Here is a 45,009-nt window from a genome sequence, read left to right as displayed (position 1 = left end):
TGCTCCGTGCTCCGTGCTCCGTGCTCCGTGCTCCGTGCTCCGACGAGGATGCGGGGACTGCGCCGCCATCCGTGGACTCAAGCAGTACGGGCGCCGTCCGTCGGCAGCGGCCCGCTCGCCACGCCTGGCGCTCCGGTGCCGCCCAGCCCCGCCCTAACACTGTCCCCCGTACGTAGCAACAGCCGCAGCCCCACCCCCAGCCCGCACACTCCGCCAACCCGAACGCTCCCGTGGAGCACCGAACCACCGAGCCGAACGGGGCACGCGGCGACGGAGCCAGTCCTCACGCATCCGCGTTCACAGCTTCGAGGGTTCGGGGGGCGCCGGCCTCCTCGGCCGGGATGGGGCGAGTGGGCAGGGGCGTCGCTTCGTGGTTGGGGAGGGCGCTGATGGGGCCGAGGTCGTAGGCCGTCTCCGCGTGGAACGCCTGGTCGACCCCGCCGACTTCGTGCTCCTCGGCTGCTCGGAAGCCGATGGTGACGTCGACGAGTTTGGCCAGCAGCCAGGAGGCGGCGAAGGAGAACCCGAGTACGGAGAACGCGCCGGTGGCCTGCTTGCCCAACTGCTGGAGTCCGCCTACGCCGTCCTTGGCCAGGAGGCCGACGAGGAGCGTGCCGACCAAGCCACCCGCCAGGTGCACGCCCACCACGTCGAGCGAGTCGTCGAGGCCCAGTCTGTCCTTGAGACCGACCGCCCAGGAGCAGACGGCGCCCGCCACTGCGCCGATCAGGAGCGCACCCAGCGCGTTGACGTGCGCGCCCGCCGGGGTAATCGCCACCAGCCCGGCCACGGCGCCGGAAGCGGCGCCCACAGTGGTGAACGCGCCGTGCCGAATCCGTTCGTACGCCAACCATCCCAGCATGGCCGCTCCAGTCGCGACCTGTGTGTGCAGCGCCATGGCGGCGGCGGTGCCGTTGGCAGCGAGCGCCGAACCCGCGTTGAAGCCGAACCAGCCGAACCACAACAGCGCCGTGCCCAGCATCACCAACGGCAGGCTGTGCGGGCGCATCGGCTCGCGCTTGAATCCGATGCGCTTTCCGACGACGAGAACCGCGGCCAACGCCCCGATGCCGGCATTGATGTGTACGGCCGTGCCGCCGGCGAAATCGATGACCTGCATCCGGAAGAGCCAACCGTCCGACTGCCACACCCAGTGCGCAACCGGAAAGTAGACGAGACTGACCCATAGCGTGATGAAGAGTGCCCATGCGCTGAACTTCACTCGATCAGCCAGCGCTCCGCTCATCAGCGCGGGCGTGAGCGCGGCGAACATGAGCTGGAATACGGCAAAGGCAAGAACCGGGATTCCCTGTTCACCACCCGTCAACGTGTCCGGGCCGATGCCCTTGAGGCCGACGTAGTCCAGGTTCCCGATGAGCCCGCCACCCACGTCATCACCGAAGGTCAGCGAATATCCGTAAAGCACCCACAACACGCTCACGATTCCCAACGAGATGAAGGACATCATGAGCATGTTGAGGGCACTTTTCACCCGCACCATGCCACCGTAGAAAAAGGCCAGGCCGGGCGTCATCACCATAACCAGTGCGGCGCTGATCAGGACGAATGCGGTATCTGCACCGTTCATTATCGACGTCTCCTCGTCGCGGCTGCCTCGGCGAGGGGAGGCAGGCGGGTGCGGGCGGGATTTGCAGGAACCGGTCTTCCGAGGAGATTGCCCCGGCACCGTTTCGGTGGACGCCATTCGGTGTTTCGTCACGATGACGAGGTGGTCTGCGATGTTACGTGGACATGAACTCCGCGCGCCGCGCATGCGTTACCGCCCCGCCCGGACCGCATGAGCCGGGCCCTGTCCCGGGGCACCTGAACGGACCGTGAAGGCATCCGCCCCGCAGCTCCCGCTCCGCCCAGCCACTTCCCCGGCCGGCCCCTGCCACCAGACCCTGTGCCCCACGCGTCTCGCTCCGGTTGCCCCGCGGCCCCGTACCCAGCGGCACGCACGCACCCAGCCCCGCGCGCGAGGCGGCCCCGCCCGCCCCGTGCCACGTGCCACGTGCCACGTGCCACGTGCCACCTACGGTGCACCGCCGCGCACCCACTTCCTGCCCCTGCCCTGCCCTGCCCCACGACGGTGCACGAAGACACAAGGACACAAAGAGATGGCCGCGGGGCCAGCCCGTGCTGACTGGGCTTCGGGAGGGCCGAGTCGGGCGTGCGGGGTGGCCGCCGCGGCCGGCTTGGGGCGGCGCGCGCGTCAGACCGCGGCAGGCGTGATGTCCGACGAGTCCGGCAGCAGCCGGTGGAGGTCCTCCGCGAGGGAAACGACCTCGGTCAGGTGCCCGTATTGGCGTACGGCCCTGTCGACGGTTTTGCGCAGCCGATTGTTCACCCGCTCGGACCGCACCTTCTGCGCCACGTCCAAAGCGCGGGCGGCGAGGACGGTGCATTGCTCGGGATCGCGCTGGAGAAGGTGGACCGTGGCCATCCCGATCAGATTGAGTGCGTAGGACCGCTGGTGGCTCGTCGGATTCTGGCTGACTTCCCTACCAAAGAGCTCGACGGCCTTGAGCATGTGGGGCTGGGCCAAATGCGCGTACGTCGGGCTACGACCCGCGACGTAGGCAAGGTCGCGATAGGAGTGTGCGTTCTCCGCGTGGAGTTCGGCTTCGGAGAAGAAGCGAATCCAATCCGGGTCCCCGTCTCCCGGGGTGCAGTCGGCGAAGGTTTCTTCCGCCGTCCGTACGGCCCGATGGCATTTGTTGGGCTGCCCCATGTTGGCGTAGGCACGCGCCTCCAGGGAATAGAGCATCGCCTGGGTACGCGCGGTGGCGGACTCTCGACCGCCGTACTGCGCGAGGTGGATTAACTCCAGCGCGTCCTCGGGACGTCCCAGGTGGATCATTTGCCGGCTCATGCTGGAGAGCACGTACGCACCGAGGGGACGGTCACCGGCTTCCCGCGCGGCGTGCAGCGCCAGCACGAAGTATTTTTGCGCGGTGGGCTGGAGGCCGATGTCGTAACTCATCCAGCCGGCGAGTTCCGCGAGTTCGGCCGCCGCGCGGAAAAGCCGTCGGGAGATGCGGGCCGGCTGGGCTTCCTGCAACAGGTCGGTGACCTCGTGGAGTTGCCCCACGACCGCCTTGCGGCGCAGTCCGCCGCCGCACTGGGCGTCCCACATCCGGAACATCCGGGTGGTGGACTCCAGCATGTCCAGCTCCGGCCCGGACAGCCGCACGCCCCGCGCCCGATCGACGCGGATGACCTCCGCCTGGCCAGGGCCGGTCGCGCCGCCGGGATTCGGCACCAGCCAGCGCTGCATGGGTTCGACGAGGGCGGGCCCGGCGGCGAGGGTGAGTGACGTGCCGAGGAATCCCCGCCGGGCCAACATTAAGTCGCTGCGGGAGAACTCATTGATCAGCGACACCGTTTGGGGCCCGGTCCAGGGCAGGTCGACGCCGGAAACGGACGGCGCCTGGTGGTGCATGCGCAGCCCCAGGTCCTCGACACTGACCACGCATCCGAACCGCTCGGAAAGGAGCTCAGAGAGGATGCGGGGAATGGGTTCGCGCGGCTGCTCGCCGTCGAGCCAGCGGCGCACCCGCGAGGTATCGGTACTGATGTGGTGCGCGCCCAACTGGCGCGCCCTGCGGTTCACTTGTCGGGCGAGCTCCCCCTTGGACCAACCGCTGCGGAGAAACCACGAACCCAAGTGATCGTTGGGCCGCTTCTCAGCGCTTCCGCGGTTGCCGTCCACTGGAACGCCCCCACTTCGAGAGTCACTTCACCGTCCACTCAGCCGCGACAACCCCATCGTCGCCGGGCCGTTGCCGTCCGCGCCAGCCCCTGGCGCCCGCCGTCACCAGCGCTCTCCGTATCACACTCCGCCCGCCGAAATCGAAGCGGAGAACGGGGACTCGGCCATCCGTCGCCCTCGGCGCCGGCTGTCGTGTGCGCACCGTCCGGTACCGGCGGGGCCGCGCAGTGGTTCGACGTGACACGGGGCGAAGTGCCCCGGGCCCGCGCACGGGGCAGCACAGATTCGACCCGCATGTACCGACGGTAATCCTACGATCACGGCTCTAGCGAGGCGCTTCTGGGAAACGCCACCATTCGCCACCCCTTCGAATGAACTCCCCTGCCCTGCACCACGCTTCACTTGTCGCAGGTCGATGCGACAGGGCGCAGTGATGCACCGAAGGGCGCGCGTTTGACGCGCACCACCATATGCGCGCCAGCTCGTCACCTGACGATGAGCGGCCATCGACGGTTATGACGGGGCTCCGACTCGTAACCATCAAGAGCACTTCCCGTTGGAGGGGGCATGGGCTTCACGATCGGCGGCATCCGGGACCTGCGGTCCGCCTCACGGCGCCGCAGCCGTGCGAGCGAGAGCACGACGGTGGCGGAGTACACCGGGCTGTGGGGGTGGGACGTGACCCCGGGCGCCCGTGCCGTACGGGGCGCCGGCGGCAACCGCGAGTGCTCGTGCGGCGCCCTCGACTGCCCCGCTCCCGGGGCCCACCCGCTGCCCCGTACGTGCACCGTTCCGGCGGGCGCCACGCTCGATGACGCCGCGGTGATCTGGTCCCGTACGCCGGGCGCCGCCCTGTTGCTGCCCGTCGGGCGCACCTTCGACGTCCTGGAGGTCGGGGCCGCAGCGGGGCGCCACGCGCTGGTGCGGCTGGAGCGGATGGGGCTGCCGCTGGGCCCGGTGGCCGTCACGCCCGACGGGCGCGCCCAGTTCTTCGTCGCGCCGGGAGCCGCAGCCGAGCTCCCCCACCTGCTCTACCGCATGGGGTGGGACGACGCCGACCTCGACCTGCGCGGCCTCGGCAGCGGTGCGTACATCACCGCCCCGCCCTCGGACCACGGGGGGCTCGGCCCCGTCCGGTGGCTTCGTCCGCCGGAGTTGGACACGGCCGACCACCCGCCCCACGCCCGACTGCTGCTCGGCACCCTGGCGTACGTCTGCCACCGCGCGGGCGCCTGACCCGCACGCCTTCGCCGGTACACAGCAGCGGGCCGGAAACGACCGGCCCGCTGCTGTGCGTAGTGCCGCCCCGCGCTGCGCGGGAAGCCGGTGCACCTCGCCGCGCGCGTCGGAGCGCACCGCTCATCGCGCACCAGCCGCGCACGCCCCCCCACATGCGCTCCGTAGCGCACAGCCGGCGCCCCCGGCACCACAGGCCCAGCCCAGCCCCGGCGGGCCCCACCGCCCGCACCGTTCCCACCCCGTCCTACTCGCCCCCTCGCCCCGTCCCCCGCGCCGGCTCCCGCTCCCCCGTTGCCCCGTACGCCCGGCTCCGCCCCGTGGCCCCGTCCAGGCAGCACGAGGGCCGCCCCGCGGTGGGCGGGGCGGCCCTGGTTCCCGGCTGGCGCCTGACGGGGCCTGGCCGGACCTGGCTGGGTCCTGGTTCGGCCCCCGTCAGGCGTTGTCTCGGTGTCAGTCGCCGATCAGTGCGTCCACGAACGCTTCCGGCTCGAACGGGGCCAGGTCGTCCGCGCCCTCGCCGAGGCCCACGAGCTTGACCGGCACCCCGAGCTCGCGCTGCACGGCGACCACGATGCCGCCCTTGGCAGTGCCGTCGAGCTTGGTCAGCACGATGCCGGTGATGTCCACGACCTCCGCGAACACCCGCGCCTGGATGAGGCCGTTCTGGCCGGTGGTGGCGTCGAGGACGAGCAGCACCTCGTCGACCGTGCCGTGCTTCTCCACGACCCGCTTGACCTTGCCCAGCTCGTCCATGAGGCCGGTCTTGGTGTGCAGTCGTCCGGCGGTGTCGATCAGGACGACGTCGGCGCCCTCCTCGACGCCCTCCTTCACCGCGTCGAAGGCGATGGACGCCGGGTCGCCGCCCTCCGGGCCCCGTACCGTACGGGCGCCCACGCGCTCGCCCCAGGTCTGGAGCTGGTCGGCTGCCGCGGCGCGGAAGGTGTCGGCCGCGCCCAGCACGACGGACTTGCCGTCGGCGACCAGTACGCGGGCGAGCTTGCCGGTGGTGGTGGTCTTGCCGGTGCCGTTGACGCCGACGACCAGCACCACGCCGGGCTTCTCCTGACCGTCAGCGGTCACACCGCTCTCGGTGTGCACGGTGCGGTCGCTGTCGGGGCCGATGAGCTGGAGCAGCTCGGTACGGAGCAGGGCGCGCAGTTCCTCGGGGGTGCGGGTGCCGAGCACCTTGACGCGCTCGCGCAGCCGCTCCACCAGTTCCTGGGTGGGGGCGACGCCGACGTCGGCGGTCAGCAGGGTGTCCTCGATCTCTTCCCAGGTGTCCTCGTCGAGGTGCTCCCGGGAGAGCAGGGTCAGCAGCCCCTTACCGAGGCTGTTCTGCGAGCGCGAGAGCCGGGCGCGCAGCCGCACCAGGCGGCCTGCGCTGGGCTCCGGTACGTCGAGTTCGGGTGCGGGTGGCGCGGCTGGCGCCTCGGGCTCCGTCGCGGTGGCCGCCGGCAGGTCCACCTCTTCGATGGTGCGGCGGGGTTCGTCGCGCGGGGTCTCGGCTTCCTCGCCGACGTGTGGCTCGGCGGGCGGCGCGGTGACGGAGGGGCTGCTCGGCGGGGCCGGGGGCAGCGGCTTCTTCTTGCGGCTGCTGACGACGAGCCCGCTGATCGCGCCGAGCGCGACCACAGCGATGACTACGGCAAGGATGACGATTTCCATAACGCACCCAGTATCGGCCACGCGTCCGGATTAGCGAGGCCATGCACGCGCAGCGAGAGCCAAAGCCGCTTTACGGCTCGAACTTGGAGCAAAGCTCCACGGCATGGGACGATGCAACGCGCGTAGAGCCTCTTCCTTGCGCCTCCTTGCCCAGGCAGCCGCCACCGCCCCGCTCGAACGCACGGAGCCCCCCATGGACCACCAGACGTCCGCCGCGTCCGCCACCCCCCGTCCCACGCCGGCCGACAGCGCCCTGGCTGCTGCCGCGCACGCCGTCGAGACGCGTGGCATCGAGCCGGTGCCGGCGCACGAGCGCCACGGCCGGGTCCGCGAGCTCTTCCCCACCTGGGTGGCGGCCAACATCAGCGTGCTGTTGCTCACCATGGGTGCCGGCCTGGTGGTCTTCAACCGGCTGAGCCTGTGGCAGGTGCTGCTGGTCGCCGGGTGCGCCGCCACCGTCTCGTTCGGGATGGTGGGCGTGCTGTCGGTGTCGGGGAAGTGGGGTGGCGCGCCGGGGGCGATGCTTTCGCGGGCCACGTTCGGGGTGCGGGGCAACTACTTTCCCGGCTCCGTGTTGTGGGTGGCCCGCTTCGGCTGGGAGACGATCAACGCGGTCACCGGTGCGTACGCCGTGCTGACCGTTCTCGACCTGATGTTTGACGTGCGGCAGAACAACGTACTGATCGTCATCACACTGGTCGGCTTCGTGGCGGCCACCTTTCTGGTGAGCGGCATGGGGCGGGCCGTGTTGCACCGGTGCAACACCTGGTCGACCTACGTCTTCGGCGCCTTCAGCGTGCTCGTCCTCGGCTACCTGGTCGTCGACACCGACTGGGGCGCCGTCTTCGACCGGCCGGCCGGCAGCACCGCCCTGGTCGTCGCGGGGATCGGCACCATCGCGGCGGGTGGCATCAGTTGGGTGCCCACGGGGCCCGACTTCGCGCGGTACCTGCCGCACGCCGCGTCCGGCCGCAGGATCGTCGGCGTCACCGTCTCCGGCGCCGCGCTGGTCGTCGTGCCGATGGTGCTGATGGGCGCCGTGATGGCGGTCGGCACGCCGGACCTGGCGTCCGCGGCGGACCCGGTCTCCTTCCTCGGTGACGTGCTGCCCACCTGGCTCGCGGTGCCGTACCTGATCACCGCCCTGATCGGGATGCTGCTGATCAACAGCCTGTCGATGTACTCGGCCGGCTTCACCGCGCAGACCATGGGCGTCAAGCTGCCCCGCGCCCTGGCGGTCTCCGTCAACGCCGTGATCAGTCTGGTCGGCGGTCTGCTGCTGATGCTGGTGGCCAAGAGCTTCTACGGTTCCTTCCTGACCTTCCTCACCCTGCTCGCCGTCTCCTTCTCGGCCTGGATCGGCGTGTACGCGGTGGACATGTTCCGGCGCCGCGCGCTGGCCGTGCGCTACGACGCGCAGGGGCTGCTGGACACCGGTCGCAGCAGCCGGTACTGGTACGCGGGCGGCTTCTGCTGGCAGGCCCTGACGGCCTGGGGGCTGGCCCTGACGGCGGGCCTGTGCTTCACGGAGGTGGACTGGTTCACGGGGCCGCTCGCCGCGAGTTGGATCGGGCGCAACGGACTGGGGTGGGCCGCCACGATCGTGCTCGCCGCGGCGTGCTTCGCGCTGCTCCCGCGGCCCCGTGAGGGCGCGGGCGGCGCCCCGTCCGTGACCGTGGGCGATGGCCAGAAGTGGAACCCCGTCGGCTGAACCGCGCCCTACCACCTGGCCGCTTTGCCGGCTAGCGTCCCCTTCGCCGTCCTCGGACCGTCCACGGCGAAGGGGATTCCCATGTCCGCTGCCCAGCACGCTGGCCCGCCGACGGCGCCGACGACCGCCGTGCGCTTCAACCTGGTGGACCCGACGGCCACTCCTGAGTCCCTGTCACGGCGCTACCGCGCGGCGATCGACATGGCCGCCTTCGCCGACGACCGCGGTATCGGCACCATCCAGACCGAGGAGCACCACGGCGCCGTCAACGGCTGGCTGCCGTCGCCACTGACCTTCGCCGGCACCGTCTTCGGTGCCACCCGGCAGATCTCGGTCACGGTCGCCGCCCTGCTCGCGCCGCTCTACGACCCGCTGCGGCTCGCCGAGGACGTGGCCGTACTCGACCTGCTGAGCGGCGGCAGGCTGATCACCGTTGCGGGGCTCGGCTCGCGGCGCGCGGAGTACGGGGCGCACGGCAAGGACTGGCACTGGCGGGGCAAGCTCCAGGACGAGGCGCTGGAGACGCTGCTTGCGGCGTGGACCGGCGAGCCGTTCGGCTACCGCGGGCGCACCGTACGCGTCACTCCGCGGCCGTACACGCAGCCGCACCCGAGGCTGTACGTCGGCGGGGGCTCGCGGGCGGCAGCGCGCCGGGCGGCCCGGCTGGGGCTGCCGCTGTACCTCAATGCGCACCTGCCGGAACTCGCGACGTACTACCAGGCGCGGTGCGCGGAGTACGGCACCACGGGGCGCTGTGTGATGCCGGCGCCCCGTACCCCGGTGTTGCACCTGTCGGAGGATCCGGACCGGACCTGGGCCACGTACGGGCAGCACCTGTTGCACGAGGCCCGGGTGCACGCCTCCTGGCGTCGGGCGACCGTGCGCTCCGGGGCGCGCCCACCGGCGGACGACGTGGACGCGCTCCGTCGGGAGGGGCGGTACTGCGTGTTGACGCCCGACGAGTGCGTGGAGTTGGCGGGGCGCCTCGGCGCGGGGGGCCGGTTGGTGCTCCACCCGCTGTGCGGCGGCATTCCCGTGGAGGAGGGCTGGAGTTCGCTGCACCTGTTCGCCAGTGCGGTGCTGCCCAAGATCGATGCTGCCCCGGCTCCGTAGCGGCGCCGGGGCAGCGGTTTCGCGGTCCGGTACGGAGCGTAGGGGCCGCGAGGAGAGGGGGGCGGGGGTCAGCCCATCTCCTCCAACGCCTTGCCCTTGGTCTCCGGCACCCACGTGAGCAGGAACGGGATCGAGAGCGCGGCGAAGATCGTGTACATCACATAGGCGCCGGAGAGGTTCCAGTCGGACAGCGTCGGGAAGCTGACGGTGATGGCCCAGTTGGCCACCCACTGCGCCGATGCGGCGACCCCGAGGGCGGCGGCGCGCATCCGGTTCGGGAACATCTCGCCGAGCAGTACCCAGACCACCACGCCCCAGGAGAGGGCGAAGAACAGGACGAAGGAGTGCGCGGCGATCAGCGCGACGGTGCCCTGGGTGTCCGGCATCGTGATGTCCTCGCCCGAGCCGGTCTTGGCCGAGAACGCCCAGGCCGCGACGGCGAGCGAGAGGGTCATGCCGGCCGAGCCGATGAGTGCCAGTGGTTTGCGGCCGATCCGGTCGACGAAGGCCATCGCGATGACGGTGCCGATGATGTTGATGATCGACGTGGTGAAGCTGTAGAAGAACGAGCTGGTGGGGTCGATGCCGACGGACTGCCACAGCGACGACGAGTAGTAGAAGATCACGTTGATGCCGACGAGTTGTTGGAAGACCGAGAGGCCGATGCCGATCCAGACGATCGGCAGCAGGCCGAACCGGCCGCCCAACAGGTCCTTGAAGGTCGACTGGTGCTCGCGGCGCATCGCCTCCTGGATCTCGGCGACCCGCGCGTCGAGATCCACGCCCCGGCCCTCGACCTCCACGAGCACCGTACGGGCCCGGTCGAGCCGCCCCGTGGCGATGAGGTAGCGCGGCGATTCGGGGATGGCGAGGGAGAGCAGCCCGTACAGCACGGCGGGGACGATCATCACACCGAGCATCCACTGCCATGCCTCAAGTCCGGCGATAGTGCCGCGCTGGTCGCCGCCGGCGAGGCGCAGGATGCCCCAGTTGACGAGCTGTGAGACGGCGATGCCGGTGACGATGGCCGCCTGTTGGAAGGAGGCGAGTCGGCCCCGGTACGCCGGCGGGGACACCTCGGCGATGTAGGCGGGGCCGATGACGGAGGCCATGCCGATGGCGACGCCGCCGAGCACCCGCCACAGGGCCAGGTCCCAGAGCGCGAACGGCAGGGCGGAGCCGATGGCGCTGATCGTGAACAGCACGGCGGCGATCTGCATGCAGCGGATGCGGCCGATCCGGTCGGCGATCCGGCCCGCCGTCGTGGCCCCGATGGCGCATCCGATGAGGGCCGCCGCGATCACCTGGGCCAGGGCTTCGGAGCCGATGTCGAAGCGCCCCCGGATCGCCTCGACGGCCCCGTTGATGACGGAGCTGTCGTAGCCGAAGAGGAAACCGCCCATGGCCGCAGCCGCGGCGATGAAGACGACATGCCCGAGGTGCTCGGGCTGGGCCTTGTGGCCTTCGGGCGCCGGCGGGTGTGCGGTGCTACTCACGGTGGACTCCTGGGCCCGGCGACGCTGCCGGGTGCGTGGGGGCTGGCCGCTCCTCGTGGGACCGCGGACAGAGCGGGCCACCACTTGAAACTAGAAGCGCTACTCAGCAGAATATGCGTTCAATTTACGAAGTCAACGCTTCGCAGTACACCAAACGAAAAGCAACATTCCGCATGTCCATACAAGAGTTGAAGCCACCTGCCTGGTACGGGGCAACCCAACGGGGCGCTCAGCGCAACCGCTGGCTGATGACCTTGGACACGCCGTCGCCCTGCATGGACACGCCGTACAGCGCGTCGGCGACCTCCATGGTGCGCTTCTGGTGCGTGATCACGATGAGCTGCGAACTCTCCTGGAGTTCTTCCATGATCCGGATCAGCCGCTGGAGGTTGGTGTCGTCCAGCGCCGCCTCGACCTCGTCCATCACGTAGAACGGGCTCGGCCGGGCCTTGAAGATCGACACGAGCAGGGCGACGGCGGTCAACGAGCGCTCACCGCCCGACAGCAGGGACAGCCGCTTGACCTTCTTGCCCGGCGGGCGGGCCTCCACGTCCAGGCCGGTGGTCAGCATGTTCTCGGGGTCGGTGAGGATCAGCCGGCCCTCGCCGCCGGGGAAGAGCCGCGAGAAGACGCCTTCGAACTCGCGCGCCGTGTCCCTGAACGCCTCCGTGAACACCTGCTCCACCCGCTCGTCCACGTCCTTGATCACCTGGAGCAGATCGGCCCGGGTCTTCTTCAGGTCCTCCAGTTGCTCGGTCAGGAACTTGTGCCGCTCCTCCAGCGCCGCGTACTCCTCCAGGGCGAGCGGATTGACCTTGCCGAGTTGCTGGTACGCGCGTTCGGCGGCCTTCAAGCGCTTCTCCTGTTGGCCCCGTACGAAGGGCACGGGGCGGTTGCGCGGGTGCTCCGGGTCATCGGGCAGTTGCTCGCCCTCGGCGGGCGGGGACGGCGGCACCAGTTGGTCGGGGCCGTACTCGGCGACGAGCCCCGCCGGCTCCACGCCCAGCTCCTCCAGCGCCTTCGCCTCCAACTGCTCGATACGGAGCCGCTTCTCCGCCCCGAGCACCTCGCCCCTGTGCACCGAATCCGTCAACTTGTCGAGCTCCGTGGCCAGGCCCCGGCCGCGGTCCCGCTCGGCGACGAGTTCGGCCTCGCGCTCCGTCTTCGCCCGCTCCGCGGCCCGCCGCTCCTCGTCGGCCCGTTGCAGCGACACCTCGACGTGGGCCAGGAGTTGCCGGGCGCCGGACGCCACCGCGGCTCCCACCGCCGCCTCGTGGCGCAGCCGGGCCCGGCGCTGGTCGGCGCGGGCCCGCGCCTCGCGCTCGGCCCTGGCGCCCCGGTCAAGAGCGTCGGCCCGGCCGGCCAGCCCCTTGACGCGCTCCTCGTGCGTACGGACCTGGAGCCTGGCTTCCATCTCCGTCTGCCGGGCGTTGGCCCCGTCGGCGGCCAGCCGGTCACGGGCGGCGGTGTCGGGTTCGTCCGCCCCGTCCTCGCCGAACGGTGACGCCTCCTCGGCCACGCTCAGCCGCTCTTCCAGCTCGGCCGCCTGCTCGGTCGCCCGCAGCAGGGCTTCTTCGGCCTTGGCCGCTGCGGCCGTCATCCGCTCGGCCTCGCCCGCGGCGCCCCGTGCCTGGCCGCCGAGTCGTCCGAGCGCCTGGGCCACCTGCGACTTCTCCCGGTCCGCCGCGCTCCGGCGGCTCGCGAGCTCTTCCACGGTCGCCGCCGCCTCGGCGCGCCGCTCCTGCGCCGTCCGCTGCGCCGCTGCGAGCTCTTCGCAGCGCGCCTCCAACTCCGTGAGCTGCGAGGCCGCCTCGTCGACCTGGGCCTGCACCTCAAGCAGGCTGGGCGCACCGGCGGAGCCTCCTTGCGCGAAGTGACCGCCCAACAGGTCGCCTTCGGCGGTCACCGCCGTCAGTTCGGGCCGGCCGGCAACCACGTCCTCGGCGTCCTCCAACGTCGCGACCACCACCACGTCGCGCAGCAACCTCCGCACCGCGGGAAGCAACTCGGCCGGCCCCTGCACCAGCTCGGCGGCCGGCAACGGGGCCCCGGGCACACCTGTCAGTCCCGCTGCTGCCGACTCGGCGCCCCGTACGCCCACGGGGCCGTCTTCGGCTGACGCGCGGCCCGCGCCGGCCCCGGGGCCGGCGTCCTCGGGTGAGTCGGTCGCTTCGGGCGCCGGCCAGGCGCCCGGGTAGCCGTTGGCTGCGCCCGTGCTCCCCTCCGTGCGCTCCGGGGCGCACGCCGCACGCTCCGGAGTGCTCGCCACACCCTCCGGGGCGCTCGGGCCGGCGCCCAGCAGCAGGGCCGCCCGCCCCGCGTCCTGCTTGCGGAGCAGCCGGAGGGCGTTGGCGGCCGTCGCCGGGTCCCTGACCGCGATCGCATCGGCCGCGGCCCCGAGGGCGGCAGCCAGGGGCACCTCGTGGCCCGGTGCGACGGTGAGGAGTTCGGCAACGGGGCCGAGCAGCCCGCCGAGCCGGTCGGCCGCGCCGAGGAGCGCCCCGGTGCCGTCCTTACGGCGCAGCCCCAGGGCCAGGGCCTCGTGCCGGGCGGTGGTGGCCGCTCGCTGTCGCTCGGCCGTCGTCACGGCCTCACGCGCCGCGCCGAGCTCGGATTCCGCCGCGGCCAGGTCTCGCTTGGCCTGTTCGTGCCGGTCGGCCAGTTCGGCGTCGCCCTCGTCGAGCCCGTCGACCTCGGCCTTGAGCGCCTCGTACTCCTCCTGCGCCGCGGTCGCCCGCTCCCGGGCCTCGTCCCTGGCGAGGGCCAGCCGGTCGATCTCGGCCTGCGCCGAGGCCGCCCGGCCGCGGGCCGCGTTCACCTGGCCGTGCAGCCTGGCCAGGCCCTCCCGGTGGTCGGCGAGGGCCCGGGCGGCGTCCCTCAGCCTGCGCTCCTCGTGCGCCAGTTCGCGCTCCAGTTCCGCGCGGTGCGCCACGGTGTCGTCCAGCGCCCGGCTGACGGCCTCAAGCGCGGCCTCCAACTCGGCCTCCTGCTCACGGATGCGCTGCGCCTCGCGCTCCATGTCCTCCGGGTCGCGGCCCCGCCGTTCGTCGACGGGCGCCGAGGTCGCGCTCTTGACCCGAGCGTCGGCGAGGCCGATGGTGCCCCGTACCCGCTCGGCGAGTTGGGACAGCTCGTGCCACGTCTGTTGGGCGCGCGACAGCCGGGGCGACAGGGCTCGGACCTGCTCCTCCAGTGCGGCCTCGCGCCGTTGGGCAGTACGGAGCGCGGATTCGGCCATCTCCTTGCGTTCCTTGAGCGCGGCCTCGTCGGCGACCTCAGCCTGGAGCGCCTCGCGCAGAGTGACCAGGTCGTCGGCGAGCAGTCGTAGCCGGGCGTCGCGCAGATCGGCCTGGATGACGGCGGCACGGCGCGCGACGGCCGCCTGGCGCCCCAGTGGCTTGAGTTGCCGGCGGAGTTCGTCCGTCAGGTCCTGGACGCGGGCCAGGTTGGCCTGCATGGCGTCCAGCTTCCTGACCGCCTTCTCCTTGCGCTTGCGGTGCTTGAGTACGCCGGCCGCCTCTTCGATGAAGGCCCTGCGCCCCATCGGGTCGGCGTGCAGCACCGAGTCGAGTTGGCCCTGCCCCACGATGACGTGCATCTCGCGCCCGATGCCGGAGTCGGAGAGCAGTTCCTGGATGTCGAGCAGCCGGCAGGTGTCGCCGTTGATCTGGTATTCGCTGCCGCCGTTGCGGAACATGATCCGCGTGATGGTGACCTCGGCGTAGTCGATGGGCAGCGCACCGTCGGCGTTGTCGATGGTGAGGGAGACTTCGGCGCGCCCCAGGGGCGGGCGCCCCGTGGTGCCGGCGAAGATGACGTCCTCCATCTTGCCGCCGCGCAGCGACTTGGCGCCCTGTTCCCCCATGACCCAGGAGAGGGCGTCGACGACGTTGGACTTACCGGACCCGTTGGGGCCCACGACGCAGGTGATGCCCGGTTCGAAACGCAGCGTCGTGGCGGAGGCGAAGGACTTGAAGCCTCGTAGGGTCAGGCTCTTGAGGTGCACGCCGTCGGACTTTACCGCTCACCCGACGGGGGGCGGCTGCCCGCAGCGCGTGTGCGGGCGTGCCGCGCCACCCTTTTCGGTTTCACGGGGGAAGGTGAAGGGCACATCAGTCGGTAGGGAAATCTCGAATGACTGGACGAGAAACAACGGAGCGAAAACGACGAAGGGACGCCGAAGCGTCCCTTGAAGATACTCAAGCGGGTGGCAATACAGCCGGACCGGTCCCCTGGAGGACCATTGGTCAGGCCAGCGCAGGCTCCGCCTGGGGTACGTCGATGCTGTCGAGCAGCGAGTCGCTGTGCTGGGCGGCGGCGGACAGCGCGTCATTCTCGGCCTGCATCCGGATGAGCTCGGATTCGAGGTCCTGTACGCGCTGCTGAAGCCGTCGCATCTCGGCGAGGACTCGGGGGTCGGAGCCGCCGACGTAACCGAGAAGCGCCTTTGCCATGATGGATGGTCCTCCACAATGAGTGACCGACCGGAGCGGTGTGGGTCGTGAGGGATTCGCACCCGCGGTGTCTGCCATCACTACCGTCTTCAATGCCAAACAGCTAAGGTGCGCGGGGTTTCCAGCGTCTCACCAAAAAGTTGGACGGTCAACACGATCACGCCCCGTATCACCAGGGCAGCCGAGAGGGCGCGGCAACGGATAGTGCGGCGCTCTTCATCTCGTGACCCATCGGGGCGTGGAGATCATCCTTAGTTCCGCAGCCTTCCACGGACGCGCCGTATTGGCAACCACCAGGCCATTTCTGTCCGGCGCACAGCCCGGGGCACGAGGGGCACAGCCCCGCGCTGACGCTTCCGTCAGCGAATTTCGAATCCGTCGTAACCCCCGCGCGGGGTGTCCCAGATCTCAGTGACTCCGTCGACCCTCCCGGGCGTGTCGCCGGTACGGAGCCACGTGAGGAGTTCCTCGCAGCCGGCCCGCGGCCCTTCGGCCACCACCTGGACCCGACCGTCGTCCAGGTTGGACGCGAAGCCCACCAGGTCGCCGATGCGCAAGGCGTTGGCCCGCGTGAACCAGCGGAACCCCACGCCCTGCACCCGGCCCCGTACCCATGCCGTCACGCGCACGTCATCAGTCATACGGGCACGCTAGCCGGCGCACTCCGCGGAGACCGCCACGGCCTCACCGGTTCGGCGCCGACCACGTCCCATGGCGCCGTCTGTCGCGGGGGCGGCCGGTGGGAGCGACCAGTCGGGTGACGCGCCCTCGCGCGCGGGCGCGACGCGCGCTGCCGGGGCCGCCCCGTCGCCTGCTCCGTGGCCCCGTCCCCGCGCGCGAGGGCGCGTACTCGGGGCCCTGCCCCGTACCGCGCCGCGGGTACAGCGCACGGCTCGCTCCTGCCGCGCACCGTCCCCTGGTGCCGTGCAGAAGGCGGAACGGAGCGCGGACAGTGACACCGGCTGCTGCCCCACCGTACGGGCTAACCATCGGCGCGGTGCGGCTGAGGCTGACCACCGCTGTCAGCCGCGGGCCGGGGCCGCGGTGGGCGTGGGCGCCGGCTACCGGGCCGCGGTGGGCGCTGGCAGCGGGGGCAGAAGTAGCTTGACCGGTTCATCCACGGGCTGCGCCGCATCGCCGCGCCACAGCGCCGGCACGGCTCGTCCTCACGGCCGTACGCGTCCAGCGAGCGCTCGAAGTACCCGGATTCGCCGTTGACGTTCACGTACAGGCTGTCGAAGCTCGTGCCGCCCACCGCCAGGGCGGCCTGCATGACGGCCCGGACGTGTCCGAGCAGTTCGGCGGCGCGTGGGCGGGTGAGGGTCGCGGTCGGCCGGTCGAAGTGCAGCCGGGCGCGCCAGAGCGCCTCGTCGGCGTAGATGTTGCCCACACCGCTGACCAGTGACTGGTCGAGCAGGGCGCGCTTGATGGTGGTACGGCGGCGGCGCAGGGCGGCGTAGAAGGCCGCCTCGTCGAAGGCGTCGTCCAGCGGGTCGCGGGCGATGTGGCCGATGACGTCGGGCAGGCCGTCGGGGGCGCCGGGGAGTTGGTCGTGCAGCGAGAGGCCGCCGAAGGTCCGCTGGTCGACGAAGCGCAGTTCGGTGCCGGTCGTGTCGGCGAAGCGGACGCGGATGCGGAGGTGCTTCTCGTCGGGGGCGGACTCGGGCTGCACGAGGAGCTGGCCGCTCATGCCGAGGTGACCGAGGACGGACTGTCCCACGGGCAGCACGTCTGTGGGGGTGGCGACCGGCGCGAGCGGCTGCTCCGCCGCCCCGTCGTGGGCACCCTGCGGTCCGTGCCCCGTACGGCGCCCCGTGCGCCCCGCGGCGGCAGCCCCGTCGACTGCGGCTGGGATGGCCGCCGCTCTGCGCCCCGTGCCCTCCGTCGCTGTCGCAGCCCGGTGCGCATCGCCGCCGCCCCGTGCTCCGTGCTCCGTCGCGCCGACGGGGGGTCCGCTCACGGCCGCGGCATGGGGCCCCGTACCGGCCCCGTCCAACGGGAGCCACAGGTACTTTCCGCGTCGGCAGGCGGCGGCGAAGTGGTGCCCGACGAGCTGCGCGGCGAAGTCGGCCGGGCCCGCGAGGTGCCGGCGGATCGCACGCGGGTGCAGGACCTGGACGTCGGCGATGGTACGACCGGTCACCCAGCGTTCCAGGCCCCGTCGGACGACCTCGACCTCGGGCAACTCTGGCACGTGCTCCTCCGCGGGCTCGCGACCCGGCGCACGGGTCGGGACGTGTTCGGACGGTGCGGCCCGTACGGTGACGGTGCCGGCCGGTGGGGAAAGAGTACGGGCCCACCGGCCATGACCGGTGGGCCCGTCGAACTCAGCGGGGCTCGCACGGCACGGCGCCCTGTGGCGCCCCGCCGGCTGCCGTTACGGCGCGGTGGGCTCGGCCTCACCCGCGCTGCCGGAGGATGCCGGAGCAGCCGTCTTGCCGGACGGCTCCGGCTGCTGCTGCGCGTCGCCCGTCGCGGCGTCGGCAGCAGCCTTCTCGGCGGCTGCGGCGGCCTCGTCGGCAGCCGCCCGGATGGCCCGCCAGGCCGCCTCGGCAGCCTGCTGTTCCGCTTCCTTCTTGCTGCGGCCGGTGCCGGTGCCGTACGCGACACCACCGACGCGAGCGGCAGCCGTGAAGACCTTCTCGTGGTCGGGGCCCGTCTCGGAGACGAGGTACTCGGGCACCCCCAGCCCCTCGACGGCCGTCAACTCCTGGAGGCTCGTCTTCCAGTCCAGCCCCGCGCCGAGGTTCGAGGAACGCTCGATCAACGGGTCGAAGAGCCGGTGCACCAGTTCGGCGGCGGCTTCCAGGCCCTGGTCGAGGTAGACCGCGCCGATCACCGCCTCCAGGGTGTCGGCCAGAATCGATGCCTTGTCCCTGCCGCCCGTGCCCTCTTCGCCGCGCCCGAGCCGGATGAACGCGCCCAGGTCCAGGCCACGTCCCACCTCGGCGAGTGCACGCGAGTTGACCACCGCGGCCCGCAGCTTGGCCAGTTGGCCTTCGGGCAGATCGGGGTGGATGCGGTACAGCGTGTCCGTGACCACGAGGCCGAGCACGGAGTCCCCGAGGAACTCCAACCGCTCGTTGGTGGGCAGTCCGCCGTTCTCGTACGCGAAGGAACGGTGCGTGAGCGCACGCACTAGAAGGGCGGACTCAAGGTGATACCCGAGCCGCCCTTCCAGAACGGTATGGGACGAGGCGTTGTCCGTCGTCGCCGATGCCTCTTCCCCGCGCTTGCGGAGAGGCGTCTTGGCGTCTGACATGAAGCCTGTCACCCGCCGATCAGACCTCGAGGACCTGGCGGCGGTTGTAGGTGCCGCAGCTCGGGCACGCGATGTGCTGGAGCTTCGGCTCGTGGCAGCGCTCGCACGCCACCAGGGTGGGGACCGCAGCCTTCCACTGCGACCGGCGGTGGCGCGTGTTGCTGCGCGACATCTTCCGCTTCGGAACAGCCACGGCTACTTCTCCTGTGGGTCATCCCCGCTGTCGCGAGGTGTGTTGTCCTTCTCGCCGCCCTGGACGGTTTCAGCGAGTCCCTGCAATGCCGCCCAACGAATGTCGACGGCTTGTTCGTGGTGGTGGTCCGGGTCGTCTGCCAGGCGTGCTCCGCAATCGGGGCACAGACCAGGGCAGTCCTCCTGGCACACCGGCTGCAACGGCAGTGCGAGCACCACCGCGTCCCGCAGCACGGGCTCAAGGTCGAACAGGTCGTCCTCAAGGGAGAGGGTGTCCTCCTCCTCGGCGTCGTCGCCGGTATCCGCGGGGCGGCTCCGGTCGTCGGCGTCGGGGTAGGAGTACATCTCCTGGAATTCCGCTTCGAGCTCACGCCCCAGCGGCTCCAGACACCTTACGCACTCCCCCGTGAGCGGTGCACGGGCGGTACCCGTTACGAGTACCCCCTCCATGACCGCCTCCAGGCGGAGGTCGAGCTCCACGGTCGCACCCTTCCGCACCCCGATCATCTCGACACCGAGATCGGACGGGGCCTCGACGGAACGGGAGAGCCGCTTCAGCGCACCAGGACTCCGCCCCAGTTCTCGTGTATCGAACACGAGCGGGGAACGGTGGTCGAGACGGGCGTTCAGGGCTTCCTGCTTTCTCCGCTGCGACATGGGTCACCCTTCGCAGCAAAGTGCTTCGTTACGAAGTGGGCAGCCGAAATCGCAGATGTACGTGCGGCCGAAGAGCCAGGATACTGGACAGGCCGCCAGACACCCAATCCGCGCCTGACCACCGACCGCTTCCCGCCCCGTACGCGCCCACTGCCGCGCCCCGTACTGGCGCGAGCCGACAGGCACGGGGCCGGCGTACTCGGGCTGCGTCGCCCGCTACGGAGCCGCTGTACGGGGCGGCGGAGCCGATGTGATGTGCGGGGCCGGCGCCACAGGCGCTCGGCAGGGCAGGCACCGGGGAACCCGGCCGCTTGAGCCTTGACGCCCGGTTCCACGCGCTTGGCGGCGGCGCGAGCTCGGCGACAGAAGGTCGCCGGGTCGCCTGGTCGCCGGGTCGCCGGGTCGCCGGGTCGCCGGGTCGCCGGGTCGCCGGGTCGCCGGTGAAGCGTGCGGGGTGGGTGGCGGGGTGCGGCACGGTGGACGCGTTCCGCTTGTTGGCTGGTAGCCAGTGGCGCCCCGTACGCCGTGGGGAGAGCCGCGAGGGGAAGGGACACGGCGAAGCACGCGCTACGGGTGCGCTCCGGGGCGCGGTGGGTGGTGGAGCGTGGGGGTGGGCTCCCCTCATGCGCTCCGGGGCGCACCGCACACCGGTCTGGTGAGCGTGCGGTGGGCTCGGGAACGGCGGTGTGGTCAGCGGCCCTGTTCGTACTGCCGGAGCTGGTTCAGGTCGATCATGCTGGTGTCGAACAGGCTGGTCTCGTCCAGCGCCGGCGCTCCGGCCGCGCGGGGCTGCTGCTGTTGCTGGTGGCCGTCGATGGCCTGGGGCACCTGGTAGCCGGCGTGCGGGTCGTACCCGTGTTGCGGCTGCTGCTGCCAGCCGTAGTCGCCGGCGGGCTGCTGCTGCGGGACGGCCGGCTGCTGGTAGTCGTGCTGCGGCTGGGCGGCGGCGTACGGGGCCTGCTGGGGGTACTGCTGCTGGTAGCCGTACGCGTCCTGCTGGTAGCCCGCCTGGGCGTAGTAGTCCGCGTACTCCGGCTGGGCGGGCACCTCGGGCGGGGCCGGCGGCTGCTGCGGGATCGCCGGCATCGGGTCGGGCATCGGCGGCTGGTGGGCCGGGGCCTGCGGGGCGCTGCGCGGATCGGTGAGGTGCTGGCTGGTGGCGAGGTCGGCGAGGTAGTCGTCGTCGCTGGTGCTGAGCCCGGCGGCGCCGGCGGCGTCCTGGGCCGCCATGTGCGCGCCCAGCTCGTCCTCCTCGGTGCCGAGGAGCTTCTGTCGGCCGCGCCCCACGGCCTCCAGGGTCTTGGCGAGCACGGCGGCCACGGCGCCGAGCTTGGTGTCCACGTACTCGTCCGCGCGCCGGCGCAGTATCTCGGGGTCGGCGCTGCGCTCGGGGGCCTGGTCGTACTGGCCGTTCGCGTCGGCGTCGCCGTACATGCCGCCCGGGTCGCGGCCGAGCAGCTTTTCGCGTCCCCGGTCCACGGAGCCGATGGTCTTGGTGAGGACCACCTCGAAGTTGGCGAGCTTGCTGTCGACGTAGTCGTCGGCTTCGGCGCGGATCTCCTCGGCCTCGCGGCGGGCGTCGGCGAGGATGCGGTCGGCCTCCTCCTGCGACTGCCGGGCCACCTCGGTCTGGGAGATCAGGGAGCCACGCTGGGCGTGTGCGGACTCGATGATCCGCTCCGCCTCCTGCCGGGCCGCCTGGACCATCTGGTCGCGGTCCCCGATCACCTCGCGGGCCTGGGCGAGGGAGCCGGGCAGCGCGGCCCGTAGCTCTTCGAGCATGGCCAGCAGGTCGGCCCGGTTCACCACACAGGAGGCGGACATGGGCATGGATTTCGCGCTGCCGACGGTGCCGACGATGTCGTCGAGCTTCTTCTGCACGTCCACCTTGGGTGCTCGCACTCTCTAGGCCGAAGGGTCGGGACGGGACCGACTGTACGGGCAGTGGGCTCCCGCCCGACACCTCCTGACAAACCGTCAGCCGCTCAGCGCTCCGCGAGCCGCTCCGTGAGGCGTTCAAGGACGAGCGGCGGCACCAGGTGGGCGACGTCGCCGCCCCAGGCCGCGACCTCCTTGACCAGGCTGGAGGAGAGGAAGCTGTAGGTGGGGTTGGTGGGGACGAAGAGGGTCTCGACGCCGGACAGGCCGTTGTTCATCTGGGCCATCTGCAACTCGTAGTCGAAGTCGCTGACGGCACGCAGGCCCTTGACGATGGCGGGGATGTCGCGCTGCTTGCAGAAGTCGACGAGGAGGCCGTGGAACGACTCGACCTCGACGTTTCCGTACTCGGCGGTGGTCTCGCGCAGGAGGTCGATGCGCTCGTCAACGGTGAAGAGCCCCTGCTTCGACTTGTTGATCATCACGGCGACGTGCACGACGTCGTACAGCTTCGAGGCTCGGGCGATGATGTCGAGGTGTCCATTGGTGACGGGGTCAAAGGACCCCGGACAGACGGCGCGACGCAAGAGTGGTTCCTCGCTCTCCAGTGCGGTCATGACGCGCTGTGGTGGTTCGGCGTAGCGGTGCTGCGTGAAGCGGCGCGACCGTACCAAAGCGTGCCCTCCCCGTAGCGACGAGCCCGTAGCCCCTCGAAACCGGTCGGCCACCGGAACTCGCCGCCCCTGGTGCTCCGCTCCACCGTTACGAGCGCCCGTGCCGCTAGCCAGCCATTACCGCAGAGTGTGATCAGGATCTCCCGCAGCGCGTCATCGGTGACGGCGTAGGGCGGGTCGAGGAAGACCACGTCGTACGGCCGGTCCTCGGGTACGGGGCCGGTGACGACCTGCTCCGCCTTGCCCGCGCGGACCTCGGCACCGGGTAGCCCGAGGGTGCGCACGTTCTCCCGGATGACCCGGGCGGCGCGCGCGTCGGCCTCCACCAGCAGGGCGTGCTCGGCGCCCCGGGACAGCGCCTCCAGGCCGACGGCGCCCGAACCGCCGTACAGGTCGAGCACCCGCGCTCCGTCCAGCGAGCCGAGCAACGACTCCCAGGTGGAGAACAGGCCCTCGCGCGCGCGGTCCGACGTGGGGCGGGTGCCGGTACCCGGCGGTACGGCGAGACGGCGCCCGCCGGCGGCTCCGGCGATCACGCGGGTCATCTGTCGTTCGGCCCTTCGTGGTGGGGGAACGGCGCCCCTGATCGAACACCGCTCCCCCACGATATGGCGTCATCCGGTGGACTACGCGGGGACGGCGTCTGTGCGGAGCCGGGGGTCGCCGCCTGGTACTGGTCGTCGGGGCCGGCGGGGCGGCGAGTACGGGGGCGGGGCGGGGCGGGCCGCGCCCCCGGGCTGCGTGGTTGTTCGGCGGCGTCGCGCGGGGTGCTGCCCGGTGGCCCCGGCCCCGTACGGCGTCGCCGCGCCGTGCCCCGTACTCCCCGCCTCGCGCGCGAGGCCGCTCCGTGCTCCGTGCTCCGTGCTCCGTGCTCCGTGCTCCGTGCTCCGTGCTCCGGCGATGGTGCTGGACGGGGCGGGGTTGGGTTGGCGAACCGGGCGCCTCGTGCACCGTGCTGTGCGGCTCGGCAGCGCGGGGACACAGGGCGTAGGTGCTGCGTGCTGGAGGGTCCGGGCCCTGGGGTCGGGAGGGGCACGGGCGGCGTGGGGAAGCGGTGGGACGCAGGTGTCCTGCGGTTCACTCGGAGGCCCGTGCGCCGCGGTGGGCCGCGGTTCAGGCTGCCGCCCCGGTACGGGCACGGGCCGTGCGCCCCGTACCGGTACGCAGCCACGCCGGGGACGGCGCTGGGGATGCGCGGGCTGAGCCGAGGAGCAGCCAGGAGGCGGGGCCGCCCACGGAAGCGGCCCAGGGCCTCTGGGGCGTGGTTTCGGAGCGGCAGCGCGTACGCGTCAGCCCTTGTCGAGGTACTGCTCTCGCTCGGCGTCCAGGAGGGCGTCGAGGGCCGTGCGCAGTGCGGGCAGGTGTTCCAGGTCCGGGTCGGCCGTGACCGTGGCGACGGCCTCCTCGCGGGCGGCGCTGATGATCTCCTCGTCGTCGATGACGGCTAGCATCCGCAGGCTGGAGCGGATGCCCGACTGGGCCTGCCCCAGCACGTCGCCCTCGCGCCGCTGCTCCAGGTCGATGCGGGACAGTTCGAAGCCGTCGGACGTCGCGGCGACCGCCCCCAGCCGGGCCCGGGCCTGGCTGGCCTCCGGCATGTCCGTGACCAGGAGGCAGAGACCGGCGGCGGAGCCGCGGCCGACCCGGCCCCGCAGCTGGTGCAACTGGGAGACGCCGAACCGGTCCGCGTCCATGATCACCATGGCCGTGGCGTTGGGGACGTTGACACCTACCTCGATCACCGTCGTGGCCACGAGCACGTCCACCTCACCGGCGGCGAACCGGCGCATCACGGCGTCCTTGTCGTCCGGGTGCATCCGGCCGTGCAGGACCTCCGTACGCAGCCCCTGGAGCGGGCCCTTCGCGAGTTGCTCGGCGACGTCGAGTACGGCGAGTGGCGGGCGGCGCTCCGCTGCGCCCTCCGTGTCGCTCGCCTCCGTCCCCGTACCAGCCTCCGTGGCGGACTCGGCCTCGCGCGCGGCGCCCGCGCGAGGCCGCGCACTGCCCTTGCGCTCTGCTGCGGCGTCTTCCTCGTCACCGATGCGGGGGCAGACCACGTACGCCTGGTGGCCCGCATCGACCTCCTCCCGCACCCGGTCCCAGGCGCGGGAGAGGAAGTGGGGCTTGTCCTTGGCCGGCACCACGTGGCTCGCGATGGGCGAGCGTCCCGCGGGGAGTTGGTCAAGGACCGAGGTCTCCAGGTCGCCGAAGACGGTCATGGCGACGGTGCGCGGGATGGGGGTGGCTGTCATGACCAGGAGGTGGGGCGTCCGGTCGGCCTTGGCGCGCAGGGCGTCGCGCTGCTCGACGCCGAACCGGTGCTGTTCGTCGACGATCACCAGCCCCAGGTCGTGGAAGAGAACCTTGTCCTCGATGAGCGCGTGCGTGCCGATCACCAGGCCCGCCTCCCCCGTCACCAGGTCAAGCAGGGCCTGGCGGCGGGCTGCGGCCCCCATGGAGCCGGTGAGCAGCACGACCTTGGTGCCGTGTTCGGAGCCGCCGAGCATGCCGCCCTCGGCCAACTCGCCCATCATCTCCACGATGGAGCGGTGGTGCTGTTGGGCCAACACCTCGGTCGGTGCGAGCATCGCGGCCTGCCCCCCGGTGTCGACGACGGCGAGCATCGCGCGGAGCGCCACGAGTGTCTTCCCACTGCCGACCTCGCCCTGGAGCAACCGGTGCATGGGGTGTTCGGTGGCCAGGTCGGCGAAGATCTCTGCCGACACCTGCTGCTGTCCCTCGGTGAGCGTGAACGGCAGCTTCGCGTCGAAGGCGTCGAGCAGCCCGTCCGCCCGCCGCGCGCGCGGTACGGCGGGCAGTTGCGTATCGGCGTACCGGCGGCGCGCGAGTGCCACCTGGAGGACGAACGCCTCGTCCCACTTGAGCCGGTCGCGGGCCGCGGCGATGTCGGCCTTGCTGCGCGGACGGTGGATCTTCAGCAGGGCGCCGGGCAGGGTCTCGAACCCGCGACCCTCGCGCAGGGCGTCCGGCAACGGGTCGACCAGGCCCTCCCAGTTCGTGGCCTCCATGGTGTCCAGGAGCAAGTCGATGGACTTGGCCAGTTGCCAGGAGGCGAGTTGTTTACAGGCGGGGTAGAGCGGCAGCAACTGGTGCGCGAACGCGTCGACGGCGCTCGCCGCGTCTTCCCCCGCCTCCGGGTCCAGCAGTGCGTAGTCGGGGTGCGAGAGCTGCCGCGTGCGGTTGAACACCGACACCTTGCCCGCGAACATCCCACGGCGCCCGGGCACCAGTGCCTTCTCGTGGTGGAAGACGCTCCGGCCGAAGAACACCAGGGTCAGCGCCCCGCTGCCGTCGGTGACCACCACTTCCAGCCGGACGCCCTTGCCGTTGTTGAACGTCTTCTTCGCCGCCTTGGCCACCCGCGCGACCACCGTGACGTGCTCGTCCAGCGGCAGGTCGGCTAGGCGCGTGAGCTCGCCGCGCTCCGCGTACCGCCGCGGGTAGTGGTGCAACAGGTCACCGACGGTGTGCAGGTCGAGGTGGGCGGCCATCACCTTCGCGGTGTTGCCGCCAACAATCTTCTTCAGGGGTTCATCGAGCGCGGGCACGCGTTCCATTGCACACCACGACACTGACAACGCGTACGACGCTCCCGCCACGCGACGTCCGCACCGCCCACGTGGCGGCCCGTTCAGCGGCCCGGTTCTGGTGGCCCCGCTTGGTGGCCCCGCTTGACGATCCCCCCGCGCGCGAGGTCGGGTCGGCTCCGTACGCGCAGCTTCACGCTCCGTACCGAAGCACGCCGTCTGCGCGTGCCGTCGGGCTGCGCCAGGCAGGCTCCGTGCCCAGCCCCGCAGCGCTCCGTGCTCCTCGCCTCGCGCGCGAGGCCGCTCCGTGCTCCGTGCTCCGTGCTCCGTGCTCCGTGCTCCGTGCTCCGTGCTCCGACGGGATGGTCGGGCGTTCGCCGCCGGTATGGGCTCGGGCGGGCAGCGGCAGGCCGGCCGAACGGAGCCGCGGACACCAGCGGGGGCGCCTGGCCCATGGGGCGGCGCCTGTCGGCCGTTTCTACCGGTTACTCGATGCCAATGAGCAGCGGGGCGGCCGGCTGCTCACCGCGGTAGCTGATTGTGTCCACCGCCAGGTGGGTCTCCCGTACGTGCCGCTCCAGCCGCTCCGCGAGGTCGCTCGGTACACCCGCGCCCAGTACCAGCGTGACCAACTCCCCGCCTGCGGCCAACATGCGGTCCAAGACGGTGCGGGCAGTGCCGAGCAGGTCGGCGCCGATGACCGCGACATCGCCGTCGATCATCCCCAGCACGTCGCCGGCCTGGCACACGCCTGCCATGGTCCAGGACTGGCGCTCCGCCACGGCCAGTTCGGCGTAACGGGTGGCGCCGGCCGCCGAGGTCATCGCCACCACGTCCTCGTCGAAGCCCCGGTCCCGCTCGTGCACCGCGAGCGCGGCGATGCCCTGGACCACGGAGCGCGTCGGGATGAGCGCCACCCGTACGCCCTCCGTACGCATCTGGGCCGCGGCTGCCGCGGCCGTATGGCGCAGTTCCGCGTCGTTGGGGAGCACGACGACCTCGTGGGCGTGGGCGCGGCGGATGGCCTCCACCAGTTCCCCGCTGGCGGGTGGCTCGCCGGGGCGCGTCGTGACCACCGTCGCGCCGGCTTCGGTGCAGAGGGCCGCGAGTCCGTCGCCAGGGACGACGGCAACCACGGAGCGGGCCGCACGGTCGCCCCGTGTGCTGCGCCCCGCGCCCCGTGCCCTGTGCCCCGTCTCCTGCTCCGACGGGGGCGCGCCGTGGCCCCGTCGGAGCTCTGCCGCGGCCCCGAAGTGCGTGATGCGGAGGCGGTACGGGCGGCCCGCCTGGATGCCTGCCTCGACCGCGGCGCCGGCGTCGTCGACGTGTACGTGGACGTTCCACAGCCCGTCGCCGCCCACGATCACGAGCGAATCGCCCAGCGCGTCCAGCTTCGCCCGCAATCGCGCCACGGCCGTCTCATCTGCCTCCAGGAGGTAGATCACCTCGTAGGCGGGGCTCGTACCGGGCTGCTCGCCGTGGACATCACCGGGGCGGAGCGCGGCCGTGTCCTGGCTCGTTGCGCACGTCGGCGACGTGCCACCGTCCGTGGCGGTGGCACAGCACGGCAGGGCTCCCGGAGACGGCGCGGCCTGTGGGCACGCGGCAGGCGGGTGTTGGCGTGCCTCCGGGGCCCAGGAGTCGGCCCTACGGGGCACGGGGCCAGCGTTGTCCGGCAGCGTCCTGAGGGGGTTGGTCGGGGCTGTGGGGCGTTCGCCGGTGAGTGCCTCGGCCAGTGCGCCGAGGACGGTCACCAGGCCGTAGCCGCCGGCGTCGACGACACCGGCCCGGGCGAGGGCGTCCAACTGGCCTGTGGTGGCGTCGAGAGCCGTACACGCACCCGCGTGGGCGGCCCGGGCCACTTCGCCTACGGATGGCGCGCCGTTGCGCGGCACCGACGGTGTTGCGCCGAGTCCCGGTCCTGTCCCCGCCTCGTTCCCCGCCCCAGTGCGCGCGTCGCGCGTAAGGAAGCCGGCTTCCGCGCCGACCGTCGACGCGCCGGATGTGACGCTCGACTGTGGCTCCGTAGCAGTCGCTTCGGGTGCCTCGGTGGGGCCGGCCGGAGGCGCGGGCGCACGCTCCGTAGTGGGCGTGGGACGGTTCGCGTCACCGTGTGGGGCGCCGCCGGGGGCTCCTGCGGGGCCTGCCGCGGTGGCCCCGTGTCCCGCGCCCCGCGCCCCGTCGGGGCCCCGCTCCGTGCCGCGCGTTCCGCGCTCCGTCGCTAGTCCGCTCCGTGCCGTGTCCAGGTCCGGCGTTTCGAGGCCGGCTCCGCGCTCCGTCCTCCGTGGGGCGCCAGCACCGTCCGCTGTGGGCCGGGGCTGGTCCGTCACGGCCTGCGACGCCGCAGCTGCGGCCTGCGCGGCCACCGTCAGGACGGTGCCTTCGACGGGCCGGGCGACCGCCTGGCGGGCCGACTCGGCGGCCCGGGTCAGGGCGCGGGCGAGATCCGCGCCGTCGGCATGACGTGCGTCACGGGGCGCCGCGGAGGCCGCGGCTGGGGCCCCGTGGGGAGACAGCACGTCGGCCATGCCACGCAGCATCTGGGCCAGGATGGTGCCGGAGTTGCCGTGCGCGCCAATGAGTGCACCGTGCGCCATCGCACCCATCGCGTCGCCGAGGCTCGGGCGGGAGGCCGCACCGGTGACCGCGTGGCCGTCGAACGCGGCACTGACGGCCTGGGCGGCGGATTCGACCGTGAGGTAGAGGTTCGTACCGGTGTCGCCGTCCGCCACCGGATAGACGTTGATCGCGTCGATCCCCTCGCGGGCGCGGCCGAGCGCCTCCAGTGCCAGCCCGCACCACGTACGTACCGCCTCGGCGTCGAACGGGTGCGGCACCTACGGCCTCCTTGAACCATGCGGGGTGTCAGCCTGAATGCCCGCAGGGTAGTCGCGGAGCGGGGGGACCGCCCGGGGCGGGGGCCGAGGAAGCCATGGTAGTTTCGTTGTACGGAAGCAGCCGTTGTATGCTGCTCCGGTTGCCCGATCAGATCGGGCCATTCGCCCCGGCGACGCCAACCAGTTACTGGCCCGGCAAGTCGGGAATTCACTGTAAGTGCATCTGAAGTCTTTGGAGTGACCCGTGGCTGCCAACTGCGACGTCTGCGGCAAGGGGCCGGGCTTCGGCAACAACATTTCGCACTCGCACCGCCGCACTCGCCGTCGTTGGAACCCCAACATCCAGACGGTGCGCGCTGTGGTCGGTCGGACGCCGAAGCGGCTCAACGTCTGCACCTCGTGCATCAAGGCCGGCAAGGTCGCGCGCTGACGTTCCCGTCGTAGCGCAGCCAGCCGGTTGCCAAAGCCGGTCCGCCTCGTGCGGGCCGGCTTTTCTGTGCCTCCAGGGCGGTCAGCCAGCTACCCGCTCACGGTTCACCACGCGCCCCTCCGTACGCTCCGGAGCGCGTACCGGACCACGGTCTCGGAGGCAGAACCCGCTCCGTATGCCGAGCCTGCTGCCGGCGCCCGAGCGCCCCACAGGCATGCGTTCGAGGCCGCATCATGAGGACGCGGCGCCGTGTGCGTATGGCCCAGCACGCGCCTCCCCGCGGCGTGCCTGGGCCCAGCCCCGACTCCAAGTCCCCACGCATCTCGAAGTCACGCTCCACCCCGTACAAGCGGCTGTTCGGCGTGCTCTTACCGCCCCGTACGGCATCTTGCTGCGCCGCCTGTCGTTCACCGCCGCGCAGCGCCCTGGCTCCGTGTGCCCCGAGCCGGCTTCCAGCCGCCAAGCCATGCCCGTACGCCGCACCCCGCGCGCGTGGCTGCGCCACCCGCCCCGTGCCCCGTGCCGCGTGCCCCGTGCCCTGGCAGGAGGGTGATCGGTCGCGCCTGTGACGGCAAAGTTTTTAAATCCCGCGCGCGTGCGCGTGCCGCGCTGTGCCCTGGTCGCATCGCTGGATCGGCCGGGCCCCCGTCGCCGGGACCGGTTCGGCGGTACGGGCCCCAGGCCGCTAGCGCCAGCGCCAGGCGTGGTCGACCGGGCCGATGCCCGTGCCCAACGGGAAGCCGGCCGCGATGGCGCCGGTGACGTACTCCTTGGCCGCTGCCGTGGCCTCCGGTACCGGCATGCCGTGCGCCAGGTGGGCGGCGATGGCGCTGGCGAGGGTGCAACCGGTGCCGTGGGTGTGGCGGTTGTCGAGGCGTGCGGAACGGAGCCAGTGTTCCTCCGTACCGTCGGTGAGGAGGTCGACCGCATCGCCCGGTAGGTGGCCACCCTTCACCAGCGCCCAGCGCGGGCCGAACTCAAGGACGGCGGTGGCGGCCCGCCGCATCTCGCGCTCCGTGCCGACCCGTACGCCGGTGAGCTGCGCCACCTCGTCGAGGTTGGGGGTGGCGACGGTGGCGACCGGCAGCAGCTTGGTGCGCACCGCGTCGAGCGCCTCCCTCGCCAACAGCGAGTCGCCGTGCTTGGAGACGCCGACCGGGTCCACCACGACCGGTACGTCGAGCGCCGCGAGCAGTTCGGCGACGGTCTCCACGATCTCTGGCGAGGCGAGCATGCCGGTCTTGACCGCCTGCACGCCGATGTCGTCGACGACGGCGCGGAATTGGGCGCGGATCGCGTCCAGGGGCAGTTCCCAAGCGCCCCGTACGCCCAGTGAGTTCTGTGCCGTGACCGCGGTGAGCACGCTCATGCCGTGCGCGCCCAATGCCAGCATGGCCTTGAGGTCGGCCTGGATGCCGGCTCCACCGCCGGAGTCGGATCCGGCGACGGTGAGGACACGGGGCGGTACGGCCGTGGGAACGGGGCTCACGGGCGGGGGTGGGGTGGTCATGTCACTGAACCTACGCCCTGCGGTCGCGCGCCCCGACGGGCGGCCTCACCGGGGCAGCCCGAGCCCTGGCGGCCATGCCTACCGACGGTTCGGCCCGCTGCCCATACCGCGGACGAACGGCGCCGTGGCCGTACCAAAGTCGAGGGGGACAAAGTCCAACAGGAGGGGCGAACCGCGCCGTAGGTACACCGGGCGCGAGCCGTGCTCCGCGCGCCGGACGACACTGCACGGAGCGTAGGCGTCAGGGCCCGTTCAACGGAGCGGCGCACTCCCCTGCGGCCCGCGCCGTCTGCCCGTCTGCCCGCCGTCATCATGTCCGCGCCGGCCCCAGGCGCTCTGCCACCTCCCCCGTACCCGCGTACGGTGCGCCCGCACGACGCAGCGGCGCCCCGGAGCCGCTGCTACGGGTCCGGGGCGCCACGTATGGGTTCAGTCGCTCTCGGCGTCCTCGATGTCGCCGAAGTGGTCCCAGCCGGCCTTGGACCACGGTGCGCCGTCCACCGTCACCTGCGGCAGCGCCGACGGGTTGCGCACCTCGCCGATCACCTTCCAGCGGGCGGGCAGCTTCACGTCGACCGGGAAGGTCGCCACGATCGCGTGGTCCTCGCCGCCGTTGAGCACCCACTGCAACGGGTCAACGCCCACCGCCTGCCCGATGTCCGACATCTGCGAGGGGATGTCTATCGAGGCGGAACGCAGGTCGATCCGGACCTTGCTGGCCTCGGCGATGTGCCCGAGGTCGGCGACGAGGCCGTCGCTGACGTCGGTCATCGCCGTCGCGCCGAGGCCGGCGGCGGCCGGACCCGCGTGGTACGGGGGTTCGGGGCGCCGGTGCGCCTCCACGAAGGCGCGGGGGGACCGGAACCCGCGCGAGAGGACCGCATGGCCGGCCGCGGACCAGCCCAGCCAGCCCGTAACGGCCACGACATCGCCCGGTTGCGCCCCGGAGCGCGTGACCGGCTCGTGGTTGCGCAAGTCGCCCAGGGCCGTGATGGCCACGGTGATGATCTCGCCGCGCACGACGTCGCCGCCGACCACCGCGGCGCCCGCCACCTGGCACTCGTCGCGCAACCCGTCCATCAGCTCGTTCGCCCACGTCGCCGGGAGGTCGGCCGGGACGACGAGCCCGAGCAGCAGGGCGGTGGGCACGGCGCCCATCGCGGCGATGTCGGCGAGGTTCTGCGCAGCCGCCTTGCGTCCGACGTCGTACGCGGTGGACCAGTCGCGACGGAAGTGCCGCCCCTCAAGCAGTACGTCGGTGCTGGCCACCACCCGACGGTCAGGTGCGGCTACCACCGCGGCGTCGTCCCCCGGCCCCAGTCGGACCGCCGGGGTGGTGGTGAGTCGGGACGTGAGCTCCTTGATCAGCCCGAACTCCCCCAATTCGCCCACGGTGCCCTTCATCCCATCGCCCCTTTGCACTGTTCTTCCGCCCTGCGCTCCGCTGTCCCGTCCAGCAGGCGCCACGCCGCGTACGCCGCGCGGGTCTCCCCGCACCGCTTGACAACGCGGTACCGTGGCGTCCCTTCTCCCCACATGATCCTCGTCGCTGCCCTGGAGGTTCCGTGGTACAGGCGTACATTCTGATCCAGACCGAGGTCGGCAAGGCTTCGGCCGTTGCCGACGTGATCGCCAAGATCCCAGGAGTCATCCAGGCCGAAGACGTGACCGGACCGTACGACGTGATCGTGCGTGCCCAGGCGGAGACGGTGGATGAACTCGGTCACATGGTGGTCGCCAAGGTCCAGCAAGTGGACGGGATCACCCGCACCCTCACCTGCCCGGTCGTGCATCTGTAGCTCCCCGTATCCTCGGCCCAGTGAGTTTTGCACCGCGCCACTGGCCCCGTCTGCCCATCGCCATCCTGCTCTTGTCCGCCGTGGGCTGCTCTGACAGCGACGAACCCGCGGCGCCCGCGGTTCCCTCTCCGTCGGCGCGGGCCATCACGTTCTGCAAGGCTCTCCACAAGGAACTGCCCGCGACGGTGGACGGACTGGACCGCCGCAAGACCGATCCCGCCTCGGATTTCACCGCCGTGTGGGGAGACCCCGGTGTGCAACTGCGGTGCGGCGTGCCCCGGCCCGACGTCCTCACGCCTGGCAGTGAACATTACAACCCCACGGCCGACTCCGTTGACGTGAACGGAGTCGGCTGGTTGCTGGAGAAACAAGACGACGGCTACCGGTTCACCACGACCCTCCGCAAGGCGTTCGTGGAGGTGACGGTCCCGTCGAAGTACGCACCCGAGGTCAATCCTCTGACCGATCTCGCCGAGGCCGTACAGAAGACCATCCCGTCCGGAATCTGAGACGACGCCGAGCGCCCCGGCCCGCCCCACCCTGCACGCACCGCACTGAACGCCACGGACGCCGCGACGCGACCAGTCGCCCCTTCAGGGGAACGAGGCGCAGGGCATATGACACGGGGCGCCCTCTGCCGTGTGGTCATCGACCGGCCTTGAGGCTTTCCGCGCTCCGGGGCGCGGTGGCGGGCGCGCCTCCGGGACCAGCGCCGGCGTGCGGAGCGCTCCGCCTCCGACCACTGGCGCTCCGGGGCGCATCAACAGGCACCCGTTCCATGCGCGTACGAGCCCGTGCGAGCGCGCCGTCCACCTCGCTCAGCCTCACGTCGTACGGTCCGAACCAGCGCCGGCCGCGCCGCTCCCCCTTGCGGCGCGATGCACGTCCGATGAAGGCGCCGATCCGCACCCGCAGCACCGGCCGAAAGCGCTGCCGTCCGCTCAACCCCGCGCGCGGGGCCGTGGCTGCTAGCGGAGGCCGGTGGGGCGGTTGAGGGCTGCCTGGAGGAGACGGTCCACGAGTTCGGGGTAGCTGACGCCGCTCTCCTGCCACATCCGCGGGTACATGGAGATGGGCGTGAAACCGGGCAGCGTGTTGATCTCGTTGATGACGAACTCGCCGTTGTCCCGCAGGAAGAAGTCCACCCGCGCCAGCCCCTCGCAGGACATGGCGTCGAAGGCGGCCACGGCGAGTTCCTGGACGCGTGCCGTTTCCTCGGCGGTGAGCGGCGCCGGCACGATGCCGGCCGCGGAGTCGATGTACTTCGCTTCGAAGTCGTAGAAGTCGTGGGCGGTGACCGGCGGGATCTCAGCCGGCACACTGGCCCGCGGCCCGTCCTCGAACTCCAGCACGCCGCATTCGATCTCGCGCCCGCGCAACAGCGCCTCGACGATGATCTTGGGGTCGTGCCGCCTGGCCTCTTCGACGGCCGCGTCGATCTCCGACAGGTCATCGACCTTGCTGATGCCCATCGACGAGCCCGCGCGGGCCGGCTTCACGAAGATCGGCAGACCGTGTTCGGCCGCGAAGTCCACGATCTTCTTGCGCGCCACCGCGCCCCGGTCGCCCTCCGGCCCGGCCTCCCACTCGCGCGCCCGGACGACCTCGTACGGTCCCACCGGCAGGCCGAAGGAGTCGAAGACCCGCTTCATGTACTCCTTGTCCATCCCGACGGCCGAGGCGAGCACGCCGGCGCCCACGTACGGGATGCCGGACAGCTCCAGCAGGCCCTGGAGGGTGCCGTCCTCGCCGTAGGGGCCGTGGAGCACGGGGAAGACGACGTCGACGTCGCCGAGCGCCTTGGGTACGGAGCCGGGCTCGGTGTAGACGACCTCGCGGCTGCCGGCGTTGAGCGGCAGCACCACGCCGCCCTCGGGCGACTCCGCGAGTTGGTCGACGTTGGGCAGCGTGCCGTCGCTGATGGCCATCCGCTCCGGCTCGTCAGCGGCCAGTGCCCACCGGCCGTCCGCGGTGATGCCGAGGGGCAGCACCTCGTACTTCGTACGGTCGATGGCCGCCAGTACGGCGCCCGCGGTGAGGACGGAAATGGCGTGCTCGGAGCTACGCCCGCCGAACACGACGGCGACGCGCGGCTTACGGCCGACGGGGCCGGAGGCGGGCACGGGGCTGGGGGAAGTGGACTCGCTGCTCATCGGCTTGAGATTACCTTGCGGCGTTGGCGGCGGGCAGTCTCCCCGGCCGGTGTCCGGCGTTCACCGCGGTGAACACAGGCCGCTGACCTCAATGTTTCCGCTGGCAGCGGCTGGCCGCCGGCGCATCGGGCCGGGCCGGTCGACCGTGCGCGGCAGGCCGGGCCGCAGGGAGGAGACGGGGCCGCGGGCCGGGCGGGGACGCGGGCCGGGGTGAGGACGCGGGGCACCGTAGGGAGCGGCCAACGGGCTCTCCCTCAGGACCCGGTGGAGCTGTCCTACCGGGCCGGTGCCCGGGCCTCTGCCGCCCCGGCCCGTACGGGCCGCCTCGCCCCCACTCGCCGCGGCCCTCGGTGTGGGTCAACCCACCGCCCTACCGCACCGCCTTCCAGGGTGAACGGCAAGGCACGGGAGTCCCGCACATGCGCGCCCGTCTCTCCTCTCCCCGCGACGGGGCGACGGGGCGACGGGGCGACGGGGCGACGGGGCGAGTGTGCCGCGGGCGGGCGGTGCTTGCCCCGCTCGCTTGGCCGTTGCACGCCCTGAGTGCGCTCCGGAGCGCGAGTGTGACTCTCGCGTGCGCTCCGGGGCGCACGCCAACACGCCGCCGACGCCGCGCCACGGGGCGCGGCCCGGGGCATGTGGGGTCAGCGGCGCGTGATGCCAGTGACGGGTGCTGCCCGTGGCACGCGGTGGCGCGTAGTGGCGTGTGGGGTCAGTGGCGCTCGGGCTTGGCGGAGCGCGACATCAGTTCCTTGAGCGCCACGAGCGGGGGCTTGCCGCCGTGCACGATGCTCACCACCGTCTCCGTGATCGGCATGTCCACCTGGTGTCGGTGTGCCAGGTCGAGTACGGACTCACAGGACTTGACGCCCTCCGCGGTCTGCTTGGTCACGGCGATGGTCTCGGCCAACGTCATGCCGCGCCCGAGGTTAGCGCCGAAGGTGTGGTTGCGGGAGAGCGGTGAGGAACAGGTGGCGACCAGGTCGCCCATGCCGGCGAGACCGGCGAAGGTGTGCGCGTCGGCGCCCATCGCCAGCCCCAGCCGGGTCGTCTCGGCCAGCCCCCGGGTGATGAGGGACGCCTTCGCGTTGTCGCCCAGCCCCATGCCGCCGGCGATTCCGACCGCGAGGGCGATGACGTTCTTCACCGCGCCACCGAGTTCGCAACCGACCACGTCGGTGTTGGTGTACGGGCGGAAGTACGAGGTGTGGCAGGCCGCCTGGAGCCGCTGGGCCACCGACTCGTCGCGGCAGGCGACGACCGCGGCGGCGGGCTGCCGCGCGGCGACCTCCTTGGCGAGGTTGGGCCCCGTCAGCACCGCGACGCGCTCCGGGCCCACCCCGGCGACCTCCTCGATGACCTCGCTCATCCGCTTGGCGGTGCCGAGTTCCACGCCCTTCATCAGGCTCACCAGCACGGCGTCGGGCGGCAGCAACGGGGCCCAACCGGCCAGGTTGGCCCGCAGCGTCTGGGCCGGCACGGTGAGCACCGCGAACTGGGCGTCCCGGGCCGCGACGGCCGGGTCCGTGGTGGCCCGTACGGTGCTGGGGAGCTGGACTCCGGGCAGGTAGTCGGGGTTGCCCCGGCCCTCGTTGATCGCGGCCACTGGCTCCGGGCGCCGACCGCACAGGGTCACCTCGCATCCCGCGTCGGCCAGCACGATCGCGAAGGCGGTGCCCCACGATCCGGTGCCGAAGACGGCGCAGCGCGTCATGTGGCGTTCCCTTCGGTCTTCCGGTCCGTACGGTCGACGGAGCCTAGACCCTCGGCGGCGTCCTTCGACTGTCCGCGCCGCTGGGCGGGGACGGGTTCTTCGCGCAGTTCGGCGAGGAGTTCGGTGACGGCGGCCATGATCGTCTCGGTGGCGGCGCGCAGCACCTCGACGGTCGGCTCCTGACCGTAGAAGGCGGAGAGGTCCACCGGCGGCCCCGCGACCACCTTGAAGGTCTTACGGGGAAACAATCGCAATTTCTTTACTCCGGCGTACGGCGGGAGCACGTCATTGGCACCCCATTGCGCGACCGGAATAACCGGAGCCTTGGTCAGCAGGGCGACTCGGGCGGCGCCGGTCTTCGCCCGCATCGGCCACTGATCCGGGTCCCGGGTGAGCGTCCCCTCGGGGTAGAAAGCGACGCATTCCCCCTTCTCGATCGCGCCGACGGCAGCCCGGAACGCGTTGGCGGCGTCCGTGGACTCGCGGTAGACCGGAATGAGCTGGAGCCCGTGGAAGAACCGCCCGATAACGGGCACCTTGAAGAGACTGGACTTCGCGAGGAATCGCGGCACGCGCCCGGTGTTGTACTGGAAGTGCGCATACGCCAGCGGGTCGAGATACGAGTTGTGGTTGATCGCGGTGATGAATCCGCCGTGGGCTGGAACGTTCTCCATTCCACGCCAGTCCCGTTTGAACAGAATCACGAGCGGCGGCTTCACGAAGACCGCGGCCAGGCGGTACCAGAAGCCGATTCTGTGGCGGGGCACTCGGACGTCCTCCTCTTGGGACCTGCTGACCTGCTGGGTTGCTGCCACCCGGGCAGCCGCACAAGTGTCGCCCCAGGTATCTGGTCTGTCGAGGACACCGTAACCCCGGCGGTCCCGGGCAGCTTCGGCAGCAGGCAAGAATGATGCACGTGCACAGAGACGGAGCGAGTGAAGCGGGCATGAGCTGGAGCCTGGTGGTACCGCTGAAACCGCTGTCCCGCGCGAAGAGCCGGCTGGCCGCGGCCACATCGGATGACCTGCGTCCCGGGCTTGCGCTCGCATTCGCACAGGACACGGTGCGGGCGGCGCTGGCGTGTCCCGCGGTACGGGATGTGGTGGTTGTCACGGACGATCCGCTGGCGGCCGACGAATTGACGGCGCTCGGCGCGCTGGCCGTACCCGACACTCCCGGGAAGGGCCTGAACGCGGCGCTGGCACACGGCGCCGCCACGGTACGCGCGCGGCGGCCCGAAGCGCCGGTCGCCGCGCTCAACGCCGATCTGCCGGCGCTCCGCCCCATGGAACTCGACCGTGTTCTGACGACCGCGTCGGAATTCCGCCGCGCCTTTCTGGCGGACGCCGCAGGAATCGGCACCACATTCCTGGCAGCCGCCCCACAATGGGAACTAAATCCGGCTTTCGGTGGTCCTTCGCGCGCCCGTCACCGGGCTACCGGCGCCCATGACATTTCCCTCCCGGACGTACCCAGTGTTCGGCAGGACGTGGATACCGGGCCCGATCTCCGTGCGGCGGTCCTGATGGGAGTGGGGCCGCATACGGCCGCTCTTCTCGGCATCGACGACACTCCGCCGCCGACCCCGAGCGCACCCGCCGGCTCCCCCCTGCCCCACGGTTGACGTCGCCGACCCGCGCGCCCTGTTCCCCACCACGCCCGCCGCTCGCTGCGCTCCGTGGCGCACGGCACGGAGCGGGACGGAGCGTTCGCCACGGGGCACGGGGCACGGGGCACGGGGTCTGGGGCGTGACGCACAGAGCGCTCCCCAGGCACAGCGCGAGAGCGCGGCCCCGTTCCACCGCCCTCGGGGATACGGGGCGACACTCATCACGGAGCACCCGCCACAACGCGTAGGCCACGAAGCACAGCTACGGAGCGCAGAGCCCCGTGCACCGAAGGCGCCGCACGGTACGCGGACCACGCGGTACGGGCCGCTCCCCGCGCGGGCTACGCTGCTCCGCATGCAGGCAACCGCTTACACGTACGACCCCGACACGCGCGCGGGCAGTGTGCTGCTCGACGACGGCACCCCGGTGCCGTTCGACGCAGCGGCCTTCGACGCCGGCGGGTTGCGCCTGTTGCGGCCCGGACAGCGGGTACGGATCGAGGTCGACGGTGAGGGCGACGCCCGCCGCGTGACCCTGGTGACGCTCCAGACGTTCTAGGCCCGGCGCCAGGGGCCAGCCCCACCGGCGTACCGCGGTACGCGTGCGACGACCGGCTCTCGCACGCCTCGTGCGCCCTAGAGCCGTCACGGGCACCCTTCGAGCACGGGCACCCGCCGCACGCCGGCTAGACGCCTCCCGGACCCAACCGCGGGCGCCTGCTCGCCTCGCCTCGCCTCGCCTCGCCTCGCCTCGCGCAAACAGAACCGCCACACCCCGTAACCCGCAAGCCCTCCCCCATTGCTCCGTGCTCCGTGCTCCGTGCTCCGTGCTCCGTGCTCCGTGCTCCGTGCTCCGTGCCAAGGCAACGGGACTCCCCCGCTTCGTGCAGTACGCCGCACCCCGCGCGCGAGGCCGCGCGCCGCTCGCCCGTGCCCCGTGCCCCGTGCCCCGTGCCCCGTGCCCCGTGCCCCAGCGTCAACATCCCAGCCCCGCTGCCCCGTGGCCTCCGTCCCTCCCAACGAGCCGGCTGACCCGTGCCCGTAACCCACCGCCAGTACGGGGCAGGCGCACGGTGCTTCACTTCGCGGCGGGCGGCCCTCACGCCACCAGGTGCACGAAACCCCCTGCCGGCACGAGCACAGGCACCACCGCCACTTCCACCGCCACCGCTCCTGCCGCTGCCAGCGCCACCAGCACCAGCTACCAGCCACAGCCGCGCACGCGATGCTTCACCCCGCTGAGTGGGCGGCATGCCCGCCCTGAGCCACGGCCCCGTACGGCGAGTTCTCGGCGCTCACGCGATAGGCGCGCGCCGGTCTGTGCGCTCCGGGGCGCGCCGTCTCCCGTCTCAGCGGTGGCGTCGGGGCCAGAACGCACCGCGGGCCGGGCTCCCCTGAGGGGAGTCCGGCCCGGCGAGGTGCTGAGCGAGACGGTGCCGCCGCCGACCTACTTCTTCCTGGCGGTGGTCTTCTTGGCGGTGGTCTTGCGCGCCGTGGTCTTGCGCGCGGGAGCCTTCTTGGCCGTCGCCTTCTTTGCCGGCGCGGTCTTCTTGGCGGTGACCTTCTTGGCCGCGGCCGTGGTCTTCTTGGCCGGCGTGGCCTTGACCGCGGTGGTCTTCTTCGCGGCGCTGGCCTTCTTGGCCGTGGTCTTCTTCGCGGTCGCCGCCTTCTTGGCCGCGGTCGTGGTCTTCTTCGCCGGCGTGACCTTCTTCGCGGCAGCCGTGGCCTTCTTGGCCGTGGCCGTCTTCTTCGCGGTGGCCTTCTTTGCCGCGGCCTTGGCCGTCGTACGCGTGGAAGAACCGCCGGAGAGGCTGCCCTTGGGCGCCTTCTTGACGGCCACATCGTTCTTCGGGAGCTTCTTCGAACCGCTCACCAGGTCCTTGAAGCCCTGGCCGGCGCGGAAGCGAGGCACCGAGGTCTTCTTGACCCGGACCCGCTCACCGGTCTGCGGGTTGCGGGCGTACCGCGCCGGGCGGTCAACCTTCTCGAACGAGCCGAAACCGGTAACCGAAACCCGGTCACCGCCGACGACCGCGCGGACGATGGCGTCCAGTACCGCATCCACCGCATCCGCGGCGTTCTGGCGTCCGCCGAGCTTGTCGGCAATGGCTTCCACGAGCTGCGCCTTGTTCACGTCTTCCCCTTCGGAGACATAGCTGGAACGAATCTGTTCAAGCTTTTTCGCACGTTAGGCAGATATATACCGCAAATCAAACACGAAACGGGCTAATCACCCTTGTGCCGCAACGAACTCGACCTTCACGGAGTTCCGTCGCTGTCGCGATCTTCAGGGAAGCGGCCCTCGTCGAGGTCGTTCATCAACCGGTCCAGACGCCGCGCCGCGCCTGCCAGATCGTGCTTCGCTGCCGCCGTGATGACCAGCAGCTTCCGGGACAGCGCCATCCGTACGCCCTCCGGGACTTGCAGTGAGCGCACCCTTGCATGCGCTTCTTTGAGTTGGTCCGCGACGAACCCGTAGAGCTGGAGTTGGGTGTCGCGTTCCATACGTTGATTGTGCCATCTACAGCGAGTTGTCGCCTCATGGGGCCCCAACACGACGATGCGCCGCCGGTCCGGAGACCGACGACGCATCGTGCCAAACGTGCCCCGTACACGGAGCACCGGGGGGCCTTAGACCTGCGAAGTATGGGGTTTGAAGGCGGGTCGAGCAGCCTCGTACGCAGCGATTTCGGCCTCTTGGCGGAGGGTCAGGCTGATGTCGTCCAGTCCCTCAAGCAGTCGCCAACGAGCGTTCTCGTCAAGCTCAAATTCGGCCGTTACGTCAGCCGCTCGAACCTGGCGGTCTACCAGGTCCACGGTGACCTCGACGCCCGGGTCCGCCTCGGTCAGCTCCCACAGGCGCTCCACCGTTTCTTGCGGCAAGACCACCGTCAGCAAACCGTTCTTGAGTGAGTTTCCGCGGAAGATGTCGGCGAACCGCGCCGAGATGACCGCCTTGAAGCCGTAGTTCTGCAACGCCCAGACCGCGTGTTCGCGCGAGGAGCCGGTACCGAAGTCCGGCCCGGCGACCAGCACCGTCGCCCCGGAGCGCTCGGGCCGGTTCAGTACGAACTCGGCGCCCTTGCGCCACGCCTCGAAGAGACCGTCCTCGAAACCGTCGCGGGTCACCCGCTTCAGCCAGTGTGCCGGGATGATCTGGTCCGTGTCGACGTTGCTGCGCCGCAGCGGAACGGCGCGGCCGGTGTGCGTGGTGAATGCTTCCATGATTCTCAGACCCCCACGGGAGCGGTTGACGGGGCCAGGTCGGCGGGCGATGCCAGCCGACCCAGCACGGCGGTGGCGGCGGCGACCTGGGGCGAAACCAGATGCGTGCGGCCACCCTTGCCCTGTCGGCCCTCGAAGTTGCGGTTGGAGGTGGAGGCGGAGCGTTCGCCGGGCGCCAACTGGTCGGGGTTCATCCCCAGGCACATGGAGCAGCCGGCGTGTCGCCACTCGGCCCCGGCGGTCGTGAAGACCTTGTCGAGCCCCTCCTGCACCGCCTGGAGCGCCACCCGTACCGACCCGGGAACGACCAGCATCCGCACCCCGTCGGCGACCTGACGCCCGTCGAGGATGCCGGCAGCCGCCCGCAGGTCCTCGATCCGGCCGTTGGTGCACGAGCCCACGAAGACCGTGTCCACCTGGACGTCCCGCAGCTTCTGACCGGCCGTCAAGCCCATGTACTCCAGGGCCTTTTCGGCCGCCAGGCGCTCGCTGGCGTCCTCGTACGAGGCGGGGTCGGGCACGGCCGCCGACAACGGGGCACCCTGCCCCGGATTGGTGCCCCAGGTGACGAACGGGGCCAGCGAGGCCGCGTCGATGACCACCTCGCGGTCGAAGGTGGCGTCCGCGTCGGTGCGCAGGGTGCGCCAGTACTCCACCGCCTCCTCCCACTGCTCGCCCACGGGCGCGTGGTCGCGGCCCTTGAGGTAGGCGAAGGTGGTCTCGTCCGGCGCGATCATGCCGGCGCGGGCCCCGGCTTCGATGGACATGTTGCACACGGTCATCCGGGCCTCCATCGACAACTTCTCGATGGCCGCGCCGCGGTACTCGATGACGTAGCCCTGGCCGCCGCCGGTGCCGATCTCCGCGATGATCGCGAGGATCAGGTCCTTGGCGGTGACGTCCGCGGGGAGCTCGCCCCGCACCGTGATGGCCATCGTCTTGAACGGGGCCAGCGGCAGCGTCTGGGTGGCCAGCACGTGCTCCACCTGGGAGGTGCCGATGCCGAACGCCAGCGCCCCGAACGCCCCGTGGGTGGAGGTGTGACTGTCCCCACACACCACCGTGGTGCCCGGCTGGGTCAGCCCCAACTGGGGCCCGACCACGTGGACCACGCCCTGCTCCACGTCGCCGAGCGGGTGCAGCCGCACGCCGAACTCGGCGCAGTTCTTGCGGAGCGTCTCCAACTGGGTGCGGGAGACGGGGTCCGCGATCGGCTTGTCGATGTCGAGGGTCGGCGTGTTGTGGTCCTCGGTCGCGATGGTGAGGTCGGTTCGCCGCACCCGCCGTCCTGCCTTACGGAGCCCGTCGAACGCCTGCGGGCTGGTGACCTCGTGCAGCAGGTGGAGATCGATGAAGAGCAAGTCGGGCTCGCCCTCGGCGCGCCGAACGACGTGGTCGTCCCAGACCTTCTCCGCCAGTGTCCGTCCCATCGCTGTCCCTCCGGGCGGCGTCGCTGCCGACCCAACTCGTGTGTTCGTGGGAGCGCCGCCCTGAAGGCCCGGCGCCGTCTCCAGATTGGCGGCTGCCGCGAAAATTTGAACTTGCGTTTCATACTGTGAGACGCGAGTATCGTTGCATGGACAACTCTAGCGGCGTCGGCGTACTCGACAAGGCGGCTCTGGTACTCAGCGCACTGGAGGCCGGCCCGGCCACCCTCGCGAGCCTGGTCTCCGCGACCGGCCTGGCGCGCCCCACGGCGCACCGGCTCGCGGTCGCGCTCGAACACCACCGGATGGTGGCGCGCGACATGCAGGGCCGGTTCATCCTCGGCCCGCGGCTGGCCGAACTGGCCGCTGCGGCCGGCGAGGACCGGCTGCTGGCCACTGCGGGGCCGGTGCTCACCCACCTCCGGGACGTCACCGGCGAGAGCGCCCAGCTCTACCGGCGCCAGGGCGACATGCGCATCTGCGTCGCCGCGGCGGAACGGCTGTCCGGACTGCGGGACACGGTGCCGGTCGGTTCGACGCTGCCGATGAAGGCGGGCTCGGCCGCCCAGATCCTGATGGCCTGGGAGGAGCCCGAGCGGCTGCACCGCGGGCTCCAGGGCGCCCGGTTCACGGCCACGGCGCTCTCGGGCGTACGTCGCCGCGGCTGGGCCCAGTCGATCGGCGAGCGGGAGCCCGGCGTGGCCTCCGTCTCCGCGCCGGTACGGGGCCCGTCCAACCGCGTGGTGGCCGCCGTCTCCGTCTCGGGCCCCATCGAGCGCCTCACCCGGCACCCCGGCCGCATGCACGCCCAGGCGGTCATAGACGCCGCGGTGCGCCTCTCGGAGGCCCTGCGCCGCGCAGGCTGACGGCCCCTGCTCCGCGCCCCGTGCGCGAAGGGACGCCGCGCCCCGTACGCGCCGTCGCGGCGTTCTGCCGCCGGCACCCGTACGGGGCTCAGCGTTGAGGGCGCAGCGGCTGGAGGTACGGCGCTACACGGGGTACGGGACGGAGCGCCCGGCCCACCTGTCAGGGGTGGGAACGGGAAATGTGGGCGGTGGGGTTCACCGCCCGAGGCGCTGGGCCGCACGATTCCCGCGGGACGTGATGGGGACGACGCCGGCGACTTCACCGAGGCCGTGCAGCGGCATATCGACGTAAACGCTCTCGTAGCAGCCGGCCCGTACCTGATAGGTCTCGTGCCAGATGCCCACGCGGCCCCCGCTGGTGCGGACCCGGCGTTGGAATGCGGCCCAGGCCGGATGGTGCTCCTGGGAGGGATTGGCGGCGTACGCCAGGAGCTTTTCCATGGATTGCCAGTACTGCACGAGGTAGATGCCCCGCGGTGGATCGAGGAGCGAGCGGTGGCCCAGGAGTCCGCTGTCGTCGTCCGCTGACAATTTGCGCAGCATGCGCGGCATGGCGCGGAGAACGGGCAGCCAGGCGTTGATCGCCGTGAAGCGGTTGAAGCGCATTCCGATGAGAAAGACGACCAGGTCACCGTGGGCGTCTGCGGTGACTCTCCCGGGGATGGGTCCGATGTGTGCGCCGCTGCTGGTCATCAGGACACTGTGCGGGAGGTCCCGGGTCCGGCGCCAGACCGCAGGGGTCGGTGCGGGCGGTGGAGGCAAAGAAGTGAAGAAACAAAAGAAATGGCCTTCCCGAATTGCTGAGAAGGCCATTTCTCTTTTGGTACCCCCGACCGGATTCGAACCGGCGCTACCGCCTTGAGAGGGCGGCGTGCTAGGCCGCTACACAACGGGGGCCCTAGCGATCCATTCATCGTCGCCTCCGGGATATCTCCGGATGGTGACGGGGTCAGGATCAGTACCCCCGACCGGATTCGAACCGGCGCTACTGCCTTGAGAGGGCAGCGTGCTAGGCCGCTACACAACGGGGGCGTGTCACTACAGGATCAAGGAGTCTGACGAGAGATTCCTTGCTGGGCTACCAGGACTCGAACCTAGACTAACTGAACCAGAATCAGTCGTGCTGCCAATTACACCATAGCCCACCAAAACTCAAACCCCCTGCTGGGGATTCTTGTTTGGCTTGCGCTTTCCGTTGGGGCTCCGTGGCCCCTCGCGGGCGGCGCAGGAAGAACATTACCCGACGGGGGGCGGGGCACCAAAACCGATACCGCATCCGCGGGCGGCCCCGCAGGCGTTCTGGGTGGGTCGGACTGCCGTGCGGCGCCCGGTGCGCACAGGGCCGGCGCCCGCCCCCTGCTGCGCCCCGTGGCGCCGTACGGAGCGCGGTAGGGCGGGTGTGCCGGCCATCCGGGGCGGTCCGTCGTTCCCGTCCCGCCGCCCGCAACGTCACCCCGGCTTCGGCAGCCCGCCATGTGCGGGGCAACGGGGCGCGGCGAGCGAGTCACCACGGGCCCGTACGGGGCGGGTCCGCCCGCACCGTACGGGCCGTACGCGGCGGAGCTGGACCGTACCCACCTGCGCCGCGCCCGCCCGTACGCGCACGGAGCCGCCCCCGCTGCGCCGTACCCCCGTACGGGCTGGTCCGCCCCGTGCCCTCCCGTACGCGGCGGGGCCCGTTCCTCGCGCGCGGGTGCCGGTCGGCACCGCGGAGGTCCCGGCCCGCTCCTGGCTCCGTACTCCGTGCGGCCACGGTCGTGGGGCGCCGCGCGTGGACGACGGAGCGGGGGGGGGGGGGGGGGGGGGGGGGGGGGGGGGGGGGGGGGGGGGGGGGG

At 71.5% G+C, this 45,009-nt stretch carries 35 protein-coding genes and 3 tRNA genes; 9 read left to right on the top strand and 29 right to left on the bottom strand.

Annotation, left to right across the window (positions count from 1 at the left end; translation table 11 throughout):
• Positions 1–283 precede the first annotated feature (283 nt).
• Together ACMA1D_RS24570 and ACMA1D_RS24565 are read right to left on the bottom strand one after the other, a co-directional pair.
• Entirely contained in the window at positions 284–1,588 is a 1,305-nt protein-coding gene (locus ACMA1D_RS24570) for an ammonium transporter (protein ID WP_414726174.1), read from the bottom strand.
• 627 nt (positions 1,589–2,215) lie between these two features.
• Positions 2,216–3,715, bottom strand: coding sequence for a hypothetical protein (locus tag ACMA1D_RS24565; RefSeq protein WP_414726173.1), 1,500 nt, complete (start codon positions 3,713–3,715; stop codon positions 2,216–2,218).
• A gap of 567 nt (positions 3,716–4,282) precedes the next feature.
• On the opposite strand from ACMA1D_RS24565, the gene ACMA1D_RS24560 reads away from it, so the two are divergent.
• On the top strand, positions 4,283–4,951 hold the full coding sequence (locus tag ACMA1D_RS24560) for a bifunctional DNA primase/polymerase (protein ID WP_414726172.1): 669 nt from the start codon (positions 4,283–4,285) through the stop codon (positions 4,949–4,951).
• Positions 4,952–5,404: 453 nt separating this feature from the next.
• Here the strand turns inward: ACMA1D_RS24560 and ftsY are convergent, their stop codons facing one another.
• Positions 5,405–6,619, bottom strand: coding sequence for a signal recognition particle-docking protein FtsY (ftsY, locus tag ACMA1D_RS24555; RefSeq protein WP_414726171.1), 1,215 nt, complete (start codon positions 6,617–6,619; stop codon positions 5,405–5,407).
• 193 nt (positions 6,620–6,812) lie between these two features.
• Between ftsY and ACMA1D_RS24550 the strand changes: the two genes are divergently transcribed.
• Positions 6,813–8,330 carry a purine-cytosine permease family protein gene (locus ACMA1D_RS24550; RefSeq protein WP_414726170.1) on the top strand — a complete coding sequence of 506 codons (1,518 nt, stop codon included), beginning with the start codon at positions 6,813–6,815 and terminating at the stop codon, positions 8,328–8,330.
• A gap of 81 nt (positions 8,331–8,411) precedes the next feature.
• Positions 8,412–9,443: an LLM class flavin-dependent oxidoreductase gene (locus tag ACMA1D_RS24545; protein ID WP_414726169.1), complete on the top strand. Its 1,032-nt coding sequence runs from the start codon at positions 8,412–8,414 to the stop codon at positions 9,441–9,443.
• 68 nt (positions 9,444–9,511) lie between these two features.
• Here the strand turns inward: ACMA1D_RS24545 and ACMA1D_RS24540 are convergent, their stop codons facing one another.
• The 13 genes from ACMA1D_RS24540 to ACMA1D_RS24480 all read right to left on the bottom strand — a co-directional run bounded on the left by ACMA1D_RS24540 (position 9,512) and on the right by ACMA1D_RS24480 (position 28,441).
• Entirely contained in the window at positions 9,512–10,939 is a 1,428-nt protein-coding gene (locus tag ACMA1D_RS24540; protein ID WP_414726168.1) for a sugar porter family MFS transporter, read from the bottom strand.
• A gap of 229 nt (positions 10,940–11,168) precedes the next feature.
• On the bottom strand, positions 11,169–14,945 hold the full coding sequence (locus tag ACMA1D_RS24535; RefSeq protein ID WP_414726167.1) for an AAA family ATPase: 3,777 nt from the start codon (positions 14,943–14,945) through the stop codon (positions 11,169–11,171).
• Positions 14,946–15,186: 241 nt separating this feature from the next.
• Positions 15,187–15,393, bottom strand: coding sequence for a hypothetical protein (locus tag ACMA1D_RS24530; RefSeq protein ID WP_349990202.1), 207 nt, complete (start codon positions 15,391–15,393; stop codon positions 15,187–15,189).
• A gap of 359 nt (positions 15,394–15,752) precedes the next feature.
• Positions 15,753–16,034 carry an acylphosphatase gene (locus tag ACMA1D_RS24525; RefSeq protein ID WP_349990203.1) on the bottom strand — a complete coding sequence of 94 codons (282 nt, stop codon included), beginning with the start codon at positions 16,032–16,034 and terminating at the stop codon, positions 15,753–15,755.
• 341 nt (positions 16,035–16,375) lie between these two features.
• Complete coding sequence (mutM, locus tag ACMA1D_RS24520; protein WP_414726166.1) at positions 16,376–17,587, bottom strand: bifunctional DNA-formamidopyrimidine glycosylase/DNA-(apurinic or apyrimidinic site) lyase; 1,212 nt, start codon at positions 17,585–17,587, stop codon at positions 16,376–16,378.
• A 183-nt stretch (positions 17,588–17,770) separates the two neighbouring features.
• On the bottom strand, positions 17,771–18,655 hold the full coding sequence (gene rnc / locus ACMA1D_RS24515) for a ribonuclease III (RefSeq protein ID WP_414726165.1): 885 nt from the start codon (positions 18,653–18,655) through the stop codon (positions 17,771–17,773).
• 19 nt (positions 18,656–18,674) lie between these two features.
• Positions 18,675–18,848, bottom strand: a complete 174-nt coding sequence (gene rpmF, locus ACMA1D_RS24510) for a 50S ribosomal protein L32 (RefSeq protein WP_065965136.1) — start codon at positions 18,846–18,848, stop codon at positions 18,675–18,677.
• A gap of 2 nt (positions 18,849–18,850) precedes the next feature.
• On the bottom strand, positions 18,851–19,504 hold the full coding sequence (locus tag ACMA1D_RS24505; RefSeq protein ID WP_414726164.1) for a YceD family protein: 654 nt from the start codon (positions 19,502–19,504) through the stop codon (positions 18,851–18,853).
• A 690-nt stretch (positions 19,505–20,194) separates the two neighbouring features.
• Positions 20,195–21,391, bottom strand: a complete 1,197-nt coding sequence (locus ACMA1D_RS24500) for an ATP synthase F0 subunit B (RefSeq protein WP_414726225.1) — start codon at positions 21,389–21,391, stop codon at positions 20,195–20,197.
• 98 nt (positions 21,392–21,489) lie between these two features.
• The gene (gene coaD / locus ACMA1D_RS24495; RefSeq protein WP_349995306.1) at positions 21,490–21,999 is read right to left on the bottom strand and encodes a pantetheine-phosphate adenylyltransferase; all 510 of its coding nucleotides are present in this window, start codon (positions 21,997–21,999) and stop codon (positions 21,490–21,492) included.
• The gene (rsmD, locus tag ACMA1D_RS24490) at positions 21,996–22,601 is read right to left on the bottom strand and encodes a 16S rRNA (guanine(966)-N(2))-methyltransferase RsmD (protein ID WP_414726163.1); all 606 of its coding nucleotides are present in this window, start codon (positions 22,599–22,601) and stop codon (positions 21,996–21,998) included. Before rsmD ends, coaD begins: the two co-directional genes overlap by 4 nt.
• A 744-nt stretch (positions 22,602–23,345) precedes the next feature.
• Positions 23,346–25,634 carry an ATP-dependent DNA helicase RecG gene (recG, locus tag ACMA1D_RS24485; RefSeq protein ID WP_414726162.1) on the bottom strand — a complete coding sequence of 763 codons (2,289 nt, stop codon included), beginning with the start codon at positions 25,632–25,634 and terminating at the stop codon, positions 23,346–23,348.
• A 455-nt stretch (positions 25,635–26,089) separates the two neighbouring features.
• Complete coding sequence (locus tag ACMA1D_RS24480) at positions 26,090–28,441, bottom strand: DAK2 domain-containing protein (RefSeq protein WP_414726161.1); 2,352 nt, start codon at positions 28,439–28,441, stop codon at positions 26,090–26,092.
• 244 nt (positions 28,442–28,685) lie between these two features.
• On the opposite strand from ACMA1D_RS24480, the gene rpmB reads away from it, so the two are divergent.
• A complete protein-coding gene (gene rpmB, locus ACMA1D_RS24475; protein ID WP_014628431.1) occupies positions 28,686–28,871 on the top strand; it encodes a 50S ribosomal protein L28 in 186 nt (61 codons plus the stop codon).
• Between the two features lie 685 nt (positions 28,872–29,556).
• Here the strand turns inward: rpmB and thiD are convergent.
• Positions 29,557–30,381, bottom strand: a complete 825-nt coding sequence (gene thiD, locus ACMA1D_RS24470) for a bifunctional hydroxymethylpyrimidine kinase/phosphomethylpyrimidine kinase (RefSeq protein WP_414726160.1) — start codon at positions 30,379–30,381, stop codon at positions 29,557–29,559.
• Between the two features lie 429 nt (positions 30,382–30,810).
• A complete protein-coding gene (locus ACMA1D_RS24465) occupies positions 30,811–31,785 on the bottom strand; it encodes a thiamine-phosphate kinase (RefSeq protein WP_414726159.1) in 975 nt (324 codons plus the stop codon).
• Positions 31,786–31,946: 161 nt separating this feature from the next.
• Between ACMA1D_RS24465 and ACMA1D_RS24460 the strand changes: the two genes are divergently transcribed.
• Positions 31,947–32,180, top strand: a complete 234-nt coding sequence (locus ACMA1D_RS24460) for an Lrp/AsnC family transcriptional regulator (protein WP_349990187.1) — start codon at positions 31,947–31,949, stop codon at positions 32,178–32,180.
• Between the two features lie 20 nt (positions 32,181–32,200).
• Positions 32,201–32,689: a DUF3515 domain-containing protein gene (locus ACMA1D_RS24455; protein ID WP_414726158.1), complete on the top strand. Its 489-nt coding sequence runs from the start codon at positions 32,201–32,203 to the stop codon at positions 32,687–32,689.
• A 459-nt stretch (positions 32,690–33,148) separates the two neighbouring features.
• On the opposite strand, the gene ACMA1D_RS24450 is transcribed toward ACMA1D_RS24455, so the two are convergent.
• The 3 genes from ACMA1D_RS24450 to ACMA1D_RS24440 all read right to left on the bottom strand — a co-directional run bounded on the left by ACMA1D_RS24450 (position 33,149) and on the right by ACMA1D_RS24440 (position 36,814).
• Positions 33,149–34,333, bottom strand: a complete 1,185-nt coding sequence (locus ACMA1D_RS24450; RefSeq protein ID WP_414726157.1) for a D-alanine--D-alanine ligase family protein — start codon at positions 34,331–34,333, stop codon at positions 33,149–33,151.
• 712 nt (positions 34,334–35,045) lie between these two features.
• Positions 35,046–36,047, bottom strand: a complete 1,002-nt coding sequence (locus ACMA1D_RS24445) for an NAD(P)H-dependent glycerol-3-phosphate dehydrogenase (RefSeq protein WP_414726156.1) — start codon at positions 36,045–36,047, stop codon at positions 35,046–35,048.
• Positions 36,044–36,814 (bottom strand): lysophospholipid acyltransferase family protein, encoded by a 771-nt coding sequence (locus ACMA1D_RS24440; protein WP_414726155.1) that lies wholly within the window; start codon positions 36,812–36,814, stop codon positions 36,044–36,046. The genes ACMA1D_RS24445 and ACMA1D_RS24440 overlap by 4 nt, the downstream gene beginning before the upstream one ends.
• 179 nt (positions 36,815–36,993) lie before the next feature.
• Between ACMA1D_RS24440 and cofC the strand changes: the two genes are divergently transcribed.
• Together cofC and ACMA1D_RS24430 are read left to right on the top strand one after the other, a co-directional pair.
• The gene (gene cofC / locus ACMA1D_RS24435; protein ID WP_414726154.1) at positions 36,994–37,671 is read left to right on the top strand and encodes a 2-phospho-L-lactate guanylyltransferase; all 678 of its coding nucleotides are present in this window, start codon (positions 36,994–36,996) and stop codon (positions 37,669–37,671) included.
• A gap of 340 nt (positions 37,672–38,011) precedes the next feature.
• Positions 38,012–38,215 (top strand): hypothetical protein, encoded by a 204-nt coding sequence (locus ACMA1D_RS24430; RefSeq protein ID WP_414726153.1) that lies wholly within the window; start codon positions 38,012–38,014, stop codon positions 38,213–38,215.
• Positions 38,216–39,103: 888 nt separating this feature from the next.
• Here ACMA1D_RS24430 and ACMA1D_RS24425 read toward each other — a convergent pair.
• The 4 genes from ACMA1D_RS24425 to leuC form a co-directional block, all read right to left on the bottom strand.
• Positions 39,104–39,790 (bottom strand): HU family DNA-binding protein, encoded by a 687-nt coding sequence (locus ACMA1D_RS24425; RefSeq protein ID WP_414726152.1) that lies wholly within the window; start codon positions 39,788–39,790, stop codon positions 39,104–39,106.
• A gap of 125 nt (positions 39,791–39,915) precedes the next feature.
• Positions 39,916–40,161: a hypothetical protein gene (locus tag ACMA1D_RS24420; protein ID WP_414726151.1), complete on the bottom strand. Its 246-nt coding sequence runs from the start codon at positions 40,159–40,161 to the stop codon at positions 39,916–39,918.
• A gap of 126 nt (positions 40,162–40,287) precedes the next feature.
• Complete coding sequence (gene leuD / locus ACMA1D_RS24415; RefSeq protein ID WP_414726150.1) at positions 40,288–40,881, bottom strand: 3-isopropylmalate dehydratase small subunit; 594 nt, start codon at positions 40,879–40,881, stop codon at positions 40,288–40,290.
• 5 nt (positions 40,882–40,886) lie between these two features.
• Positions 40,887–42,311, bottom strand: coding sequence for a 3-isopropylmalate dehydratase large subunit (gene leuC / locus ACMA1D_RS24410; RefSeq protein ID WP_414726149.1), 1,425 nt, complete (start codon positions 42,309–42,311; stop codon positions 40,887–40,889).
• A 146-nt stretch (positions 42,312–42,457) separates the two neighbouring features.
• On the opposite strand from leuC, the gene ndgR reads away from it, so the two are divergent.
• On the top strand, positions 42,458–43,174 hold the full coding sequence (gene ndgR / locus ACMA1D_RS24405; protein WP_414726148.1) for an IclR family transcriptional regulator NdgR: 717 nt from the start codon (positions 42,458–42,460) through the stop codon (positions 43,172–43,174).
• A gap of 195 nt (positions 43,175–43,369) precedes the next feature.
• Here ndgR and ACMA1D_RS24400 read toward each other — a convergent pair whose 3' ends face one another.
• The 4 genes from ACMA1D_RS24400 to ACMA1D_RS24385 all read right to left on the bottom strand — a co-directional run bounded on the left by ACMA1D_RS24400 (position 43,370) and on the right by ACMA1D_RS24385 (position 44,319).
• Positions 43,370–43,867 (bottom strand): DUF4188 domain-containing protein, encoded by a 498-nt coding sequence (locus ACMA1D_RS24400; protein WP_414726147.1) that lies wholly within the window; start codon positions 43,865–43,867, stop codon positions 43,370–43,372.
• Between the two features lie 128 nt (positions 43,868–43,995).
• Positions 43,996–44,071: transfer RNA gene (locus tag ACMA1D_RS24395), tRNA-Glu, on the bottom strand.
• Between the two features lie 62 nt (positions 44,072–44,133).
• Positions 44,134–44,206: transfer RNA gene (locus tag ACMA1D_RS24390), tRNA-Glu, on the bottom strand.
• 41 nt (positions 44,207–44,247) lie between these two features.
• A tRNA-Gln gene (locus tag ACMA1D_RS24385) sits at positions 44,248–44,319 on the bottom strand.
• Between the last annotated feature and the right edge of the window lie 690 nt (positions 44,320–45,009).

Source organism: Streptomyces sp. 796.1, from assembly GCF_047525675.1.
Classification (GTDB): Bacteria; Actinomycetota; Actinomycetes; order Streptomycetales; family Streptomycetaceae; genus Streptomyces.
This window is presented reverse-complemented; position numbering and strand designations above follow the sequence as displayed.

Excerpts from the sequence above, each read along its gene's own strand:
- ACMA1D_RS24570 (WP_414726174.1), bottom strand. The coding sequence starts at position 1,588 with ATGAACGGTGCAGATACCGCATTCGTCCTGATCAGCGCCGCACTGGTT.
- ACMA1D_RS24560 (WP_414726172.1), top strand. The coding sequence starts at position 4,283 with ATGGGCTTCACGATCGGCGGCATCCGGGACCTGCGGTCCGCCTCACGG.
- ftsY (WP_414726171.1), bottom strand. The coding sequence starts at position 6,619 with ATGGAAATCGTCATCCTTGCCGTAGTCATCGCTGTGGTCGCGCTCGGC.
- ACMA1D_RS24550 (WP_414726170.1), top strand. The coding sequence starts at position 6,813 with ATGGACCACCAGACGTCCGCCGCGTCCGCCACCCCCCGTCCCACGCCG.
- ACMA1D_RS24545 (WP_414726169.1), top strand. The coding sequence starts at position 8,412 with ATGTCCGCTGCCCAGCACGCTGGCCCGCCGACGGCGCCGACGACCGCC.
- ACMA1D_RS24530 (WP_349990202.1), bottom strand. The coding sequence starts at position 15,393 with ATGGCAAAGGCGCTTCTCGGTTACGTCGGCGGCTCCGACCCCCGAGTC.
- ACMA1D_RS24525 (WP_349990203.1), bottom strand. The coding sequence starts at position 16,034 with ATGACTGATGACGTGCGCGTGACGGCATGGGTACGGGGCCGGGTGCAG.
- rnc (WP_414726165.1), bottom strand. The coding sequence starts at position 18,655 with ATGTCAGACGCCAAGACGCCTCTCCGCAAGCGCGGGGAAGAGGCATCG.
- ACMA1D_RS24505 (WP_414726164.1), bottom strand. The coding sequence starts at position 19,504 with ATGTCGCAGCGGAGAAAGCAGGAAGCCCTGAACGCCCGTCTCGACCAC.
- coaD (WP_349995306.1), bottom strand. The coding sequence starts at position 21,999 with ATGACCGCACTGGAGAGCGAGGAACCACTCTTGCGTCGCGCCGTCTGT.
- rsmD (WP_414726163.1), bottom strand. The coding sequence starts at position 22,601 with ATGACCCGCGTGATCGCCGGAGCCGCCGGCGGGCGCCGTCTCGCCGTA.
- recG (WP_414726162.1), bottom strand. The coding sequence starts at position 25,634 with ATGGAACGCGTGCCCGCGCTCGATGAACCCCTGAAGAAGATTGTTGGC.
- thiD (WP_414726160.1), bottom strand. The coding sequence starts at position 30,381 with ATGACCACCCCACCCCCGCCCGTGAGCCCCGTTCCCACGGCCGTACCG.
- ACMA1D_RS24465 (WP_414726159.1), bottom strand. The coding sequence starts at position 31,785 with ATGAAGGGCACCGTGGGCGAATTGGGGGAGTTCGGGCTGATCAAGGAG.
- ACMA1D_RS24450 (WP_414726157.1), bottom strand. The coding sequence starts at position 34,333 with ATGAGCAGCGAGTCCACTTCCCCCAGCCCCGTGCCCGCCTCCGGCCCC.
- ACMA1D_RS24445 (WP_414726156.1), bottom strand. The coding sequence starts at position 36,047 with ATGACGCGCTGCGCCGTCTTCGGCACCGGATCGTGGGGCACCGCCTTC.
- cofC (WP_414726154.1), top strand. The coding sequence starts at position 36,994 with ATGAGCTGGAGCCTGGTGGTACCGCTGAAACCGCTGTCCCGCGCGAAG.
- ACMA1D_RS24430 (WP_414726153.1), top strand. The coding sequence starts at position 38,012 with ATGCAGGCAACCGCTTACACGTACGACCCCGACACGCGCGCGGGCAGT.
- ACMA1D_RS24420 (WP_414726151.1), bottom strand. The coding sequence starts at position 40,161 with ATGGAACGCGACACCCAACTCCAGCTCTACGGGTTCGTCGCGGACCAA.
- leuD (WP_414726150.1), bottom strand. The coding sequence starts at position 40,881 with ATGGAAGCATTCACCACGCACACCGGCCGCGCCGTTCCGCTGCGGCGC.
- leuC (WP_414726149.1), bottom strand. The coding sequence starts at position 42,311 with ATGGGACGGACACTGGCGGAGAAGGTCTGGGACGACCACGTCGTTCGG.
- ndgR (WP_414726148.1), top strand. The coding sequence starts at position 42,458 with ATGGACAACTCTAGCGGCGTCGGCGTACTCGACAAGGCGGCTCTGGTA.
- ACMA1D_RS24400 (WP_414726147.1), bottom strand. The coding sequence starts at position 43,867 with ATGACCAGCAGCGGCGCACACATCGGACCCATCCCCGGGAGAGTCACC.